The following is a 57,671-nucleotide window of genomic DNA, read 5'->3' as shown; positions in this document are numbered from 1 at the left end:
GCCACGTGACCCACACGATCGCCGCGCAGGACGTCATGTGGCGGTTCTTCTCCGAGCACCGGCTGGCCGCACCGAGGGGAGCCATGTCATGACGACCTCCACCAAGGCCGCACCCGATGAGACGGAGCAGGAGCTACCGCGCATCATCCGCGCGATGGCCGTCGTCGAGAAGGCCGGCAACGCGCTGCCGAATCCGTTCTGGCTCTTCTGGATCCTCGCCGGCATCCTCGGCATCCTCAGCGCAATCCTCGCCGGCGCCGACGTCAGCGTCGTGTCGCCGAGCGACCACAAGTCGGTCGCGGTGCGCAACCTCTTCAGCGGCGACGGCCTGGCGATGGCCCTCTCCACCGCCATCGACAACTTCGCGACCTTCCCACCGATGGCCACGATCGTCGTGGTGATCATGGGAGTCGCCGTCGCGGAGCGCACCGGCTTCCTCGCCGCGGTGATGAAGGTCGGTGTCTCCCGCGTCCCGGCGTCGGCGGTGGTCTTCGCCGTCGCCTTCCTCGGGACCGTCTCGCACGTGGCGTCAGCCGCGGCATACATCATCCTGGTTCCGTTGGGCGGCTTGGCTTTTCGAGCCGTCGGCCGCTCGCCGATCCTCGGCATCGTGGTCGCCTACACCTCAATCGCCTCGGGGTATGACGCAAGCCCGATCCCCACCCCGAACGACACGATCTTCGCCGGCATCACCACCTCGGCCGCGCGGATCATCGACAAGGACGTGACGGTGTCGGCGGTGAGCAACTGGTTCTTCAACATCGCGTCCTCGCTGCTGCTGGCGACGGTCATCACCCTGGTGACCCGCTGGGTGCTGGCCAAGCGACCCGACCTGGATCCGGACCCGGACATCGACCTGGAGGACATCGGTGACCTGCACCTGTCCGACCGCGAGCGCTCGGCCGTCCGTGCTGCCTGCCTGACCCTGCTCGGGCTGCTCGTGGTGTTGGCGGCTGTCGTCATACCGTCGGGTTCGCCGTTGCGCGGTGAGCACGGCAGCATCGCCGAGTCGCCGTTCCTGGACGGCATCGCCTTCGTGATCGCGATCCTCTTCGGCGCGACCGGCATGGTCTACGGCCTGCGCACCGGCGTGCTCAAGGGCGTCGGTGACACGCCGCGGCTGATGGCCGAGGGCATCCGGCAGATGGCGCCGGTGCTGGTGTTGTTCTTCGCGATCGCCCAGTTCCTCGCGTACTTCGACTGGACCCACCTGGGCGACGTGATGTCGGTGAAGGCCGCCGACGTCCTCGATCAGGCCAACGTGCCGGCGCCGATCGTCTTCCTGATGGTGCTCGCGCTGCTCAGCGTCGTCAACGTGCTGGTCACCAGCGGCTCGGCGATGTGGTCCATCGCCGCACCGGTGCTGGTGCCGACGCTGATGCTGCTGTCGGTGCCGCCGGAGACCACGCAGGCGATCTTCCGGATCGCCGACTCCGGATCGACCGCGATCACGCCGATGAGCCCGTACTTCATCATGGCGCTGGGCTTCCTGCAGCGCTATCGCAAGAAGGCCGGCATCGGCACGCTGGCGTCGTACACCTTGCCGCTGGCGGTGGCGATGACCGTGACCTGGACGCTGTTGTTCTTCGTGTGGTGGGCGCTCGGCATACCGCTCGGTCCCGGCGCACCCGTCCGGTGAACCCCGCCGGATGACGGCTTCTTCGCCGAGTGACGCTCTGATCAGGCCGTCACTCGCCGAGAGAGCCGTCATTCGGCAAGAGGGGGCTGCGGCTCAGACGTCGCGACGCTCCCGAATGGGTAGGTCGCGGCCGAGCCGGCGCTCCTCGGGGATCTGCAGGTCGTCGCAGACGGCCAGCCAGATCTCGCGGAATTTGATGCCGTCGACGATGGCCTCGTCCGGGGTGCGGTTGCCCAGTGCCTGCAGGACGTGGCTGTTGCCGAGAACGGCGGCGTATGCCGACCCGAACTCCTCGTTCATCAGCCGGCGGTACTCGGAATGCTTCACCGCTACAGGGTAAGTGGAGCCGGCCGCCGGCCGGACCGTCGTACCGGAACCTGGCCGCCGAGGCCACCGGTGCGTACGTTGGTCGATCATGGGTACCGATCGATTGCAGAACAAGCGGGTCCTCATCACCGGCGGCGCCCGTGGCATCGGCGCCGCGCTCGCCCGACGACTCACCGAACGTGGCGCGCGGGTGGCGATCGCCGGTCTCGAGCCGGAGCTGCTCGAGCAGGTCGCGGCCGACATTCACGGCCCGTGGCGCGAGCTCGACGTCGCCGACCGCGAGCAGGTCGACACGGTCGTCGGCGAGCTGGTGGATGAGCTCGGTGGCCTGGACATCGTCATCGCGAATGCCGGTATCGCCAAACAACTTCCGCTGGTCGGCGGCGACCCGGAGGTGATGGAACGCACGCTCGCAGTCAACACCCTCGGCACCTATTACACGTTGCGCGCCGCCGCCCCGCACATCGCGCACCCGGGCGGCTACGCGCTCGCGACCTCGTCCCTGGCCGCCGCTGTGCAGGCACCGTTGATGGGTGCCTACTCCGCGTCGAAGGCAGCAGTCGAAGCCATCGGCAACACGTTGCGGTGGGAGCTGCACGGCACCGGCGCCCGTGTCGGCGTCGCCTACTACGCCGAGCTGGACACCGACATGACCAGCCGTGGCTTCGGCACCAGGGCCGGCTCGACCCTGCTCGGCGGCCGCAAGTCGGCCACCGTCATCACGCCGCTGTCCGCGGCGATGAATGCCCTGGAGCGCGGCATCAACCGCCGGTCACGCTTCATCTGGGCACCGTGGTGGATCGCACCGTTGCTGCCGGGCCGGATGATCGCCCAGCGCGTGGCCGAGCTGAAGCCGATGCCGGATCTGCAGCGTGCGCTGCAGCTTGCTCGCGATGAACGCACGGATTTCACCACGGCACAGCCGAATTCGCGGATCGAGGACAACGTATGACGACGGGATCGCGGGGTCTCGATACGCCCTCCTCCGCTTCGCTCCCCCGGGCTACTCGACCCGCAGAGGCGCTCCCCCGGCCTGCTCAACCGGCGGAAACGGCCCGAGTCCGACCCGGCAGCTGGCGCACCAACGGACCGCTGGCGGCCGGGTTCGCCCGTCTTGCCGGACGCGTCACGCGCACCGCACCGCCGGCGATCTTCACCGTGCTCGGCCGTGGTCGGCGGACCTTCTGGGGCTGGCTCGCGTTCGCCGGGAGCCTGATGCCCTTCGGGTCGCTCCCCCGGGCCGACAGCGAACTGGTGATCCTGCGGGTCGCGCGGTTACGCGACAGCGACTACGAGACCGCGCACCACCGGCACATCGCCCAGCGGGCCGGTGTCACTGCGGACCAGATCGAGCAGCTGCTCAGCGAGACGCCCGAGGCGTCATACTTCAGCGACCGGCAGCAGGCCCTCCTCGCCGCAACCGACGAGCTCATCGCGACCGACGACCTCTCCGACCCCACCTGGCAACAGCTGCATGGCCATCTCGGCGACCGCGGCTGCGTCGAATTCCTTTTGCTCGCAGGCCATTACCGCATGCTCGCCACCGCCCTGCACACCATGAGAATCGAGCCCGACCAACCAAGGTGACAGACAAGGCACGGCAATCGGCCACCAGACGAAGGCGACCCGAACGGGGAGCCGGCTGCGTCGTCGGCCCGGGCCTATGGAGGAGCGGAGCGCCCGCGGAGCGACGGAGTGAGACCGGGACGGCGGCGTAGCCGGCGACCATCAAGGCGACCATACGCACCCGGCGGCGCGTCCGGCGCCGCCCCGGTGACCGAACGACAACGGGAGCAACGCGGGCGCGCAGCGCCTTTCGAGACGCTCGCTCGTGCCTCACGAGCTCCTCAAGGAGCTTGACGGACGGGTGTCGGCGGGTGATGCGAAGCTAGGCGTGCGATGAGCAACGACGTCCTGGACCGCTTCTCCCCCGCCACGCGCGCATGGTTCGAGGGGTCCTTCAGCGAGCCCACGCCGGCCCAGGCCGGCGCCTGGGACGCGATCAGCAACGGCGATCACACGCTGGTCGTGGCACCGACCGGGTCGGGCAAGACGCTGTCGGCATTCCTGTGGGCGATCGATCGGATGGCCGCGACACCACCACCCGATGAAGCGTTGAAACGGTGCCGGGTCCTCTACGTCTCCCCGATGAAGGCGCTGGCCGTCGACGTGGAGCGCAACCTGCGGTCGCCGCTGGTCGGCATCCAGCACGCTGCCGACCGGCTCGGGGTGGCGAAGCCCGATGTCTCGGTGTCGGTGCGATCCGGCGACACCCCGGCCAGTGAGCGGCGCGCGTTCGCCAGGCGGCCGACCGACATCCTGATCACGACGCCCGAGTCGCTCTTCCTGCTGCTCACCTCCTCGGCACGTGAGGCGCTGGCCGGTGTCGAGACGGTGATCATCGACGAGGTGCATGCCGTCGCCGGGACCAAGCGCGGCGCGCACCTCGCGCTCTCCCTGGAGCGACTGGACGCCATACTCCCCAAGCCCGCGCAGCGCATCGGGCTGTCCGCGACCGTGCGGCCGGTCGAGGAGGTGGCCCGTTATCTCGCCGGTGGCCGGCCGGTCACCACGGTGCAGCCGCCGGCCGAGAAGTCCTGGGACCTCGAGGTCGTCGTGCCGGTGGCGGACCTGACCGAGTTGGGCCGGGTGGCCGACGACCTCACCGGGCCATCCGCCGATCCGGTCGAGCGGGCGTCGATCTGGCCGCACGTCGAGGAACGCATCGTCGACCTGATCGCGCAGCACCGGTCGACGATCGTCTTCGCGAACTCCAGGCGGCTGGCCGAGCGGCTGACCGCTCGGCTCAACGAGATCTGGGCCGAGCGCAACGATGTCACCGACGACGCGCCGGCTCCCACGCGCGCGCCCGCGCAGATGATGGCCCAGGCGGGCCAGAGCTCAGGCGCCGCAGGCATTTTGGCGCGCGCCCACCACGGGTCGGTGAGCAAGGAGCAGCGCGGCGAGATCGAGGACGCGCTCAAGTCCGGGCGTCTGCCGGCCGTCGTCGCGACGAGTTCGCTGGAACTCGGCATCGACATGGGACTGGTCGATCTGGTGATCCAGGTCGAGTCGCCGCCAAGCGTCGCCAGCGGGTTGCAACGCGTCGGTCGCGCCGGGCACCAGGTCGGAGCGGTGAGCCGTGGTGTGCTCTTCCCCAAGTTCCGCGGCGACCTCGTGCAGACGTGCGTCGTGGTCGACCGGATGAAGGCCGGAATGATCGAATCCCTTGCGGTGCCGAGCAATCCGGTCGACGTGCTGGCACAGCAGATCGTCGCGATGTGCGCGATGGACGACTGGTCCGTCGACGACCTGGAGCAGCTCACACACCGGACCGCGTCGTTCGCGAGCCTGCCGCGCAGCATCCTGGAGTCGGTGCTCGACATGCTCGCCGGGCGTTACCCGTCCGACGACTTCGCCGAGCTGCGACCGCGCATCGTCTGGGACCGGATCACCGGCACGCTGACCGGTCGCCGCGGCGCCCAGCGGCTCGCTGTCACCAGCGGCGGCACCATCCCCGATCGTGGCCTGTATGGCGTCTTCCTCGCCGCCGGCGAGGGCCCCGGCCGCCGGGTCGGTGAGCTCGACGAGGAGATGGTCTACGAGTCCCGCGTCGGCGACGTCTTCACCCTGGGCACGACCAGCTGGCGGATCGAGGACATCACCCACGACCAGGTCCGCGTGACGCCGGCGCCCGGCCAGCCGGGCAAGCTGCCCTTCTGGAAGGGCGACTCGCCGGGCCGCCCACTCGAACTCGGTGCGGCCGTAGGCAAATTCGTCCGCGAGCTGATCGCATTGCCCGACGAAACGGCACGGGAGAGGGTCCGGGACACCGGCCTCGACCAGTGGGCCTCGGACAACCTCTTCGCCTACCTGCGCGAGCAGCAGGAGGCGACCGGGCAGGTGCCGCACGACAGGGCGATCGTGGTCGAGCGCTTCCGGGACGAGCTCGGCGACTGGCGGGTCGTCGTCCATTCCCCGTATGGCGCACCGGTCCACGCACCCTGGGCGCTCGCTCTCGCGGCCCGGATGCGCGAGCGCTTCGGTGTCGAGGTGCAGGCGATGCACGGCGACGACGGCATCGTGCTGCGGTTGCCCGACTCCGATCCGGACACCGACGCCACGGCTGCCGCGCAACTGGTCGAGCTGATCGTGCAGGACCCCGACGAGGTCGCCGACCTGGTGACCGAGGAGATCGGTGGATCTGCTTTGTTCGCAGCGCGATTCCGCGAATGTGCGGCGCGTGCGCTGTTGCTGCCTCGTCGCAACCCCGGCCGCCGGCAGGCGTTGTGGCAACAGCGGCAGCGCTCCGCGCAACTGCTGGAGGTGGCGTCCCGCTTCCCGTCGTTCCCGATCGTGCTGGAGGCCGTGCGCGAGTGCGTCCAGGACGTCTTCGACGTGCCGGGCCTGGTCCAGCTGATGCGCGACATCACGGCGCGCCGGATCCGTGTCATCCAGGTCGACACCGAGAGCCCGTCACCGTTCGCGACCAGCCTGCTCTTCGGCTACGTCGCGCAGTTCCTCTACGAGGGCGACTCCCCACTGGCCGAGCGCCGAGCCGCCGCACTGGCGCTGGATCCGTCCCTGCTGGCCGACCTACTCGGTTCCGGTGAGGGCGCGTCACTGCGCGATCTGCTGGATTCGCAGGTCGTTTCGGAGGTGGAGCAACAGCTGCAGCGCCTGGTGCCGGAGCGACATTCTCGCGACGCGGAGGACGTCGCCGACCTGGTGCGGGTGCTCGGTGTGCTCACCCGGGAGCAGATCGAGCAGCGCACCCGTGAAGAGTCCCGCACGGAGGTTGCGGGCTGGCTGCACGACCTGGTCGCCGCGCGCCGGCTGATCGAGGTGCGCTGGGCCGACACCACCGGTTACGCCGCGATCGAGGATGCCGCACGTCTGCGGGACGCGCTCGGGCTGGCACTGCCGGCCGGCATACCGGCCGCCTTCCTGGAGCCGACCGCGGATCCACTGGGCGAGCTGGTGGCGCGCTACGCACGCACGCACGCGCCGTTCCCGGAGACCGAGGTTGCGACCGCGCTCGGGATCGGTCGTGCCGTCGCACACGACACGTTGCGCCGGCTGGTCTCGACCGGCCGGCTCGTCGAGGGTGAGTTGCGCCCGACCGAGCTGGGCGGTGGTGTGCACGGGATCGACTACGCCGATCCGGAGGTGCTGCGCACCATCAAGCGCACGTCGCTGGCTTCGCTGCGTGCCGAGGTCGAGCCCGTCCCGGCCGAGGATCTGGCGTCGTTCCTGCCTTCCTGGCAGGGCGTCGGCGCCGGCCTGCGCGGCAGCGACGGGCTGCTGCGGGCGATCGAGCAGCTGTGTGGGGCGCGGGTGCCCGCCAGTGCCCTGGAGACGCTGATCCTGCCGGAGCGCGTTGCGTCATACCACCCGGGGATGCTGGATGAGCTGATGGCCAGTGGTGAGGTCATCTGGCAAGGGCACGCCGCGTTGCCCGGCGACGACGGGTGGGTGTCGCTGCACCTGGCCGACACGGCTCCCCTGACCCTCGGCGCTCCGGACGACACGATCGACCTCACGCCGGCGCACCAGGAGATGCTCACCTCCCTCGACAGCGGCGGCTCCTTCTTCTTCCGCAACCTCGCCGACACCGTCAATGCCACCGACGCCCGCTGCTCCGACGCCGATCTGCAGTCCTACCTCTGGGACCTCATCTGGTCGGGGCGGGTCAGCGGCGACACGTTCGCGCCGCTGCGCGCGTTGCTGGCCGGCGGCCGCACCGCGCACAAGGCCCGCTCGCAGGGACCGAGACAGAGCCGCCACGGCCGGATCGGCACCGGCCTGCGCGGGTCCCGCAGCGGACTGGCGCGGCCGACCTCGGCGCTGCGTTCCGCACCACCGTCGGTCTCCGGCCGGTGGTCCCGACTGCCCGCTCTCGAAACCGACCAGACAGCAAGGGCTCTCGCACTTGCCGAGGTATTGCTAGACCGACACGGCATCGTCACTCGCGGCGCCGTGCAGGCCGAGTCGGTCAGCGGTGGGTTCGCGACCGTCTATCGCGTGCTGGCCGCTGCGGAGGAGACCGGCCGGGTCCGGCGCGGCTATTTCATCGAGGGGCTCGGCGCCGCACAGTTCGGCAGCGCCGGCGCCATCGACCGCCTGCGCGCGGCGGGCCGCCCCACCGCCGCGCCGCGCAACCCGTGGGACGTCGCGCCGGCCCAGCCGGAGACGGCAACCGTGCTCGCCGCGGCGGACCCGGCGAACCCCTTCGGTGCCGCGCTCCCCTGGCCCGACCGTGATGGCGAAGGTCCCGATCACCGGCCGAGTCGTCGGGCGGGTGCCATGGTCGTGCTCGTCGAGGGCACCCTGACGCTCTTCGTCGAGCGGGGCGGCCGCAAGATCCTGACGTTCACCGACGACTCCGGCCTACTGACCGCGGCTGCCGCAGCGCTCGCCCGGACCGTCGTGCTGCCGCCCGACAGCCGCGGCACACCACGACTGCGCGGGCTCACCGTCGAGAGCATCGACGGCAAGCCCGCGCTGGGGTCCGAGCATGAGCTGGCAACTTCCTTGAGCGACAACGGTTTTCACGTCACCCCCAAGGGGCTGCGGATTCGCCGTTAGCTGCTCACGTCGCGGCGGCGCAGGATGACGGCCACCACGGCCACGCCGAGCACGGCATACAACGCCAGGCGCAGCCACAGTGTGGCGCCCGTGACCGTGGCCGTCTCGGGTGCCACGACATACCGCAGCAGCAGCCCGGGGAACCAGTGCGAGCCGAACGACAGGTTGTCACCGAGGACGTTCTCGATCGGGCCCGCCCACAGGATGCCGACGCCGAGGCCGACCGCGACCGAGCGGGTCAGGATGCCGATGAGAGTGCCGAGCAGTGCCCAACCGATCAGGAAGACCATGACTTCGAGGAAGTCGTCGAGGGCCATCCGCAGCGACGTGGTGTCGAGCCAGGAGCCGGTGTCGATGCCCTGACTCGGGGCGACGATGTATGCCGTCACCATGCCCGCCACGAACAGCACCGCGACGATGATCGCGCCGATCGCGATCCGAGCCCCGAACGTGCCGACCGCGAGGGTCAGTCGCCGCGGCTGCTGCAACAGCGACGCCCGCCAGGTGCCGCGCGCGAACGAACCGGCGCTCATGCCGACGAACACCGCGAGGATCAGCACGGAGGTGAAGGCTGCAGCCGTGCGCACCGCCAGCGTGCCACCACCGGACTCACCGAGCGCCTGGATGCTGATGCCGGCGGGCGCCCGTTCGGGAGCGGTGTTGATCATGACGACCGTCAGCACCGCCGAGTAGATGACGGTGAACGACAGCGCGATCAGCCAGATTCGCTTGCTGGACAAGCGGATCCACTCCGCCACGAAGGCGCGCGCCAGTGCTGGCGTGGGGCGCCCGCGACTCGGCTCACTCAGGTGGGTGACCGCGGCGGGGGCGCCGGTACGTGTGGACGTGGACGTGCTCATGATCGACTTCCTGTTCCGACCAGGTCGAGCACCCGGTCCTCGAGTGACTGTTTCTGATGGTGCAGCTCGACCAGGTGGATCCCACTCTCGGCTGCGTCGCGATTGATCCGACCGGCCAGCTGCGCTGCGTCGATCGCTCCGACGTCGACGGCGAAACCATCCGCCCGGCGTTCGACCGTCAGGCCCTGGGTGCTCAGCATCCGGTGCAATGCCTCGTCGTCGGACTGTCCGGAGCCGCGCAGCAGGATCACTTCGGGGCGCGATGCGGGCAACTCGGTCAATGGCCCGGAGTAGCGCAGACCGCCCTGGTCCAACACGATCACCCGGTCGCAGATGTGTTCCAGCTCGGCCAGCAGGTGCGAGGAGATGAGCACCGTGCGACCGTCGGCCGCGATCCGGCGAACCATGGCGCGGATGTCGCGCATGCCGGCGGGGTCCACACCATTGGTCGGCTCGTCCAGGATCACCAGCTGTGGATCGCTCAGCAGCGCAGCACCGATGCCGAGCCGCTGCTTCATGCCGAGTGAGTATGACGAGTACGAATCCCCTTCTCGGCCTTGCAGACCCACGAGCTCGAGAACCTCCGGGATGCCGGACCGATCGTGTCCGCCGAGCCGTGCGAAGTATTCCAGGTTGCCCCGGCCCGACAGGTTGCCGAAGAACGCGGGCCCCTCGATCAGCGCCCCCACCTGCGGCAGGTAGTCCGCGGGCCGGGACAGATCGTGGCCGAGGACGGTGCCGCGGCCGGCACTCGGCCGCACCAGGCCGAGCAGCATCGACATGATGGTGGTCTTGCCGGCTCCGTTCGGGCCGATCAGCCCGGTGATCGAGCCGGCGGTCAGGTGCAGGTCGACATCGTCGACGACGGTGCGGCTTCCATATCGCTTGGTGAGGCCTTCAACCGCAACGACCTCAAACTCGTTGTCTGTGTTCATACCTCGACGATGTCGTGGCCGCGTCTCGCGCACATCGCGTCAGCGTGGAGATCGGCCTACGTCAGATGTTGAGCGCCACCCCGACGCTCATGTCGAAGTCGCTCGTGTCGATCAGTCGACGGCGGGCGGCTCAGCCAAGCCGTGCTGGTAGGCGATCACGACCAACTGTGCGCGGTCGCGCGCGTGCAGTTTCGTCATCGCCCGGCTGACGTGGGTGCGCACGGTCGCCTGGCTGACGAACCATCGCCCGGCGATCTCGTCGTTCGACAGGCCTTGTCCCACCAGGCCGACGACCTCACGCTCCCGTTCGGTGAGCAGGTCGGCCAGTGGCGAGGTCGGCGGCGCACTCCGTCCGAGGCTGACGTCGGCGCCGGCATCCGAGGTCGCGAACCGTGCGATCAGCCGACGGGTGACAGTCGGCGACAACAGCGCATCACCGGCTGCCACCACCCGCACCGCACGGATCAGCTCGTCGGGCTCGGTGTGCTTGACAAGGAACCCGCTGGCGCCGAATCGCAAGGCCTGGAAGACGTATTCGTCCAGGTCGAAGGTCGTCAGCATCACCACGTGTACGGCGCTCAAGGCAGCGTCAGCGGTGATCTGCCGAGTCGCCTCCAGCCCGTCCAGGTCGGGCATTCGGATGTCCATCAAGAGAACGTCCGGTCGGTGTTCGTGTGCCGCGGTGACCGCCTCGCGTCCGGTGGTCACCTCGGCGACCACCTCGATGTCCGGCTCGAGCCCGATCAGGGCTGCGAAGCCCCGGCGGACCAATGCCTGGTCGTCGGCAACGACAACCCGGATCACGCTGTCTCCCAACGTGCTTCGACGAGGTAGCCGCCGTCGGGCAGTGGCCCGTGTCGTAACACGCCGTCGGTGGCGCGGACGCGCTCCGCCATACCGACCAGACCGTGCCCGCCGCCTGCAGGCTGCACGGTGCCGCCGGGCGCGGCGCCGTCGTCGGCGAGGGATACCCGCAATCCGTCGCCCTCCCTACGCATCTGCAGCTGCACGTGCGACCCCGGCGCGTAACGGACCGCATTGGTCAGGCCCTCCTGCACCACACGGTATGCCGCGCCCTGCACCGACTCGGAAAGGTCGTGCAGCGGTTCGCGGTCGGCGTCGATGCGCAACCCGGCTTCACGTGCGCGCTCCACGAGAGCATCGATCTCCTCCATCCCGGGCTGCGGCCGGGTCGGCGCAGCACCCGGCTCGCGCAGCGAGCCCACGATCGAGTTGAGCTCCGCGAGCGCATCGCGGCCTGCGATCCGCGCCGCGCGTGCGGCCTCCGCGGCCTGCTCGGGCTGGTCCTTGGCCAGCCGCTCGGCGAGCGCCGTCTGCACGGTGATCGCCGTCAGCGCGTGCGCGACACTGTCGTGCAGGTCGCGTGCAAGCGCCAGTTGCTGTTCCACGGCTGCGCGTTTCTGCTGTTGTTGCAACGCTTTTCGTTGCTCGAGGGCGCGGTCGGTCCGAGTCCGCAACCACTCCGCCAGGATCGCCGCCGCGATCCCCCAGCTGAGCATGATCGTGATCCGCACCGCGGTGTCCTGCCCGCCGCCGAGATAGGCACTTGCCGTGACGAGCAGCACGACGACCGGCACCAGACGGTGCGCCAGCTCCCGGCGGGCGTGGAAGCCGAAGCAGAAGACACCGAGCGGCAGCAGGAAGTACGTCGGGCCATTGGGATACTGCAGCAGCAGGTAGACGGCGAGGGCCGCGCTCGGCACCAGCAGACTGACCAACAGCGACACCCGTCGTGCGACGACCGCGGCCAGGCCGACCACGCCGAGCGTGATCGCGAGCGCGTCGATGCCACGCTCGGTGTTGTGCTTGTCCAGATGGCTCGCGGAGCCGATGACGGCCAGCGCACCGATCGCCGCGAGCACGTCGAGCAGGTGGCGCTGCCACCAGGGCGCGGCCACGGGTGCGGTGGTCAGTGCGGTGGTCTCGGTCATGCAGGTCAGCGTACGGAGCGTGGGCCGTGCGCTCGTCATACCAGTGTTGAGATGATGCCTGGCATGAGAAGGCGCTGCCGTGCCCGAGGGTGATGCCGTCCGCCGGGCGGCAACCCGGCTGGACCGCGCGTTGCGCGGCGAGCCGCTGGTCGGTTGCGAGCTGCGCTGGCCGAGCCTGGCCGACCGCTCACTGCACGGTATGACGACCCGCGAAGTCGTCAGCCGCGGCAAGCACCTCCTGCACCGCCTGGACTCCGGTATGACGCTGCACACCCACCTGCGCATGGAGGGCAGCTGGCGGGTGCGCCCGACTCGGGCGATGACACCGAACACGGTGCGCAACAACGCGATTCGGGTGCTGCTCGCGACATCGGAGTGGACCGCCATCGGTTACCGGCTGGGAATGGTCGACCTCGTCGACACCCGCGACGAGCACCGGCTGGTCGGGCACCTGGGCCCGGACCTGCTCGGCGCGGACTGGGACCCGGTCGCCGCAGCCGCGCTGCTGCGCCGGCAACCGCACCGGCCGATCGGGGCCGCGCTGCTCGATCAGCGCAATCTCGCGGGGCTGGGCACGATCTGGACGACGGAGACGCTCTTCCACGAGCGGGTGAATCCGTGGGCGGCGGTCGGAGACCTATCGGCAGCACAGCTGGATGCGGTGCTGACGTCCGCGCATCGGTTGCTGACGGCGGCGGCAGTGCAGGATCCGTCGAGGACACCGCACGCGGCATACGGGCACGCGGGCGAACCTTGCCCGAGGTGTGGACGGTTGTTGCGTGCCGGACCGATCGGCGAGCCGCCGACGCAGCGCACGCTGGGATTCTGTGCCGGCTGTCAGGCCGGCAGGTAGCTCACGCTGCGGAGGAGACGACCGCGGACGGGTCGGGCACCGGCAGCGGCACGGGAGCGGCGAGGCCTTCGGCAGCAGCCAGCCGCTGGGAGACGCTCAACAGCGCCTCCGACATCGGCACCCCGAGGGCATCGCACACGGCGGCGAGCAACTCGGAGGAGGCTTCCTTCTCGCCGCGCTCGATCTCGGAGAGATAACCGAGCGACAGCTGGGCGTCCTGCGCGACCTCGCGCAGGGTCCTGCCCTGCTCGCGACGGACACCGCGCAGCACGTCACCGAGCTCGCGACGGAGCAGAATCATGACGCCTCCCAGTGACCTCGACGGTTGCTCTGACACATCCAGCTTAACGCCCTGCACCGACGGCTGCCCGGTACGGATCCGTTGAACCGCCTGCACCGGTCTCAACCACCGGTTGCACCCTCAGCATTCCCGGTCACCCGAGACACACGCCCCGAGCAACTCCAGCACCGCCGCGACCGTCTGCTCGCGGACGGCCGCACGATCGCCGGTCAGGTCGAGCATCCGCACCTCGTCCACCGGCACTCCGGGCGCGTCGTCCCAGCCGGCGGCGATGAAGACCCGGCCGACCGGTACGTCGTCCTGCGGGTCGGGACCCGCCACGCCGGTGGTCGCGATGCCGTGCGTGGCGCCGAGGAGCCGCCGTACACCGTGCGCCATCTGCCGGGCGACCTCCGCCTGCACGGGACCACCGGCCTGCAGCAGGTGCAGGTCGACGCCGAGGACGCTCGCCTTCACGTCGGTCGCGTATGACGTGACGGAGCCGCGGACGACCGCGCTCGCGCCGGGCACCGCGGTCAGCGCAGCGCACACGAGCCCGCCGGTGAGCGACTCGGCCACCGCGACGGTGTCGCCCTTGCGGACCAGGTCCGCAACCAGGTTGTCGTACCCCATGGCGCGTCAGGCCCCGCCGCCGCGAGCTGCCCGCCGGGCCCGGCGCAGGCGGGATCGCTCGCTGTTCCGGCGCAGCTTGAGCGCCCGGAAGACATAGTCGACGCCGGTGGCCACCGTGACGGCGAGCGCGGCCAGCATCACCAGCCAGGCGACGATGTCGAACCAGCCGTCGATCGGCAGCAGGAACAGCCCGATGGCGATGGCCTGCAGGAACGTCTTCAGCTTGCCCCCGCGGCTGGCCGGCAGCACCCCGTGCCGGATCACCAGCAGGCGCAGCACCGTGATGCCGACCTCGCGGATCAGGATGACCGCGGTGACCCACCACGGTAGGCGCCCGATGACCGAGAGGCCGACCAGCGCCATACCCATGAGCGCCTTGTCGGCGATCGGGTCCATCATCTTGCCGAAATCGGTGACCAGATTGCGAGACCGCGCCAGGTCGCCATCGATCCGATCGGTGATCGAGGCGAGCACGAAGACTGCGAACGCGCCGAGGCGATAGCCGGTGTTGTCGCCGCCGTGCATCAACAACAGCCAGCCGAAGACCGGGACCAGCGCGATGCGGAACATCGTCAGGGCGTTGGCGATGTTCCAGTTGCTCACGCCGCTGCTGGGCGCGGACGCCGGGTCCGGTGGGGGTGGTGCGAGCAACGGCTCCCCCGCCGCGCGGCGCCGCTCGAACTCCGCGCGACGGCGCTCGAACTCCAACCGCCGACGCTCGAGTTCCTCACGGGTATGCACTCTGCGACGTTCGACGCCCTCACGAGCGGTCGGACGGCCCTCTCGGCGCTCAGCACTCACCGGGTGGCCGCCGTCGGTGTGGCGATCAGGTCGATGCCGAGGGTGCTCGTGACGGTGGCGGTGACGATGTCGCCGATCGCGACACTGCCGGGAGCGACCGCGAGGATCGTCTCGCCGTCCACATCGGGGCCCTGCTGGCCGGCTCGACCGCGCACCTCCCCGTCGTCACCGTCGGCCAGGCCGTCGGACTCGACCAGCACCTCGAGGGTCTGGCCGATCCGGTCGGCGGCGCTCTGCTCGTTCAGCTGCTCGACAAGGGTCTGGAAGTGCGCCAGCCGGTCCGCGACCTCACGGTCGGGAAGTTTCGCGTCATACGTCTCGGCCTCGGTGCCGTCCTCGTCGGAGTAGCCGAAGACACCGACGACGTCGAGCTGCGCCTCCGTGAGGAAGCTCTCCAGCTCCTCGAGGTCATGGTCGGTCTCGCCCGGGAAGCCGACGATGACATTGCTGCGGATACCGGCGTATGGCGACCGCCGGCGCACGTCCTGCAGCAGCTGCAGGAACGACTCACGGTCGCCGAACCGGCGCATCCGGCGCAGCAGCGGACCGCTGGCGTGCTGGAAGGAGATGTCGAAGTAGGGGGCCACACCCGGCGTCGAGGTCATCACGTCGAGCAGGTCGGGACGGATCTCGGCAGGCTGCAGGTAGGACACGCGAACCCGCGAAATCCCTTCAACTGCAGTGAGTTCCGGCAACATCGTGTCGAGCAGTCGCAGGTCACCGAGGTCCTTGCCGTATGACGTGGAGTTCTCCGAGACCAGGAACACCTCGCGCACGTCGTGCTGCCCGAGCCACCGCGCCTCGGCCAGCACATCGGACGGTCGACGCGACACGAACGCGCCGCGGAACGACGGGATCGCACAGAACGCGCAGCGCCGGTCGCAGCCGGAGGCGATCTTCAGCGGGGCCCACGGCCGGCCGTCGAGGCGGGCGCGGATCACCCGCGGCGAGGAGGCCGGCGAGGCGATCTCGACGTCACCGGGACGCTGGACGTCGCCGTGGCCGGGGGTTGCGACATCGGTCCCCTGCCGGTCGACCGGGCTGATCGGCAGCAGCTTGCGACGGTCGGACGGCGTGTGCGAAGCGGGCGCGTGCCCGTCGAGCACGGCTCGCAGGTGGCTGGACATGTCGACATACGAATCGAATCCGAGCACGGCGTCGGCCTCGGGCAACTGGTCGGCGAGCTGTGCGCCATACCGCTCGGCGAGGCAGCCCACGGCGACGACCGCCTGGGTGCGGCCGTGGTCCTTGAGGTCGTTGGCCTCGAGCAGCGCGTCGATCGAGTCCTTCTTGGCCTGCTCAACGAAACCGCAGGTGTTGATGACCGCAACATCGGCGTCGGCGGCGTCGTCCACGAGGGTCCAGCCCTCGCCGGCGAGGCGACCCGCCAGCTCCTCGGAGTCGACTTCGTTCCTTGCGCAGCCCAAAGTGACCAGAGCGACGCTGCGGGATTCCATGCCCCCAACTGTATGGGACGCGGGCGGTGCTCCGGTCACCCGCGACGCTTCCCCGAGTCCGCATACTTCAAAGGTTTCCTCGTGATGTGATGGCAGGTATGGCGAACACCGACACCTCCACCTCCCTTGACCACGTCCGTGACCTGCTGGCGAAACACCCGCTGATCGACGGTCACAACGACCTGCCCTGGGAGGCCCGCGACCTGGTGCGCTACGACTTCGACAAGCTGGACCTGGCGGCCGGCACCGCCGACCGCACCCACACCGATATCAAGCGGTTGCGCGAGGGCTGCCTCGGTGGACAGTTCTGGTCGGTCTACGTCCCGTCCAATCAGCCCGGCAGCGAGGCCGTCACGCAGACGCTCGAGCAGATCGACGCGGTGCATCAGATGATCGGCCGGTGGCCCGAGACCTTCGGTCTGGCGCGCACCGCCGACGAGGTGGAGTCGGTCTTCGCATCCGGACGGATCGCATCCCTGCTCGGTGCCGAGGGTGGACAGTCGATCGACAGCTCCCTCGCGGCGCTGCGGATGCTCTACGTCCTGGGCGTGCGCTACATGACGCTGACGCACAACGACAACAATCCGTGGGCCGACTCGGCGACCGATGAGCCGGTGCACGACGGGCTGTCGCGGTTCGGCGTCGAGGTGGTGCGCGAGATGAACCGCATCGGCATGCTCGTCGACCTCTCGCACGTCAGCGCCGACACCATGCGCGCGGCGCTGGCGGTCTCGGAGTCGCCGGTGATCTTCAGCCACTCCTCCGCCCGCGCGGTGTGTGACTCCCCGCGCAATGCACCCGATGACGTGCTCGAGACGCTGCGCGACAAGAACGGCGTGATCATGTCGACCTTCGTGCCGCCGTTCGTGTCCCCCGCATGCGCCCAGTGGCGGGTCGACGCGGGCGAGGCGGCACGTGAGGCAGGCGTCGTCCCCACGGACGTCACCGCGTTCCAGAAATTCTCGGAGCAGTGGGCGGCCAGGCACCCGATGCCGGTCGCGACCCTCGACGACGTCGTGGCGCACTTCGTGCACATCCGTGAGGTCGCGGGCATCGACCACCTCGGTGTCGGTGGCGACTACGACGGCGTGACCGTGCTGCCCGAAGGCATGGGCGACGTGACGTCATACCCGAAGGTCTTCGCGGCGCTCGCGGACCTCGGCTGGTCCGACGACGATCTCGCCAAGGTCGCCGGTGGCAACGTGCTGCGGGTGATGCGCGATGCCGAGGCGGTGGCGCGTGACCTGCAGACCACCCGTGGTCCCAGTGTTGCGACCATCGACGAACTCGACGGCTGATCTCCGCGGTTTGGTTATGCCAGAAGTGCGCTCCACCGCACTCTTGGCATAACCGGACACGGCGATCAACTGCGATGGCGGCGCAAACGGTCGTACGTGCCGCGGACCTGTCCCATGAACTTCGCGGCCGCCAACCGTAGACCGAGCACCGGAATACGTATGACGCTCTCCCCTGCAGCGACCCGATCGTTCTGACGCAGCGCGTCATCGACCGAGTTCAGAGCAAGTGCATGGTGCCCGCCGTCGATCTCCACCACGAGACCGACCTCGTCCCATGCGACGTCGAGGTAGACACGACCTCGCGGTCCCTGCCGCAACGCCTGACGCGTGGGAGGTGGCAGACCGGCACGGCGAGCCATCCGTGCGAAATCCAACTCGCCCAGTGAGTGCGCGCCGTCGGTCACATCGGCGACGACTGTCTCGAGGAACTCGTGGCGCGCCGATCGCTGGATTCCACGCCATGCCAGTTGGATCCGCCGCGCGCTCGTCAGACGTTGTTGGAGCGGCAGGCAGATCAGCAGCGCAGCCTGTCGATCGCTCACAGCCCATTGCGCGGCGTGGATCATCGCCATCTCCAGCGCAACGCGAGGTATGCCGGACCCCACGATTGGGGCTGGTCTGCGCAGCAGGTGCATGCGCACTCCGTCGACCCGATGATGACGGTTGCGCGCGGGAAGAGAGACGTCGATACACGACGGTGTGAAGCCGGTCATGCCGCCTGCGACGAGTGCGCTGACACCGTCCAGCCGAGAGCCGGATCCGCTCTCCCACACTGCGCGCCATCGCAGCGCCACCTCACCGAGTTCCGGGGTACCGATCGCGACCGTGTGTCGCCCGACCTTGAACCAGCGGCCGGACTCGACTTCATTCCGGACGCCGAACCGGTCGATGCCATGAAGCGCAAGGGTCGCACGGTGGACCACGCCGCCGCAGTCGGACGCGAGTTCCAGTGCGATCTCGCGCCGCCTCCCGCCATACGCCAACGGTCGCGCCGCTGCGACAACATGCCGAGCTGCGCCGATCGCTTCGTCCATCCGCAGATCTTCGCCAGTTCTGGCGGACCCTGCTGAGAGCCTGTGGACAACCCGGTTCCGAGCGTTCCGGTTATGCCAGGTGTGCGCCCCACCGCACGTTTGGCATAACACCATCTGCAGACCACTGTTAAGAACGCGTCAAAACCCGCAAAAGCCGCGTCAACACGACGAGTTGGACCACCACGGCGGCGAACGCTGGGAGTCATGGCCGAATATCTCGTCGCGGGCGTCATCGCCTTCGCGCTCCTGGTGTACCTCGCGTACGCCCTCATCCGCCCGGACAAGTTCTGATGAGCGACGATGCCGCCGGCGTCCTGACGATCGCCGTCCTGGTGGCAGTGCTCGCGGCGGTGCACGTGCCGCTGGGCGACTACATGGCGCGCGTGTTCACCAGCGACAAGGACCTGACCGTCGAGCGAATCCTCTATCGTCTCAGCGGAGTCGAGCCGCGCTCCCAGCAACGATGGGCCCCGTATGCCGTCTCGGTGCTCGCCTTCACCGGTGTCAGCATCGTCGCGCTCTGGGCACTGTGCACCTGGCAGGGACGACTCCCGCTGGACCGCGGCGCGACGATGGACTGGCACACCGCGATCAACACGGCGATCTCATTCACCACCAACACCAACTGGCAGAGCTACGCGGGCGAGTCCGGCGCGAGCGCTGTCGTGCAGGCCCTGGGGCTGGCCGTGCAGAACTTCGTCTCCGCCGCTGTCGGTCTCGCCGTCGCGATCGCCCTGGTCCGCGGGCTGGTCGCGCACCGCACCGGCGTGATCGGCAACTTCTGGGTCGACCTCACCCGCGCGACGATCCGCATCCTGCTGCCGATCGCATTGATCGGCGCTGTCGTGCTGCTGGCGTCCGGCGTCATACAGGACCTCGCCGCGCCGCAGGTCATCGACACCCTCGCCGGCGGTCACCAGACCATCGAGAGCGGCCTGGTCGCGAGCCAGGAGGCGATCAAGGAGCTCGGCACGAACGGCGGCGGCTACTTCAACGCCAACTCGGCGCACCCGTTCGAGAACCCCAACGGATTCAGCAATCTCGTCGAGATCTTCCTCATCCTGGTCATCCCGTTCTCGCTGCCGCGCACCTACGGCCAGCTGGTCGGCGACAAGCGCCAGGGGTATGCCGTCCTCGGTTTCATGGCCTTCCTGTGGACCGCGATGCTGGTCGTCATCACCTGGGCAGAGCACGCCGCAACCTCCTCCCCGACCGGTGCCATGGAGGGCAAGGAGGTCCGCCTCGGCGTCTGGGCATCCGCGCTCTTCGCCAACTCGACCACCGCCACGTCCACCGGTGCCGTCGACTCCTGGCACGAGTCGTTCAGTCCCATCGGCGGCGGTGGCGCCTTGAGCAACATGCTGCTCGGCGAGATCACCCCTGGCGGCGTCGGCTCCGGTCTGTATGGCGCACTGGTCGTGGCCATCCTCGCGGTCTTCATCGCCGGGCTGATGGTCGGCCGCACCCCGGAGATCCTCGGAAAACAGGTGGGGCGCAAGGAAATAACGTATGCCGCCCTCTACTCGATCACCACGCCGGCGCTGGTGCTGCTGGGCACGGGCGCCGCGTTGCTGGTGTCGAGCGCCAAGGGCGCCATCCTCGCGACCGGGCCGCACGGGCTGACCGAGATCCTCTACGCCTACGCGTCCGCGTCGAACAACAACGGCTCGGCGTTCGGCGGCCTCAGCGCCGACCAGCCCTACCTCAACCTGACACTCGCCGCCTGCATGCTGCTCGGCCGCTTCTTACCGATCCTCGCCGTGCTGGCCCTGGCCGGCTCGTTCGCGACGCAACACCGGCGTCCCGCCACCGACGGCACCATGCCGACCCACACACCACTGTTCGCCGGGCTGATGGTCGGGGTCGCTCTGCTGGTCACCGGCCTCACCTTCCTGCCGGCACTCGCTCTCGGACCGCTCGCGGAGGCTTTAACATGACGACCGAAATCGCATATCCCACAACACAATCAACTCGACCGAAGCCAGCTTCGGACCTGTGGCGCCAAGCGGTCGACGCACTACCCGGTGCGCTCGCCAAGGTCGACCCGCGTCATCTGTGGCACCAGCCGGTGCTCTTCGTCGTGTGGGTGAGCGCCGCCCTGACAACCGTGCTGGCCTGCCTGCACTCGTCGTGGTTCTCCTGGCTGGTCGCCGGCTGGCTCTGGGCGACCATCCTCTTCGCGAACCTGGCCGAGTCGGTCGCCGAAGGACGCGGCAAGGCGCAGGCCGACAGTCTCCGTAGGACGCGCGCCACCGCGACGGCTCGCCGCCTCGCGGGTGACGTCGAGGAAGAGGTCCCGGCCGCTCAGCTTCGGCTCGGCGACCGCGTCGTCGTCGAAGCCGGCCAGTTGATCCCTGGTGACGGTGATGTCGTGGAAGGTATTGCCACCGTTGACGAATCGGCGATCACCGGCGAATCGGCGCCTGTCGTGCGCGAGGCCGGAGGCGACCGGTGCGCGGTGACCGGGGGCACGACGGTGCTGTCGGACCGGATCATCGTGCAGATCACCGCCAAGCCGGGCGAGACGTTCATCGACCGGATGATCGCACTCGTCGAGGGTGCCGAACGGCAGAAGACCCCGAACGAGATCGCGCTCGGCATCCTGCTCACGGTGCTGACCATCATCTTCCTGCTCGCGGTCAGCACGATCCCGTCTTTCGCCGGCTGGTCGGGTCATCGTCCGAGCGTCCTGGTCCTGGTCGCACTGCTCGTCTGCCTGATCCCGACCACGATCGGCGCGCTGCTCTCCGCCGTCGGGATCGCCGGCATGGACCGCCTCGTGCAACGCAACGTGCTGGCCATGTCCGGCCGTGCCGTCGAGGCCGCAGGTGACGTCTCGACGCTGTTGCTCGACAAGACCGGCACCATCACCCTCGGCAATCGTCAGGCGTCCGACATCGTCGCCATCGGCACGCTGAGCGTGGACGAAGTGCATCGTCGGGCCCACCTGTCGTCGCTCGCCGATGAGACGCCCGAAGGTCGATCCATTGTCACCTGGACCGCCGAACGCCTTGGTATGACGATGGATTCGCCACCCGATGCGGTCGTCGTCCCTTTCACCGCACAGACCCGGATGAGCGGTCTCGACCTCGCGGACGGCACGCAGTTGCGCAAGGGCGCCGCCGGCTCGGTGTGCCGGCTGGTTCGCGAGTCCGGTGGGACCGGCGCAGACGAAGCCCTGCAGGTTGCCGACCGGATCTCCGCCGCCGGAGGCACTCCCCTGGTCGTTTCCGCCGGCCGGATCGGCGCAGCGCAGAACGCCGTCGGGGTGATCCACCTGAAGGACGTCATCAAGCCCGGTATGGCGCAGCGCTTCGCGCAACTGCGCCGGATGGGCATCCGCACGGTGATGATCACCGGCGACAATCCGTTGACGGCCAAGGCCATCGCCGAGGAGGCCGGCGTCGACGACTTCCTGGCCGAGGCCACGCCCGAGGACAAGATGCGGCTGATCAGGAGCGAGCAGGACGGCGGCCGCCTCGTCGCCATGACCGGTGACGGGACCAACGACGCGCCGGCACTCGCCCAGGCCGACGTCGGCGTCGCAATGAACACCGGCACCTCGGCGGCCAAGGAGGCCGGCAACATGGTCGACCTCGACTCGGACCCGACCAAGTTGATCGACATCGTCGCCATCGGCAAACAGTTGCTGATCACCCGTGGCGCCCTGACGACGTTCTCGATCGCCAACGACCTGGCGAAGTACTTCGCGATCATCCCGGCGATGTTCGTCGCGAGCCACCCCGGCCTCGCGGACCTGAACATCATGCGCCTGCACTCCTCGGACTCAGCGATCCTGTCCGCGGTGATCTTCAACGCCCTCGTCATCGTCGCGCTGATTCCGTTGTCCCTCAAGGGTGTTCGCTACCGTCCCCTGCGGGCCGACCAGTTGCTGGCGCGCAACATCCTGATCTACGGGCTCGGCGGTGTCGTCGCTCCGTTCCTCGGGATCAAGCTCATCGACCTTCTCGTCCAATTCCTCCCCGGGATGTGATCCACATGGCAACCACCTCGCTCACCATCGGACGCCAGACGTTGGCGGCGATTCGACTCTTGCTCGTCCTCACCGTCCTGCTCGGCGTGCTCTACCCGGCGGCGGTCTGGGGCGTCGGACGCATCGCCTTCCACGACCAGGCGACCGGTTCACTCGTCCACTCCGGTGGCAGGGTCATCGGGTCGTCGCTGATCGGCCAGCGCTTCACCGGCTCGCAGTGGTTCCATGGGCGACCCTCGGCCACCGGCTACTCGGGTGACTCGAGCGCGGGCTCCAATCTTCCGGCCACCGACAAGCGGCAACAGGCGGCCGTGGCAGCGCGCCGGAAGGCGCTGGCCGGCACGGCCGGCACCCCTCCGCCGGACGCCCTCACCATGAGCGCCAGCGGCCTGGACCCGCACATCTCGCCGGCATACGCACGGTTCCAGGCGTCGAACGTCGCTGCCGCGCGCGGCCTGTCCACCGCACAGGTCGACCGCCTGATCGACGCCGCGACCACGGGCCGCGACGGCGGCTTCCTCGGCGCACCGAAGGTCAACGTGCTCCAGCTCAACCTCGCGCTGCAACGCCTTGCCGGTGAACGCTGACGAACGATGGACAATCGTCGTATGACGCGTGGCCGACTTCGCATCTACCTGGGTGCGGCACCCGGGGTGGGCAAGACCGTCAAGATGCTGCAGGAGGCCCACCGGAGAAAGCAGCGCGGCACCGATGTCGTCGTCGGCATCGTCGAGACCCATGACCGGTCCTACACCGCGGAGCAGCTCGAAGGGCTGGAAACCGTTCCGCTGCAAGAAATTCAGCACGCCGGGGCGACGATCCGCGAGCTCGACGTCGACGCTGTCCTGCGACGCCGACCCGACGTCGTGCTCGTCGACGAGTTGGCCCACCGCAAGGTCGGTGGGCCCGACGGGCGGCGCTGGCAGGACATCGACCGGCTGCTCGGGGCCGGCATCGACGTCCTGTCCACGGTCAACGTGCAGCACTTGGAGTCGTTGAACGACGCGGTCTTCCAGATCACCGGCGTCCGCCAGCAGGAGACCGTCCCGGACGCAGTGGTCCGCGCCGCCGACCAGGTCGAGCTCGTCGACATGACACCGGAGGCGCTGCGCCGACGGCTCGCACACGGGCACGTCTATCCGGCGGAACGGGTCGATGCCGCGCTGGCCAACTACTTCCGCGGCGGCAATCTGTCGGCCCTGCGCGAGCTCGCCCTGCTCTGGACAGCCGACCGGGTGGACGAGGCACTCGCGCGCTACCGCGACGACCACGACATCGAGTCGATCTGGCCCATCCGCGAGCGGGTCGTCGTCGCTCTCACGGGCGGCCCCGAGCAGGAGACTCTCCTCCGCCGCGGCGCGCGGGTCGCCGGACGCGGCGCGGGTGGTGAGCTGTATGCCGTGCAGGTCGTGACCGACACGGGGCTGCGCGATGTCCGCGCCGAATCCGCTGCAGCGACAAGGCAGTTGGTTACTGAGCTGGGCGGCACGATGCACACGGTGACGGGGTCCGACGTGGGCGAGGCGATCCTGGAGTTCGCTCGTGGCGTCAATGCCTCGCAGATCGTCATCGGCGCATCCCGCCGGACCAGCTTGCAACGCATCTTCGGACGCGGCGTCGGCGACACGGTCGTCGACGGTTCCGGTGACATCGACGTGCTCATGGTGACCCACGAGCTCGCGCACGGCGGCCGGCGGCCCGCGGTCACCTGGGGCGGCGTCGGGCGCCGTCGCGAGATCGGCGGCTGGCTGCTCGCCACGGTCGGCCTCGCATTGCTCACCGCACTGCTCAACGCCACCGAACCCTGGCACGCCCTGCCGCTCGAGGTCCTCATCTATCTGGCCTTCACCGTCCTGACGGCGATCGTCGGCGGCATCTGGCCGGGCCTCACCACCGCTGTGCTGGCCAGCCTGCTGCTCAACTGGTTCTTCGCTCCCCCGACCGGCGCACTGACCATCAACGAACCGCAGAACGTCGCGGCGCTGGCCGTCTTCCTCGTGGTGGCGGCGTCCGTCTCCGCAGTGGTTCACCTCGCCGTCCGCCGGACCACGCAATCGGTTGCTGCTGAATACGATTCACGGGTGCTCGCCGAGCTCACACACTCCCTGCTGGCGGTGAAGGATCCGCTCCCGGAGTTGCTGGAGCAGGCACGGGACATCTTCGCGACGGGTGGAGCGGCCATCGTGCGGACCTCCCGGGCGGGCGTGCCGGGAGAGCCGGTGATCGTCAGCGGCAGCGTCCCGCTGGCCGACCTGGACGCGCCGCTCAGCCGGGTGCCGATCGACGAGCACCACCAACTGGTGCTCGACGGTGACGTCGTCGACGCCGGGCAGCGGCGGTTGATGGAGGCTTACGCGAGCGTCGCGTCCGCCATACTCCACCGCAACGAGCTGGCGCGGCAGGCCGCCGCGGCAGCGGGCCTGGCGAAGGACAACCGGTCACGAGCGGCACTGCTCGCCGCCGTGTCACACGACCTGCGCACTCCGCTGTCGGCGATCAAGGCCGGAGTGTCCAGCCTGCGCAGCACCGACATACAGCTCACCGCAGCGGACCAGGGCGAGCTGCTGGAAACCGTTGAGGCTGCTACGGATCGCCTCGACGGACTGATCGAGAACCTGCTCGACATGTCGCGCATCCAGTCGGGCAACATCACGGCCCGGACCGATGACGTGCTCGTCGCCGACCTCCTGGCGATCACCCGGCGGACCCTGAGCGCACCCGAGCGCGTGCATGTCTGGCTGCCGGATCCCGACATCAGTTGCCTCGCCGACACCGGCCTGGCCGAGCGGGTGCTGGCGAACCTGTTGGAGAACGCGCTGCACTACTCCCCCGGACGCCAGGAGGTCGTGCTCACCGGTGAGCGGCTCGGCGCGTGGGTCGAGATCCGGGTGGTCGACCGGGGGCCGGGTGTGCCCGAGTCCGAGCGCACCGGCATCTTCGCGCCCTTCCAGCGGTATGGCGACAGTCCCCGCGGCAACGGCGTCGGGCTCGGACTCGCCGTGTCCAAGGGCCTGACCGAGGCGATGGACGGCACACTGGAGGCCGAGGACACCCCCGGCGGTGGCCTCACCATGTGCGTGCGGCTACCGGTCGCCGGCCACCACCAGCGGCCGATCGTGACGAAGACTGGCGACGAAGGAGCGACCCGATGACCAAGGTCCTGGTGGTCGACGACGAGCCCGCACTGGTGCGGACCCTCAGCATCAACCTGCGCGCCCGTGACTACGAGGTCGCGCACGCCTTCGACGGCCGCACCGCGCTGCAATGCATCGCGGAAGACACTCCCGACGTCGTCGTGCTCGACCTCGGGTTGCCGGACATCGACGGAGTGGACGTCATCCGGCGGGTCCGGCGCACCAGTGAACTGCCGATCATCGTGCTGTCGGCCCGGCACGACTCCGACGACAAGGTCGAAGCGCTCGACGAGGGCGCGGACGATTACGTCACCAAGCCGTTCGGCATGGACGAGTTGCTCGCGCGCGTCCGTGCCGCGGTCCGTCGCCGTACGGTGAGCACCCCGCACGCGGATCCGGTCCGGACCGCGGACTTCGCGCTCGACTTCGCCGAGCGCGTCGCCTTGCGCGACGGCGCGCCGGTGAAACTGACCCCCACCGAGTGGCATCTGTTGGAAACGCTCGCGATTCGGCCAGGACGCCTGGTCAGTCAGGCCGTGTTGCTGCGGGAGGTGTGGGGGCCGGGTTACGAGAAGGACACGCATTACCTGCGGGTGTATGTCGCCGGCCTCCGCCGCAAGCTGGAGCCCGACCCGGCGGCACCGCGTTACCTGCTCACCGACCCGGGCCAGGGTTACCGCCTGGTCGTATGACGCAGGTGTATGACGCCCCTCAGCGCTGCGCCGGTTTGCGGCGCATCGCGTGCACGATGACCAGCACGAGGGCGGCGATCCAGCCGAACAGCAGACCCCACTGGAGTCCGATGCCGAGATCGTTCTGCCAGGCGGCCCCGGCATACGACCAGGATCCCTGCTGCCGGGCGACCAGCCCTGCGGTCACGCACGCACCGCCACCGGCAATGACGGACGCCATCCACGCCGCGAGGAAGAGCGCGAAACCGCCTGTCCCAGCACGGGTCGACATCGCCGCGGCCATCATCAGCAGCACCGTGACGACAAGCACGACCAGCACCCCGACGATGAATGCCGTCGTCAGGTCACCGCCACGACCGGATGGCCACGGCAGGAGACCCATGCGGTAGGTGACGAAGCCGGGCAGCTTCCGCGCATCGATGCTCGAGTGGTTCTTCAGGATCTGGTAGGCGCCGAACGACGTTGCCACAGCCAGGAGGGTCGCGACGACGGCGCCGATGATCGCAGCCGGGAAGCCGCCGGACCCACGGTCGATGGGCAGCATCGGTGCGCCATACGCCTGGGCCGGCGCGGGCTGCGCGGGTCGATAACCGCCACCGGCCGGCGGATAGGCGCCACCCTGCTGCTGCGGCGCCGGCGCAGGTCGATACCCCGGGGCCTGCCCCGGCGCATTCTGCGGCGGGCGACTGAACTCCGCGGTGTCATCGCGACGCGACGAGCGCTGATCCGACTGCGCCGGAGACGAATCGCCTTGTCCCGCAGGCCGATACTGGTCGCCGTCACGGCGGATCTCCTGCGTGCGATCGTTGTCATCGGTCATTGCTCGCCCTCCGCGCTCTCGGTCTTGTCCGGCTTGCGTTGAAATCTGGCCAGGGTCAGGCCCATCAGTCGTGCGACCACCAGCGCAACATAGTTCACGCCCGCGAGCTGCTCCAGCATCATCACCGAGCGAGCGTGCCCGCCTCCGGGCACGATGTCCGAGAGTCCGGTGTTGGTCATGGTCGTGAACGACAGGAAGAGCAGCTCGACCCAGCGCAGCTCGTGCGGCGTGCCGGAGACGAACTGGCCCGGGCCCCAGATGGTCTGGACCACTGCGTAGACATAGGCGAAACCCCATGCCACGACGGTGAAACACGCTCCCGTTGCGAACATTTCGTCACGCGTCACATCGTTGTCGGAGAACATGTACCGGATCAGTGCATACGCCGTGTAGAAGTAGAAGATCGCGTGCGTGACGTCGGATGCCAGACCCAGTGGGTCGCTGTCCGGGAGGAATGCGGTCAGCACGGTGAGGACCGCAGCAGGCGCACCGATGCACAGCGACACCCACGTCAATGCCGGGGTCAGGCGCACCGCGGCGACCGCGAGGCCGAGCACCACCAGCTGGAAGAGCGAGAAGACGGTGCGGCCGGTCGATGTCTCCGCGGTGAACGGATAGACCAGGATGCCGAGCAGTTGCACGATCAGCAGGATCGCGCTGGGCAATGCCCGCAGCTGCTGCAGCAGGTGCCCGCGTGGAGCGCTTGTCAGTCCCCCCGGTTGGTGAGTTGCCACGCGTCCTCGCTGCCGTCCGAATCACCTTCCGCTGCAGCGTCATACGGCTGCTCGGCGGCGGGCGGGTCCTCGCCCCGCAGCAGGGCCAGCGTCGTCGGCAGGTCATCGGGTCGAACGAGCACATCGCGTGCCTTCGAACCCTCGGACGGGCCGACGATGCCGCGGCTCTCCATCAGGTCCATCAGGCGGCCGGCCTTGGCGAAGCCGACGCGCAGCTTGCGCTGCAACATCGACGTCGAGCCGAACTGGCTGTTGACGACGAGCTCGGCCGCTTGCACCAGCAGATCCAGATCGTCACCGATGTCCTCGTCGATCTCCTTCTTCGGCGCAGTGACCGCCACGTCGTCGCGGTAGATCGGCTTCAGCTGCTCGCGAACGTGCGAAACCACTTCCTGCACTTCGGTTTCGGTGACCCACGCACCCTGCACACGCATCGGCTTGGACGCGCCCATCGGCAGGAACAGGGCGTCACCCTGACCGATCAGCTTCTCCGCACCGGGCTGGTCCAGCACGACCCGGGAGTCGGCCAGTGACGAGGTCGCGAACGCCATCCGGCTGGGAACGTTGGCCTTGATCAGGCCGGTCACGACGTCGACCGACGGTCGCTGGGTCGCCAGCACCAGGTGGATCCCGGCCGCGCGCGCCAGCTGCGTGATGCGCACGATCGACTCCTCGACGTCGCGCGGCGCCACCATCATCAGGTCGGCGAGCTCGTCGACGATGACCAGCAGGTAGGGGTAGGTCTGCATGACCCGCTCCGACCCCGGGGGCGGCGTCACCTTCCCGGCACGCACCGCCTTGTTGAAGTCGTCGATGTGCTTGAACCCGAACGCCGCCAGGTCGTCATACCGGGTGTCCATCTCGCGGACGACCCACTGCAGCGCCTCGGCGGCCTTCTTCGGGTTGGTGATGATCGGGGTGATCAGGTGCGGAATGCCTTCGTATGCCGTGAGTTCCACGCGCTTGGGGTCGACCAGCACCATCCGGACCTCGTCCGGGGTGGACCGCATCATGATCGAGGTGATCATGGAGTTGACGAACGACGACTTACCGGCGCCGGTCGCACCGGCGACCAGCAGGTGGGGCATCTTCGCGAGGTTCGCGACGACATAGCCGCCCTCGACGTCCTTGCCGACACCCATCACCATCGGGTGTTCGTTGCCCCGCGCCGCCCCACTGCGCAGGACATCGCCGAGGCTGACCTTCTCGCGGTCGGTGTTGGGGATCTCGATACCGATCGCGGACTTGCCCGGGATCGGCGAGAGGATGCGCACGTCGGCGGACGCCACGGCATACGCGATGTTCTTCGAGAGTGCGGTGACCCGCTCGACCTTGGTGCCCTGGCCGAGCTCGACCTCGTAGCGGGTGACGGTCGGACCACGGCTGAACCCGGTGACCTGCGCGTCGACGCCGAAGGAGTTCATCGTGTCGGTGAGCGCCTCGACGACCCGGTCGTTGGCGGCCGACCGCGATTTCGGCGGCGTTCCCGGCTTCAGCAGCTCGTTGCCCGGGAGCGTGTAAGTGACGTCCCCGGCCAGCTGAAGCTGCTCGACGCGCTGCGGCAGCGGTGTCGTCGGCGGCGCCTGCAGACCGGGCGCCACGGCGATCGACTCCGGCGGGTTGCCGGTCGTGCCGGGCAGCGGCATCGCCTGGGTGTCACGCGGGGCGTCGCGCGGCGTGTCACGCGGGGCGGGCTTCTTCGGCTCCTTCGGTGCCGGCTCGCTGCCGTCGACGTCGTAGACCTCGTCCTTGCCGGGATCCTTCTCCCCGGGGCGCAGCATACGGCCGCTCTTCGTGCGGCGCGGCGCGACGGTCGCGGCCTGTTCGAAGGGCTCGTCGCCGTCCAGGCTCGGGTCGTTCTCGTCGTTCTTCGGCTTGCGGCGGCGCCGGCGCTTCCCGCCGTCGATCTGGTCGCCGTGCAGGTCCTGGGCCACGGCGTCGACGGCTTCGTCGTCCTCGGCATAGAAACCGCCGTGCTCGAAGAGCCGCGCACGGACCATCGCCAGGCGCTCCGGGATCATCGTCACCGGCGTCGCGGTCATCACCAGCACGCTGAAGATGCCCAGGATGAGCAGCAGCGCCATGGCGCCGACCGTGTGCACCGCAGCCACCAGCGGGCTGCTCGCGAGGAAGCCGATGATGCCGCCGGCGCCGCGCAGCGCGTCGGTCTCGCTGGGCTGCGGGATGTCCTTGGCGATGCTGGTGACACCGCAGACCGCGATCGCGAACAGCGCGAGCCCGACCATCACCCGGTTGGTCCCCTGGTCACCGCGCGGTGACCGCATCAGGTGGACGCCGATCAGCACCAGGACCAACGGCAGCACGAGCGCACCGAGACCGAACGTCCCCGCCACGATCGCGTGTATGACGTCGCCCGCCATACCGGTCAGACCCCACCATTCCCGGGCGGCGATGACGATGGCGGCGGCGATCAGCGCGAAACCGAGTCCGTCACGGCGCAACTCGGGCTCGAGGTCGCGCGCCGAGTGACCGACCCGACGGGCCGCACCTCCGGCGACGTGTGCAACACCCATCCAGGTGCCGCGCGCCGCGCGCAACGGGAACGGCAGTCCGCCTCCGGACGGCTTGCCTCCGGCCCGCGCCTTGGCGCCGGTCGCCTTCTTGGCGGGCGGGCGGGTCGAAGTGCGCCCCGAAGCGGGTCGGGAGCGCGAGCCGGCCGCACTGGACGCGGACTTGCTCCGGGTCGCGCGCGCGGTCGTTGTCGACGAAGACGGACGGGTAGCCACGAAAACACCGTACGCGACAACCACATCAGCCCCATCGGAAACACGCCGCGAGCGCCGTCGGAGGACGACGCACCTTCCCAATCTGCGGGACAGGTTTGACGTCATCGCAGGGGCTCGCGCTAGATTTGTCCGCAGGTCATGAGTCTCAGCGACAAGCCCCGGCTTGCTGAGCGGCAACCCTCCAACCGCGGTGGGGTGCTCCGGGTGACGACCAGGCCGGCGTGAACAACACGTCGGCAAGCGCGGATCGACCATGCACTTGCCCTTGTCGATCCCTGATCGGCCAAGGAGCAACCGATGAGCATCGTCAGCATCGACCCCGATGAGAACGCCACCGACCGGAACGTCACCCGGCAATTGGGTGTGCCGGCCGCCGGAACCCACCGCGACCGAGCGACCGCGAACGGGCTGCCACGGACCGTCTCGGCCGATCTCGGCGTGCCGACGGTCCATCGCACGGTCACCGACTATGCCAACTTCGATCACGGCGCCACGACGCCGGCGCTGATCGCCGTCGCCGAGGCCGCCGAGCAGGTGCAGCGCCGCTACGGGTCGGTCCACCGCGGCGCGGGCTACGCCAGCCGGGTCACGACCGGTTGGTTCGAGGCGGCCCGCGCGCAGGTCGCGGAATTCGTCGGCGCCCGGGCCGGCGACGAGGTCGTGTTCACCCGCAACACCACCGACGCGCTGCGACTGCTCGGACATTGCCTGCCGGCGAACACGCAGGTCTTCGCCTGGGAGTCCGCGCATCACGCGGCACTCCTGCCCTGGGCCCAGGACCGGACCACTCGATTGCCCGTTCCGAGGAGCGCGCAGCACGCCATACAACTCCTGCGCGAAGCGCTTGCCCAGTCCCCCGAGACCGAGCGCCTCGTGGTGATCACCGGCGCGTGCAACGTCACCGGCGAGATCTGGCCGGTCACCGAACTCGTCGCCGTGGCAAGGGAATTCGGTGCTCGAACAGTCCTGGATGCCGCGCAGTACGCACCGCACGCGGAGATCGACCTCGACACACTCGGCGTCGATTGGGTCGCCTTCTCCGGCCACAAGCTCTATGCCCCGTATGGCGCGGGCGTGCTCGCCGGCCGCAGTGACTGGCTGGATGCCGCCGAGCCCTACCTGCCGGCCGGGGGCGCCACCTCGCGGGTGTGGCACGACCACACGCAGTGGCAGACCGGTCCGGGACGGCACGAGGGCGGCACCCCGAACGCGGTCGGTGCAGTGGCCATCGCGGCCGCGTGCGCCACGTTGCAGGCCAACCGCGCACCGATCGAGGCGCACGAGGCCCAGCTGCATGCCCGGCTGCGCGCCGGCCTCGCCGCGATCGAGCGGGTCAGCATCGTCGAGGCGCTCGGCGACCGGCCCAACGTCGGAGTCGTGACCTTCACGGTCGAGGGATATGACCCGTCACTGGTCTCCCAGGTGCTGGCCGACGAGGACGCCATCGCGGTGCGCGACGGCCGGTTCTGCGCGCACCTGCTCTGCGATGCCGTCGTCGGCGAGGGCGCCTGTGCCGTCCGCGCGAGCCTCGGCCTGGCCACCACCGGTGAGCACGTCGACCGGCTGATCGCCGCCGTCCGGCGGCTGGTCGAGCACGGCCCCGCGTTGTCCTACGTGCACACCGATGAGGGCTGGTCGGCCCCGGCGGACCCGCGCGATCTCAGCGAGCCGCTCCCCTGGTGATTCAGCTGGTGACCGGTTCGGGCCGCAACCTGGCCCAGTAGCCACGGTGGTCGGTGCCCGAGACCTCGACGGTGCCGTCGGCCACGACACCGAAGCCGCGTGTCAGCACGTGGTCCAACTGGATGAAGGGCGGCAACCAGGTGTCGCGTGGCCAGGTGCGGCTCCAGCCCGACCCGGCCGCCCTGCTGCTGTCGGTGAGGCCGTCGGCGAGTTCGCGGAAGCCCGGCATCGCCGCTGAGGCGTTGAAATCCCCCGCCATGACCAGCCGCTGCCCCGGCGGCAGTTCGGCACGCCATCGGGCGAGCGACCGTAGCGCGGCCCGCCAGTCCGAGACGATGTCCGGCAGCGGCGCGGGCGTGTGCACGGCGCGCAGCCGGTAATCACCCTGCTGCGTGCGCACCCGGACATCGGGGCTGCTCGGGAAGGGATCCGCCGGATGCTCCGCGAGCACGGTGAGCGGATGCGTGCTGCGCACCAGAGTTCCGCGGATGCCCGCCGCGGCCTCGCCCGCCTGATGGGGCAACACTGCGTCCAGGCCGAGCCGTCGCAACGCGGCCAACTCGTGTGGCGTGCACTCCTGCAGGACGAGCGTGTCGACGTGGTGCTCACGCACTGCCGCCACGACCTGCGCCGGATCGGCTGCTCCGTATTTCAGATTGAGAGTCAGCACGACCTCGTCGTGCGGCCCGGCCGGGACGGTGTCGCTGCGCACTGTCGTCATACCCAACAGAGCAGGGGGTATGGCGATCACCAACGCACACAACGCCAGCCAGCGATAACGCAGTGCGGCCACCGCCAGGCACAGGACGAGCGCCGCCACGCCGAAGACCGGGAAGAACGCCTGCACGAGCGGCACCAGCCAGGTGGCGTCCAGCCAGCGGGCCAGGACTCCGAATGCGGTCAGCCCCAAGAGCACCGCGAGCGTCCACCACGTCGCAGTTCTGCCCTCGGCGCGCCACCACGTGCGTGGTGCGGAGTGGGGTTCGGGCACGACCGCATTGTCGCTCACCGGGAGCCGGCACCGGATGCGGGATCAGCGTGACGGGTGTGACGCGTGCAACATATTTCATGTGACTCTCGCGACACTTTCAAAAAAAGTCACGAAATGGTCACGGTTCGACTTGGAAAACGTGTCCGGACCACGTACCTTCGACGGTCGGTGGTTCAAAACTTCGCCCCCTGGCCGAAGGTCCGATCCATCAACGAGGTCGCGCAACCGGCACGATCTCGAACCTGCCTGTGGTCCGCTGCGCACAACTTCGTTGGGCGGCCACCAAGATCCGGGACGGTCCCGGAGGCACAACGAGGATGGGGAACCCATTTCGGTCGCGACAGCGGCCTTGGGGTGAGAGCAGGCCTGAAACGGCCTGCCGGGCACCTGACAGCCCGACCCGACAGCTAACCCCGTATGCGCACGTCAGGAGAGGAATCAATGAACCTCAGCAAGAAGACTCAGACCACGACCCGCGCCGTCGGCATCGGGGTTGCCGCCGCTGCGGCCCTTGCCGCTGCCGGCGTCGCCACCGCTGGTGACGCCCACGCCGCCTCGGTTTCCACCTGGGACCGCGTCGCCGCCTGCGAGAGCGGTGGCAACTGGGCGATCAACACCGGCAACGGTTTCTACGGTGGCCTGCAGTTCACCCACTCGACTTGGATGGCCTACGGTGGCGGCGCCTACGCGTCGAACGCCAACCTGGCAAGCAAGTCGGCCCAGATCTCGGTCGCCGAGAAGGTCCTGGCTTCCCAGGGTCCCGGCGCCTGGCCGGTCTGCTCCGTGCGTGCGGGCCTGACCCGTGGTGGCGGCTCGCCGGTCGTCAACCCGGCCCCGGCCCCCAAGCCGGCTCCGCAGAAGACCTACACCGCGCCGAAGAAGACCTACACGGCCCCCAAGACCTCGCGCTCCACGCAGCGTCCGACCTACACCGCGCCGAAGAAGACCTACACGGCGCCCAAGAAGGTCTACACCGCGCCGAAGGTCGCCCTCTCGGGCAAGACCCTCACCGTGAAGAAGGGCGACACCCTGAGCAAGCTCGCGCAGAGCTACCAGGTCAAGGGTGGATGGCAGGCGCTGTTCTCGGCCAACAAGGGCATCGTGAACGACCCCAACCTGATCTTCGTCGGCCAGCACCTGAACCTGCCGGCCTGATCTGATCGTCCGTCAGCGTCGCTCCGGTGACGCTGACAACCCGGAAGCCCCGTCCCACCGTTCGGTGGGGCGGGGCTTCCGCCATGTGTGATGGGCTGGGCGTATGACACACCCGCCAGCGGAGATGCTCTGGGAACAGGACGACCCCGCGACCGCTCTCTCGGAGCGGTTCGGCTTCGCCGATGTGACAGCGGTGGTCGACTGGGTGTCGATGACCCTTCAGCACTATTGGCAGATCGAGGTCGTCTGCTGCGAACGCATCGTGATGAGCTTCAAGAACGCGCTGGTGTGGATCCAGACACCACACGGCCGGATGCTCGTCAAGTGGTCGATCATGACGCCTTGGTTTCCCCGCCTCGCAGTGCTCGCAGACATCACCGCGTGGCTCGACCGGTGCGGGCTGCCCGTCTCAGCCCCGGTGCCGACGACTGAAGGTCAACGTCAGGTCGAGGTCGACGGCGTCTCGATCTCGTTGCAGCGACACGTCGACGGTGAACTGCTGGAGTTCACCGACGTGAGGCAGGTGTCCGCCGCCGGCGTCACGCTGGCCCGGCTCCATGACGCGCTGTCGTCATACCCCGATGCCGAGCGGGTCGCGGTGCTCGAGCAGCAGTCCGAGACGTTGGCCGCGCGGATCACCGGCTGGCTTGCGACAGAACACCCGAGGGCGCCCGCCGCGGCACTGGAGGTTCTGCGACGACAGCTGGCCGCCGCGCCGGCAGCCGCACTCCCCACGCAATTGGTGCACGGCGACTTCCGTGCGGCGAACATCCTGATGACCGGGGAGGACGTCGCCGCTGTCCTGGACTTCGAGGAGGCACGGCTCGATCATCGCATCGCAGAACTCGCCCGATCAGCAGTGCTGTTGGGGACGAGGTACCACGACTGGGGACCGGTCACGCCGGCCGTGCACGCGGCCTTCCTCGACGGCTATCAGTCGGTATGCCGGCTGACCGCCGCCGAGGCAGCCTGGTGGGACACGCTCGTACTGTGGTTCTCGCTGGCGATGATCCCGGCGGGCGACGACCCCACGGGCTGGGGCGCCGCAGTCGACCTGCTTACGCGTCAATCACGATCGGGATGATCATCGGACGGCGGCGCAACTTGCCGCCGACGAAGCCACCGACGGCGCGGCGGATCACCTGCTGCAGCTGGTAGGTGTCGCTGATGCCCTTCTCGCGGGCCTCCTCGAGCGCTGCCTCCAGCTTGGGTCGCACCTTGTCGAAGACCTCGTCCTCCTCGGCGAACCCGCGGGTCTGGATCTCCGGGCCCGAGACGATCTTGCCCGTGTCGGCGTCGCGCACCACGATGATCGTCACGAAGCCCTCGTCGCGCAGGATGCGCCGGTCCTTGAGCATCGTCTCGTCGGTCGTGCCGACGAGAGATCCGTCGACATACACATAACCGCATGGCACGGCGCCGACGATCGAGGCGCGGCCGTCGACCAGGTCGACGACGACGCCGTCCTCGGCGAGCAGGACCCGGTTGGCCGGCACACCGGTCGCGACGGCGAGGTCGCCGTTGGCGACGAGGTGGCGCCATTCGCCATGGATCGGCATCACGTTGCGCGGCTTGACGATGTTGTAGCAGTAGAGGAGCTCGCCGGCGCTGGCGTGCCCGGAGACGTGCACCAGCGCGTTCCCCTTGTGTATGACGCTCGCGCCGCGTCGCATCAGGCCGTTGATGACCCGGTAGACGGCGTTCTCGTTGCCCGGGATGAGCGACGACGCCATCAGCACCGTGTCGCCCGGGCCGATCTCGATGGTGTTGTGATCGCCGGCCGCCATACGGGACAGCGCGGCCATCGGCTCGCCCTGCGAACCGGTCGACACGAGCACGATCTGGTTGTCGGCGAACTTGTCGATCTTCTTCAGATCGACCAGTACACCCTCGGGAACGTGCAGGTAGCCCAACTCCGCGGCGATGCCCATGTTGCGCACCATCGAGCGGCCGACGAAGGCGACCTTGCGGCGATGCGCCGCGGCCGCGTCCAGCACCTGCTGCACGCGGTGCACGTGGGAGGAGAAACAGGCGACGATGATGCGGCGCTCGGCCTGCTGGAAGACGCGCTCGATGGCCGGGGCGATGTTGCGCTCCGGCGTGGTGAAGCCGGGGACCTCGGCATTGGTGGAGTCGGTCAGGAAGAGGTCGACACCCTCCTCCCCCGCCTTGGCGAAGGCGCGCAGGTCGGTGATCCGGCCGTCCAGCGGCAGCTGGTCCATCTTGAAGTCGCCGGTGATCAGCAGATTGCCGCCGGGCGTTTTGACGAAGACCGCGAGCGCGTCCGGGATGGAGTGGTTGACGGCGATGAAGTCGCAGTCGAAGGCACCGAGCTTCTCGTTGCCGCCCTCTTTCACCGCCAGGGTGTAGGGCCTGATCCGGTGTTCCTTGAGCTTGGCCTCGACCAGCGCCAGCGTCAGCGTGGAGCCGACCAGCGGGATGTCCGGCTTCAGGCGCAGCAGGTAGGGCACGGCACCGATATGGTCCTCGTGCCCGTGTGTCAGCACGATCGCCTCGATGTCGTCGAGCCGGTCCTTGATGTACTCGAAGTCCGGCAGGATCAGGTCGACGCCGGGGTGGTCCTCGGGGAAGAGCACGCCGCAGTCGACGACGAGGAGCCTCCCGTCATACTCCACGACCGTCATGTTGCGGCCGACCTCGCCGAGCCCGCCCAGTGGGACTACGCGAACGCCGCCCCTGGGTAGTGCCGGAGGCTCTTCGAGTTCGGGATGGGGATGGCTCACATCAGTCCTTGCGTTGTCAGTGCATCGCGCAGGATCGCGCGGTGCTCTTCAGGCGCCGGCACCAATGGGAGCCGGCAGAAGTCGGAGTCGATCACGCCCATGAGGCGCAGGGCCGCCTTGGCCTGGATGGTGCCCTGGGTGACGTTCATGACGGCCCTGATCACCGGTCCGAGCTGGTGGTTGATCGCGCGTGCGGCGGGCAGGTCGCCGGCCACGACGGCACGCAGCAGCGACACCAGGGTGGCACTGGCGACGTTACCCACTGTGCTCACCATGCCGGTCGCGCCGAGCGCGAGCCAGGGCAGGTTGAGCGCGTCGTCGCCGGAGTACCAGAGCAGCCCGGTCTCGACCATCAGCGGCGCGCTCGTGGCCAGGTCGCCCTTGGCGTCCTTGAGCGCCTTGATGTTGGGCACCTCGGCGAGGGCCCGGATGGTGTCGGGCGCCAGGGCGGTGCCGGTGCGGCCGGGTATGTCGTAGGCCATCGCCGGCAGGTCCGTCGCGGCCGCCACGGTGCGGTAGTGCTCGAGCACGCCCGCCTGCGGCGGCTTGTTGTAGTAGGGGGTGACGATGAGGGAAGCACGCGCGCCGGCGGCGGCGAGATTCCGGGCGGCGGCCACGGAGTGCGCGGTGTCGTTGGTGCCCACGCCGGCCATCACGATCGCGCGATCACCGACCGCTTCGGCGACGACCCGGACCAGGTCGATGTTCTCCTGGTCCGTCGTGGTCGCGGACTCGCCGGTCGTGCCGTTGACCAGGATGCCGTCGTTCCCCTCGTCGACGAGGTGTGTCGCGAGCTTCTGCGCGCCGTCCAGATCGAGTGAGCCGTCGTCACGCATGGGCGTGACCATGGCGGTGATCATGGTGCCGAAATGGTTCGCGGAGAGCTGCGTCATGCGCCCAGGCTAGCGGCGCCACCGGCTCACGCGCGGACGCCTTCCGCGTGCCGAGCATCACCGGCGAACGGCCGGGAAATGATAGATCGCGTCGTCACCCGCTCGGGGGTCCGGGTGACGACGCGATCAACGGTTACATCGGGGGCGCCCGGAAAGTGTTACAAGCGTTCAATGTGATCTGGGTCACATTTTTTCGATGGTGCGCCGAGTCCCTCTGCGCGCTGGGATGTCGGGCCCCGCTGATAGCGTCTGATGGCGTGAAGCAGTACCTCGACCTCCTCGATCGGGTCATCGCCGAAGGCACGCGCAAGGACGACCGCACGGGCACCGGCACGCTGTCGGTCTTCGGGCATCAGATGCGCTTCGACCTGACCGCCGGATTCCCCGCGCTGACCACCAAGAAGCTGCACCTGCGCTCGATCATCGGTGAGTTGCTGTGGTTCCTGCGCGGCGACACCAACGTGCAGTGGCTGCACGACCGCAAGATCTCCATCTGGGACGAGTGGGCCGACGAGAACGGCGACCTGGGTCCGGTCTACGGCCACCAGTGGCGGTCCTGGCCGACGCCGGACGGCGGCACGATCGACCAGATCGCCCGCCTGATCGACGGGCTGCGCACCAACCCCGATTCGCGCCGGCACATCGTCTCCGCCTGGAACGTCGCGGACGTCGACGACATGGCGCTGCCGCCCTGTCACACGATGTTCCAGTTCTACGTCGGCGCCGAGAGCGAGGACGGTCGCCGGTCACTCTCCTGCCAGCTCTACCAGCGCTCCGCCGACATCTTCCTGGGCGTCCCCTTCAACATCGCCTCCTACGGGCTGCTGACCGCGATGGTCGCCCAGGTGACCGACCTGGTGCCCGGCGAGTTCGTGCACACGATCGGTGACGCGCACCTCTACCTCAACCACCTCGACCAGGCACGCTTGCAGCTGACCCGTGAGCCGGGTCCATTGCCGACGCTGCGGCTCAACCCGCAGATCCGCGAGATCGACGCCTTCGACCTGCCGGACATCACGCTCGAGGGTTACGTCGCCGCTCCGTCCATCAAGGCGCCGATCGCGGTATGAGCTCCGACCGAGCCGAGGACACGAGCGAGGCACGAGCGAGGCCCGCAGGCGAGGGCAGAGGAGCGACGGAAGATATGAGTCACCCATGACGATCAGCTTCATCGCCGCCGTCGCGCACAACGGCGTGGTCGGCCGCGACGGCACGATGCCGTGGCGGGTCCCCGGCGAGCAGAAGGGCTTCAAGGCCGCGACCATGGGACACCCGATGGTGATGGGCCGGCGCACCTTCGAGTCGCACGGCCTGCTGCCCGGCCGCCGGCACATCGTGCTGACCCGCGACCCCGACTGGTCCGCGGACGGTGTCGAGGTCGCGCGCTCGGTCGACGAGGCGCTGCTCCTGGCCGGCGACGAGGACTTCTTCGTGACCGGCGGCGGCCAGGTGTGGGAGCTCTTCGCGCCATACGCCGACCGGATGGTGCTGTCCGAGATCCCGCTGGAGCCCGAGGGCGACACGGTCTTCCCCGGCTGGCCGTTCACCGACTCGCCCGTATGGCGGGAAGCCTCCCGTGAGCCGCACGACGGCTGGACCGTGCTGACCTACGAGCGACGCAAACCGCGCGCGCAGGTCGACGTCGGACCGCGCATCGCGGGCTCGGCGGAGGCGGGAGCCACCGAGATCAAGGCCGGCGCGAGCTGTGCCATCGGCGACGGCGACCGGCTGCTGCTCACCCGGCGCGAGGACAACGGGCTGTGGTGCCTACCCGGCGGCGGCGCGGAGATCGGCGAGACCTGGTCGGAGGCGGCGGTTCGCGAGGCGCGCGAGGAAACAGGGCTGCAGGTCGCCGTCGATTCTGTGCTGTCGGCATACAGCAATCCGGACGTCGTGATCGTCCACCCGGACGGCCGCCGGCGGGCGATCTTCGGGGTGTGTTTCCGGGCGCATGTCGTCGACGGAACGGCTGGCGTGTCCGACGAGGTCACCGAGTCGGCATGGTTCACCCAGGCCGAGGCGGCCCGCCTGCCGATCATCCCCGCACACCGGCCGCTCGTGCGCGCCTTCTTCGAAACCGACGCAGGCACAACGCTTTTCGACTAGTGCGGTGCGTTCAAAGTTGCTGGACAGTCGCTCCGCCCCTGACCAGCAACTTTGCCCACCTTCGCACCAGCCCTATTTCTGATTGACTCCGCTGTCGAGCAGCACCGGGTCCTGGAAGAACTCCTCGTGGTGCACGGTCGCCGGGTCGGCGCCATCGGCCACGACCGCTACTCGCACGTCGTCCACCAGGCCGGTCGGACCGCACAGGAACCACTGGTCGACCTCGGACACCGCGACACCGGAACGTCGCAGGATCTGCCGCACCTTCGCGCCGTCGATCCGGCCGGTGAGCAGTGGATCCCTCGACGTCGAGTTGTCGCGGGAGAACACCTCGATGAGGTCGAACCGGGCGGCGCAGTTCTCGGCGAGCCACTCCAGCTCGTCCCGGAACATCGTGCTGGCCGGGGTGCGATTGCCGAAGATCAGTGTGACCTGTGAGCCCGGCTCCTCCTCCAGGAGGGTGCGGACCAGTGAGATCACCGGTGTGATGCCGGAGCCGGCGGCGACGGCGACGATGTCCCGCTCGGTGTCGTCGGTCGGGCAGATGAAGTCGCCCAGTGGTGCGAGCACCGCGATCCGATCTCCGACCGCCACGTCCCGGTTGAGCCAGACCGACATCGCGCCACCGTCGACTTCGTTGGAGGCGATCCGCAGCTGGTGGGTCGCGGCGGCCTGCGCACGCGACATACAGATGGAATAGGAACGGCGCACGTCCGCACCGCCGATCTCGGCACGCAGCGTCAGGTGCTGGCCCGGCTCGAAGCGGAAGGTGTCGCGCAGCTCCTCCGGTATGTCGAAGGTGATCGCCACGGCACGGTCGGTCAGCCGCTGGATGCCGGCGACGGTCAGCGGATGGAACTGCGGGCGGCGATGCCGCACTCCGGAGGACTTCAACAGACTCACAACGAGTGCAGCTTCTCAGATCCGCTCGGACGGCGCGCGACCACCCGCTGAAGTGGCGCGCACCGGGGATGAAAAGCTGACCGGATGAACTCCCCCACCAGTGACGCAGGGGTCCGCACCGCCCGCCCGAACGACGTGCCCGCGGTCGCACACGTGCAGGCTGCCGTATGGCGCGACGCCTACGGCGCACTGGTCGACGCCGAGGTCCGGGACGCGTTCACCCCGGCGGCCTTCGAGCCGGCCTGGCGCGAGTCGCTGCGCAACCCACCCACCCCGTTGCACCGATTGCTGGTGGCGACCGAGGGAGACACCGTCGTCGGCTTCGCCGCGATCGGGCCCGCGACCGAGGCCGAGACACCGCAGCCCACCGACAGCGCAGACGACACCGGGCGCACCGGTGAGATCTTCACCTTCGGTGTCACCCCGCAGCGACGCGGCGCCGGCAACGGCTCCCGGCTGCTGAACGCCGCCGTCGACACGCTGCGCGCCGGCGACTTCCGGGACGTGACGATGTGGGTGCTCGCCGACGCCGAGCAGGTCCGCGCCTTCGTGTCGGCCGCCGGCCTGGAGCCGGACGGCGCGTGGCGGGATCGGGTGATCGCAGCTGACGGCCGCACCGTGCGGGAGGTGCGCCTGACGGCGTCGCTGCTCGACCCGGACGACCCAGCAATCCCATGACCGGTACCTCCGCGGGCACGACGAGCGACCCACCGACTCCTGCGGACGACGCGTCGAAAGCCGTTGCCCGCAAAGGCATTTGGGTTGGTGTCGCGACCGGCGCCTACGGCATCAGTTACGGCGCACTCGCCGTCGCTGCCGGGCTCAGTTTCTGGCAGGCGGTCGCGCTGTCACTGCTGCTCTTCAGCGGTGGCTCGCAGTTCGCACTGGTCGGCGTGATCGGAGCCGGCGGCTCCGGCGTGAGCGCAGTGGGCACGTCGACGCTCCTCGGCCTGCGCAACGGCTTCTACGGCCTGCAGGTGAGCAAGCTGTTGCAGGTCAGCGGGTGGCGGCGAGCGGCCGCCGCACACCTCACGATCGACGAATCCACGGCAGTGACGATCACCCAGCCGAACCGCGCCCTCTCGCGCGTCGGCTTCTGGTGGACCGGCCTGTCGGTCTTCGTGCTCTGGGGCCTGATGTCAGCGGTCGGCGCCGCACTCGGCAACGCCATGGGCGACCCGGCACGCTACGGCCTGGACGCAGCCGCGCCCGCCGCGTTCTGCGCGCTCGTCTGGTCGCGCCTGCAGACCCGTCGCGCCCAGATCGTCGCCGTCGCCGCCGGTGCGGTCGCGCTGATCGTGGCCCCGCACACGGCCTCCGGCATACCCGTGCTGATCGCCGCCCTCGTGGCCGTTGTCGCCGGCTTCCTGCCGGACCGAACCGTCACCACGGCCGAGGAGATCTGAACCGATGAACCTCTGGACGACCGTGCTGCTGGCCAGCGTGATCTCCTTCGCCACCAAGTTCGCCGGGTATGTCGTGCCACAGGCGATCCTCGACCACCCGCTCACCGACCGGGTCATGCACTACCTGCCGGTCGCGCTGTTGTCAGCGCTCATCGCCGTCCAGACCTTCACGGCCGGAAGCGGATCCATCACCCTGGACGCGCGAGCCGCCGGCCTGGCGGTCGCGATGATCTGCTTGCTGCTGCGGGCTCCGTTCCTCGCGGTGGTCGTCGCGGCTGCTGTCACGACGGCGTTGCTGCGCGCGGCCGGCATCGGCTGACGTCGTAGTGCAGTTAGTCGGAAATATGACAGCTACGGGTGCGAAGTACTGTGGAGCGGTGACGAACCAGTCTTCTGCGCAGCCCCGCTGGATCGACCTCGAGGGTGTCGTGAACATGCGCGACGTGGGAGGCCTGCCGACCGCGGACGGTCGCACGGTGCAGCGCGGACGGCTGCTGCGCTCTGACAATCTGCAGGACCTGACCGCCGAGGACATTCGCCTGCTGATCGAGCAGCACGGCCTCACCGACGTCGTCGACCTGCGCAGTGACGTCGAGCTGCGGATCACCGGGCCCGGACCGTTGCACGAGATCGAGACGGTCGTCCATCACCATCACTCGCTCTTCCCCGACGACAAGCAGATCGACACCCGCGATGTCCTGGTGCTGCCGTGGCACGACACCGACGACGAGCCGAAGCTGCACGACAACGCGCGCGCCAGCCACTACCTGAGCTACCTCGCCCGGCGTCCCGACTCGGTCGCCGCCGCGCTCGATGTCATCGCCACCAGCCCCGGTGCCACCGTCGTGCACTGCGCCGCGGGCAAGGACCGGACCGGCACCGTCGTTGCCATGGCGCTGTCCGTGGCGGGCGTACCGCGCCCGGAGATCGTCGCCGACTATGTCGCCAGCACCGAGCGCACCGAGCGGATCGTCCGCCGGCTGGAGCGTCTGCCTGGATATGCGGACAACCTGCGCGACGTCCCGATGACCGCGCACCACTCCCGGCCGGAGACGATCACCCGGGTGCTCGAGGCGATCGACGCCGACTACGGATCGGTGGCCGGCTGGCTGCGCACGGTCGGCTGGTCCGACGAGCGGATCGCTGCGCTGCGCGACAAGCTCGTCGCCTGAGCGCCGGCGGGGTCAGGAAACGCGGGCCGCGGCCGACTGTCGGACGACGTCCACGAATCGCCCGAAGAATGCGCGCCACGTCGTCTCCAGTTGCTCCTCGTGCTGCTGGGCAACCCGCTTGACGTCGTCGGGGTCGAAGCCGAGTTCGCTCAATGTGTCGTCACTCCACGTCGCGACGCGTTCGGCGCTGGACTCGGGATGCCACTGGGTCGCCCACGCGGTGTCGCCGAGCCGGAACGCCTGGTTGCGGCATCGTTCGCTCGACATGAGCAGGTGGGCGCCGCTGGGAAGTTCGGTGATCTGATCGCGGTGACTCTCGATCCCGAACGTCGGAGCTGAAAACTCTTGGAAGAGAACGTCATCCGCAGCCGACAGCTGTGGCGTCAGTTCGGTGACGCCCTTCTCCGGCATCCCGAAGTCGCCCTCCACCCGACCGCCGCCGACGTGGGCGAGCAGTTGGGCGCCCAGGCAGATCCCGAGCACCGGCACAGCGCGGTCGAGACAGTCCCGGACGAGCGCACGTTCGGCGGGCAGCCACGGCTTCTCGTCATCGACATCCGGTAGGAAGCCTCCGCCGAGCATGACGACGCCATCCAATTCGGCTGCGCCAGCAGGGATTTCGTCGCCCTCGTCGGCCTTGACGAGATCGACTGCAACACCCGCTGCCTCGCTCCAGTCGAGCAGCCGCCCGGGCCCGCTGTCAGCATCGTTGCGTATGACGGTCAGGGTCACGGGCTGCGTCGAATTCGCCATACCTCCAAGACAATCACGCCACACCGCCTCCTGCGCCCACGTGCGCCGAGCTCAGTCGAGGCCGAGGAAGTGCTCCAGGCCGACCGTGAGGCCGGGGTGCTCCGGGACCGCGCGGACACCCGCCAGCACGCCGGGCATGAAGCTGACCCGATCGAAGGAGTCGTGTCGCACGGTCAGCGCCTCCCCCTCGCCGCCGAAGGACACCTCCTGGTGCGCGACCCTGCCGGGCAGTCGCTGCGCGTGCACGCGGATGCCGCTGACCTCCGCGCCGCGGGCGCCGTCGGGGTCCGTCCTGGTCGCGTCGGGGACCGCCCCGAGGCCGGCATCCTGGCGAGCAGCCGCGATGAGTTCGGCGGTGCGCGCCGCAGTGCCCGACGGTGCATCGACCTTGCCGGGGTGATGGGTCTCCACGATCTCGACCGACTCGTAGAAACGAGCCGCCTGCTGGGCGAACCGCATCATCAGCAGGGCGCCGATCGCGAAGTTGGGGGCGATCAGCACTCCCACCGAATCATGCTCTGCGAGCTTCGCTTTCAGCGCATCGAGCCGCTCAGCGGTCCACCCGGTCGTGCCCACTACGGCGTGCACGCCGTGCTCCACGCAGTAGGCGACGTTGGCCGGGGACGAATCGGGAACGGTGAAGTCGACCGCGACCTGGGCACCGCCGAGATCGCCGAGGTCGTCCCCTGCGTCATACCGGCCGACGAGCGTGAGATCCGGAGCGTTCTCGATCGCGGCGCAGGTGGTGGCGCCCATCCGTCCGGCGGCTCCGATGACAGCGACAGCAAGCGATGTAGTCACGCCGCCAGGGTAGACGGCCGGGGCCGGCGCGTCCGGCAACCGTCCATGCAGCGATCGGGCACAGGACGTTCTTGCATACCGGTGCTATGTTGTTAGTTACCTCGGCTAACGATTTCCACGTTCGTCGGCCGGCACGAACCGAACCAATAAACGGAAAGATCGCACCACTCGTGACCGAAGCTCCCACCCCTGACCAGGGCACACCCCACAAGCGTGGCCCCCGTCGCCGCTTCGAGGCGGATCACCCGCGCTACAAGTGGGTGGCCCTGTCCAACACCACCCTCGGCGTGCTGATGGCGACCATCAACTCCTCGATCGTGATCATCTCGCTGCCGGCGATCTTCCGCGGGATCCACCTCGACCCGCTGGGCGCGGGCAACATCGGCTACCTGCTCTGGACCCTGATGGGTTACCTGGTGGTGTCCGCGGTGCTCGTCGTCGCGCTCGGCCGGCTCGGCGACATGTTCGGGCGGGTCAAGATGTACAACCTCGGCTTCGTGGTCTTCACCGTCGCGTCGGTGCTGCTCTCCCTCGACCCGGTCGACGGCGGCACCGGTGCGATGTGGATCATCGTCGGCCGCATCCTGCAGGGCGTCGGCGGCGCGATGCTGATGGCCAACTCCACCGCGATCCTCACCGATGCCTTCTCCGCCACCGAACGCGGTATGGCGCTGGGGATCAACCAGGTCTCCGCGATCGCCGGATCGTTCCTGGGCCTGATCATCGGCGGCGTCCTCTCCGAGTGGCACTGGCGGGCGATCTTCTGGGTGAGTGTGCCGATCGGGGTGGTGGGCACGGTGTGGGCGTACAAGTCGCTGCACGAGCTGGGCGCCAAGCGGCGGGGGCGGCTCGACATACCGGGCAACCTCACCTTCGCGGCCGGCGTGACCGCGATCCTGGTCGCGATCACCTACGGCATCCAGCCGTATGGCGGGCACACCATGGGCTGGACCAGCCCCTGGGTGCTGGCCGGCCTGATCGGCGGCGCCGTTGTGCTCGTGGCGTTCTGCATCATCGAGACGAAGGTCGCCGACCCGATGTTCTCCATGAGCCTGTTCAAGATCAAGGCCTTCAGCGCCGGCAACTTCGCGGGCCTGCTGGCGTCCATCGGCCGCGGTGGCATGCAGTTCATGCTGATCATCTGGTTGCAGGGCATCTGGCTGCCGTTGCACGGCTACCGCTACGAGTCGACGCCGCTGTGGGCAGGTATCTTCCTGCTCCCACTGACTATCGGGTTCCTGATCGCCGGCCCGGTCTGCGGGTTCTTGTCCGACCGCTTCGGAGCTCGCGCCTTCGCCAGCGGCGGCCTGCTCATCACTGCGGCCACCTTCGTCGGATTCCTGCTGATACCGGTCAATTTCAACTATTGGGCCTTCGCCGCGCTGCTCTTCGTCAACGGCGTCGGCTCCGGCATGTTCTCCGCCCCGAACACCACGGCGATCATGAACTCCGTCCCGGCACACCAGCGCGGCGCCGCGTCCGGGATGCGCGCGACCTTCTTCAACTCCGGCACGTCGCTGTCGATCGGCATCTTCTTCTCCCTGATGATCGCCGGCCTGGCGCAGAACCTGCCCCACGCCATGCGCTCCGGGCTCCTCGCGCAGCACGTCCCGGCCGGAGTCGCGGACCAGGTCGCCGGACTGCCGCCGGTGGGCTCGATGTTCGCGGCGTTCCTCGGCTACAACCCGATCGAGAGCCTGCTGGGTCCGACCGGAACGCTCGACAATATCCCTGCCTCGAACGCGTCCACGCTGACCGGCAAGGAGTTCTTCCCGCACCTGCTGTCCGGTCCCTTCCACGACGGACTGATCGTCGTCTTCACCGCTGCCGCGGCGATGATGGTCGTCGCCGCGATCGCCAGCCTGCTGCGCGGCAGCAAGTACGTGCACGACGACCTCGCCGACCAGTCGAAGGAGTCTGCGTCTTCAGCTGACGTTGTGGTTGGCCGGTGACAATTCCCAGGTGACCGGTCTGGCCCCTGAGCCCTTCGACGTATCGAGCTGGCTGACCGCCTGGCGATTCGACCTCGTGGGCGTGGTGCTCGCTCTGCTCCTGCTCGGCGGTTATTCATGGATGCTGCTCGCCGCACGACGACGTGGCGTTCGCTGGCCGTGGTGGCGGGTTGCGGCATACCTCGTGCTCGGTGTCGGCACGCTGCTCTACGTGACCTGTGGTGCCGTCGGCGTCTATCGCCAGACGTTCCTGTGGATGTTCGCCGCGCAGGTCGCGGTGATCGGCACGGTGACGCCGATGGGGCTCGCGATCGGTGACCCGCTGCGCCTGCTGAGTGCTGCCCTCGGCCCGGAGGACACCCGAGTCGAGCGGGTCGTGCATGCACGACCTGTGCGGATGCTGACCTTTCCGCTGGTCAGCTTCCTGCTGGACATCGCCGGCATCCTGGCGATCTTCTTCACGCCGTATGGCGAGCACGCGGTCCGCTCCGAGTTCATCGGCACGGTGTTGATCCTGCAGCTGCTGATCGTCGGACTGCTCTTCGTCCTGCCGACGCTGGCCGACGATCTGCTGCCCGCGTGGGCGACTCCCCCGGTCCGCACCTTCCTGGCGTTCCTCGACGGGGTGGCCGACGCGCTTCCCGGCATACTCGTCATGACCGCGAATTCCATTCTGTTCCCGAACTTTCCGGGCTTCTCGCACGCGGCCGACGCGCTGCGCGGCGGGCTGAGCCACACGATGGACCAGAAGTATGCCGGGGGCGCTCTGCTCGCCGTCGCGGAGAGCATCGGGGTGCCGATGCTGGCAGCGGTCTTCATCGAGTGGTTGCGCAGCGACGCCGCCGAGGCGCGCGCGATGGACGCGGAACTGGACCGTGCGGACGTCGGCCGTGCGACCTCGGCGAAAGGCTCGGCGGAGCCCGAGGCCGGCCCGGCGAACGAGCAGAAGGCCGATCAGCCGTGGTGGTTGTCCGATCCCCGGTTGGCGGACCGGTTCGGCAACCGCGACGATTGAGGCATGTCCGACACGGAGTTGCTCGACGGCTGGGTCGCTGCCGTGGCCGTGCTGTCACCCGAGGTCGACGGCTCGGTCGCTCATCGCGCGGGTGTCGAGTTGCTGGGTCGCTGGGGCGAGCCACACCGCAGCTATCACACACAGCAGCACCTGGCCGAGATGCTCTCTGCCATCGACGAACTCGGGCCGGGAAGCGGTCTCGGCTCGCGCGAAACACTCCTGGCGCACGTCGCCGCCTGGCTGCACGACGCCGTGTATGACGTCCAGGCGCCCTCCGGGGAGAGCGAGCGCAAGAGCGCGCGGATGGCCCGAAACCTGCTGGCCTCTTTGCAATTCGACGGAGCCGACCGTCAGGTCGTCGAGGAGCTGATCCTGCTCACGATCGACCACGGCACCCAGCTGCCCGGCCCGCTCGCGGACGTCTTCACCGACGCCGACCTGGCGATCCTGGCCGCACTCGAGGCCCGCTTCGACGAATACTGCGCCCAGGTCCGTGCCGAATACGCGCACGTGCCGGACGCGGCATACGCCACGGGTCGCAGCGAGATCCTCGCAGCACTCGTCGAGCGGCCGGAGGTCTACCGGACGCGGTTCGCCCGCACCGCGTGGACAGCCGCGGCACGGGCGAACGTGCGTCGTGAGATGGACCGGCTCAGTGCTTCGTCGGGATGAGATATGTCCCGTCGGACCCGATGATCTTGGGCTTTCCCTTGTCCGGGATCGACATCAGGACCATCAGCGATGCCCGGCGTACCACTGAGTCCTTGGCCTTGCCGTCGTCGCCCTCGACACGTGCAACATCGCGCGGTATCTGCACCTGTCCGCCGTCCTGGCTATAGGTATCGAGTCGACAGTCCAGGTTGAGCACTGCAAGGGTCTGCGCTCCGACCCGGGTCAGGCGCAGTGCGTCCGTGCCGACGACCGTCGCCGTCGCTACGTCCGTGCCCTCCTTCGTCCCCCACGGCCGGCAGTCGGCGCCCACCAGGTAGCCCTTGCTGCCGTCAGCCCGAACCGCGGTGCGAAACGCTTTGAGCGGCGCCGGATTCGCAACATGACTCATGGTGCCGGTCGCCACCGCGTCCACCACAACGGGCACGGCATTGGCAGCCGCTTGGCGTTGGGCTGCCGTCAGGGATGGAGTTGTCTGCACCTCGTGCGGCAGCGTCTTCAGAGTCACTCCGCCCATCTGCGCATCCATCCGCCATCCCGTGGGTCCCTTGACGTAGACGAAGGCGCCGGCAACCGATGCGTCGGGCGCTTTCGAACCGTCGCGGTGCGCGATCACCAGGGTCCAGGGTTCCCGGCCGTCCGAGCTGTGGGTAGGGCTCCCGAAAGCACTCAGCACCCGTGGCGCCTTCTCCGGGCCGGCCGACGTCGGCTGCTTCGACTTCTTCAGCGACGCCGCTCGGGTGTCATAGGCATCCGCGGCCAGGATCGGGCCGGAGTCGACGGTCTGCCACGCCTTGGCGTCATACGGCTTGTTCAACGCCTTGCTGATCGCGATGTTGTTCTGCTTCTCGTAGGCCCGGGTGATCGAGGCCGCCTCGGCGTGCGTGATCGACGCGTCCGGACTCCTGCGCGTCGAGGACACCGACGCGGACGCGCTGTGGCCCTTGGAGGACTCGCCGCCGGATCCGCTGGATCCACACCCGCCGAGTGCCAGTGCCGCACCGACCCCTACTGCGACAAGGCGAAAACGCTTGGTCATCAACTACTCCCCTGTTGGTGGTGAACGAAGCGTCGGTAGTCAAGCACAGCGCGCACAACCGTGGCTCACGTTGTCCACAGGGGATCTCGGGCCGCGGTGGCCGGTCAGGAGTCGAAGCCGAGACCGACCCGGTCCAGGCCACGCAGCCACAGATTGCGGCGTCCCTCGTGCTCGTCGGCATGCGCCATCGACCGTCGGGTTGCCTCGATCCCGATGAATGCCAACGGTTCCGGCGGGAACGGCAGCGGTTTGCTACGGACCAGTGGTGTCCGGGTGCGTTCGGTGTCGGCGCCGTCCAGCAGGTCGAGCATGACCTGCGCGCCGAACCTGCTGGCTCCGACGCCGAGGCCGGTGTAGCCGAGTGCGTATGCCACCCGGTGGTCGTATGCCGCGCCGAAGAACGCACAGAAGCGGGTGCAGGTGTCGATCGCGCCGCCCCATCGATGGCTGAAGCCGATGCCGGCCAGCTGCGGGAACGTCGCGTCGAAGTGCTCGGCGAGCTTCCGGAACGTCTCGGGGCGATCGTCATACTCGGCCTTGAGCTGCCGGCCGTAGTGGTAGACCGCGTCATACCCGCCCCAGAGGATCCGGTTGTCCGCGGTCAGCCGGTAGTAGTGGAACTGGTTGCCGCTGTCGCCGAAGCCCTGCCGGTGCTGCCAGCCGATCGCGGCGAGTTGCTCCTGCGACAACGGCTCGGTCATCAGCACGTGGTCGTAGACGGGGACGCAATGGAGTCGGAGTCGCCGCAGCAACGACGGAAAAACGTTGGTGGCCAACGCAACTCGCTCTGCGCGGACCGACCCACGATCGGTGCGCAACCCGATCGAGTCACCGTGCTTGCGCAGCTCACGCACCGGTGACTGCTCGACGATGCGCACGCCGAGACGCTCGGCCACGTCGGCCAGGCCCCAGGCGAGTTTGGCCGGGTCCAGCATGGCGACACCGCGCTTGTCCCAGACACCGCCGAGGAACGTCGGCGAGTTCAGCTCGGCACGGACCGCCTGCCCGTCCAGCAGCACCGAGCCGGGCGGCGCCTCGCCTGCGACCTGGTAGGCCTCGGTCGCGACGTCGACCTCACCGGTGCGTTCGAAGTCGCAGTCGATGCCGTAACGCGCGACCGTCTCCTCGATCTGGTCGAGGTTCGCCATACCGAGCCGGTCGAGTTCGGCCTGCGCTTCCTCCCCGAACCGGCTGACGCCGTTGTCGTAGCCGTGGGTGAGGCTCGCCGCGCAGAAGCCGCCGTTGCGGCCCGACGCAGCCCACGCCAGCCGGCCGCCCTCCAGCAGGAGGACGTCGCGGTCGGGGTTGGCCTCCTTGGCGAGCACAGCTGTCCACAGACCGCTGAATCCGCCTCCCACCACTGCGAGTTCACACGAAGTGTCGCCCTCGAGCGATGGCCGCGCGGGCGGCCGGGCCGGCGTGTCGAGCCAGAAGGGCGCACGTTTGGCGCGCGCGAGGCGCGTGTCGATCGAGGTCACCGGTTATGCGGTGGCGTGCTGGTCGGCGACTTCGAGGGCACTGTCGATGATGTCCAGTCCGGCGCTCAGCTCGTCCTCGCTGATGGTGCAGGGCGGCACAACGTGCGTGCGGTTCATGTGGATGAAGGGCCACAGGCCCTCCTTCTTGCACGCCGCGGCGAAGGCACCCATCGGTGCGGCCGCCTCGCCCGCAGCGTTGAACGGCACGAGCGGCTCGCGGGTGTCCTTGTCCTTGACGAGCTCGATCGCCCAGAACATCCCGAGCCCGCGCACGTCGCCGACGCTGGCGTGCTTCTCCTTGAACTCCTGCAGTCGCGGCTCGACCACCGTCTCGCCGAGCTTGCGGGCGTTCTCCAGGATGCCCTCGTCCTCGAACGCCTTGATCGACGCGACGGCGGCCGCGCAGCCCAGCGGGTGCCCGGAGTAGGTGAGCCCGCCCGGGTAGGGCTGGTCGGCGAAGCGGTCATAGGTGGCCGGTCCGAGGATCACGCCACCGAGCGGGACATAGCCGGAGTTGACGCCCTTGGCGAAGGTGATCAGGTCGGGCACGACATCCCAGTGCTGGATGGCGAACCACTCACCGCAGCGCCCGAATCCGGCCATCACCTCGTCGGCGATCAGCAGGATGCCGTATTCGTCGCACAGCTCACGGACGCCGGCCAGGTAGCCCGGCGGTGGCACGAGAATGCCGTTGGTGCCGACCACGGACTCCTGGATGATCGCGGCGATCGTGCTCGGACCCTGCAACTGCACGACGTCGCGCAGATGCTGCAGCGCGCGCTCCGCCTCCTGCTCCTCGGAGTCGGAGTGGAAGGCCGACCGATAGGCATAGGGACCGAAGAAGTGCGCCACCGACTGACCGGTGGCTTCGTTCGCCCAGCGCCGTGGGTCGCCGGTCAGCGCGATCGCGCCGCCCGTCGCGCCGTGATAGCTGCGGTATGCCGACAGGACCGTCGGCCGGCCGGTCTGCAGGCGCGCCATTCGTATGGCGTGCTCGTTGGCGTCGGCTCCGCCATTGGTGAAGAACACCCGGTCCAGGTCGCCGGGGGCGCGTTCGGCGATCAGCCGCGCCGCTTCGCCGCGCACATCGCTGCCCAGTGCGGGCGCGATCGTGGCCAGCTTGGCGGCCTGCTCCTGGATGGCCCGCACGACCTTCGGGTGGCCGTGACCGATGTTCAGATTGACCAGCTGGGAGGAGAAGTCGAGGAACCGGTTTCCGTCGTAATCCCAGAAGTACGAACCGGATCCGCCCGCGATCGGCAGCGCGTCGACATGCGCCTGTGCACTCCATGAGTGGAAGACGTGTGCGCGGTCGTCGGCACGCACCTGTTCTGCGGCTGCGCTCGCGCCCGAGTCGTGGCTGCTCATGTCAGTGATCTCCATTGGTGGGGAAGCCCAGGTCGATCTTCGAGCTGCCCGGGTCGGGCCAACGACTGGTGACCACCTTGCGCCGGGTGTGGAAGTTGATGCCCTCCGGGCCGTACATGTGGGTGTCGCCGAAGAGCGAGGACTTCCACCCGCCGAACGAGTAGTAGCCGACCGGCACCGGAATCGGCACGTTGACGCCGACCATGCCGACCTGCACGTCGAACTGGAAGCGACGCGCCGCTCCCCCGTCCCGGGTGAAGATCGCCGTGCCGTTGGCGAACGGGTGGCCGTTGATCAGTGCCAGTGCCTCCTCGTAGGTGTCGACGCGGACGACGGAGAGCACCGGGCCGAAGATCTCATCGGTGTAGGCGACGTTGTCCGGCCGCACGTCGTCGAGCAGTGTGCAACCGAGGAAATAGCCTGTCTCGCTTTGGTTCTCGCGCCCGTCGACAACAACCTTCGCACCCTCCTGCTCACCGCGATTGATGTAGTCGACGACCTTGTCGCGGTGCTGCGAGGTGATCAGCGGACCCATGTCCGTGCCGTCCTGATCACCGGGGCCGATCTGCAGCGACGGGATCCGCTCCTTGATCGCATCGATCAGCGGGTCGGCCACCGCACCGACCGCGACAACGACGGAGATCGCCATACAGCGTTCGCCGGCGGCGCCGTATGCCGCCGAAACCGCAGCATCCGCAGCGACATCCAGATCCGCGTCGGGCAGGACCATCATGTGGTTCTTGGCGCCACCGAGCGCCTGCACCCGCTTGCCGGCCTTGGTGCCGGTCTCGTAGATGTACTTGGCGATCGGCGTCGACCCGACGAAGCTGACCGCGTCGACGTCGGGGTGCTGCAGCAGACCGTCGACGGCGACCTTGTCCCCCTGCAACACACTGAAGACACCATCCGGCAGGCCCGCTTCCTTCCAGAGGCGCGCGAGCAGCAGCGACACCGACGGGTCCTTCTCACTGGGCTTGAGGATGAAGGCGTTGCCGCAGGCGATCGCACTGGCGCACATCCAGAGCGGCACCATGAGCGGGAAGTTGAACGGCGTGATGCCCGCGACGACTCCGACCGGCTGTCGGATCGAGTAGACGTCGACGCCGGTCGATGCCTGCTCGGTGAAGTCGCCCTTGAGCAGATCCGCTATGCCACAAGCGAATTCGACGTTCTCCAGGCCACGCGCGACTTCGCCCGCGGCGTCGGACAGAACCTTGCCGTGCTCGGACGTGACGATCGCCGAGAGCTCGTCGCCGTGCTCGGAGAGCAGCTGCCGGAAGGCGAAGAGCACCTTGGTGCGGGCCGCGAGGGAGGTGCTGCGCCAAGCGTCGGCGGCGGCGCGTGCCGAAGCCACCACGGTGTCGACGTCGGCCGTCGACGCGAGCGCCAGCTCGGCGCTCTGCTCGCCCGTGGCGGGATTGTGAATGGGAGCCGTCGCGGTCGGCGTGCCGGCGGTCAGCTGCCCGTTGATCCAGTGCTGCACATGTTCCATGTCTCGCACATTACGTGCCAGGCTTTGCCGACACAATACATACTCTGTAGTGTCACATAAGTGATCGATGCCCTGAGGACACACCTGTCCGACCCGACGGCGCGTGGGCTTGCCGATGCCGTCGCACGAGCCGTGGCGGCCGGCGCCTGGGAGCCCGGGGTCCGGCTGCCTCCGATCCGCTCCGTCGCCGAGTCGTTGCAGTTGTCCCCCACCACCGTCAGCTCGGCCTGGGCGATCCTGCGCCGCGCGGGAACCATCCGCACCGAAGGACGGCATGGCTCGTTCATCGCCGAACCGCGCGGCGGGCTCGCCGGAAACAGCCGCTATCGCCGCGCCGTGGGCAGCCCGGTCAGCTTCAGCCTCGATCTGTCGACCGGCGTTCCCGATCCCGTCCTGCTACCGGCAGTCGGCCCGGCGCTCAGCGCCCTCGGCGACGCCCCCGCGACGCATCACTACCTGGACGACCCGGTGCTCCCCGAACTCGCGGAGCAGATCGGCCGGACGTGGCCGTTCGCTCCCGAACGCCTGACGATCGCCGACGGTGCGACCGACGCCATGGACTCGGTGCTGCGCCAGTTCACCGGTTACGGCGCCCGTGTCGCCATCGAAAACCCCGCATTCCCACCGTTTCTCGACCTTTTGGATGCAGCCGGATTGCAGCCGATACCGGTCGAGCTGGACGAGGAGGGGCCGCGTCCCGATGCGCTCGCGGATGCGCTCACGCAGGGCGCGGCGCTCTTCGTGATGCAGCCGCGCGGCCAGAACCCCACGGGAGTGACGACAGCCGCGCAGCGATCGGCCGAGCTGGCCGCCGTACTGGCTCCGACCGACGCCGTGGTCGTCGAGGACGACTCGCTCGACGGCATCGCCACCACCGAGCTGGTCAGCATCGGAGCGCATCTGCCCGACCGGGTCCTGCACATCCGCAGCTTCTCCAAGGCCTACGGGCCCGACCTGCGGCTGGCAGCCATCGGCGGCCCGGCCAGGCTCATCGAGCCGATCGAACACCGACGCCAGCTCGGTCAGGGATGGAGCAGCCGGCTGTTGCAACGCCTGCTGCTGGAGTTCCTGACCAGCACCCGCAGCCAGAGCCAGGTGACCGACGCGCGCCGCAGTTACGAGGGCCGCCGGCAACGGATGATCGATCTGCTCGCACACGGCGGCCTGCGCGTGACCGGCGACGACGGCATCAACATCTGGGTGCCGGTGCTCGACGAGGTCGCGGCGCTGCAGAGTCTCGCCGCCGGGGGCATCGGCGCGGCACCGGGATCGCCGTTCCGGATCGGCACTGGCCATGCGCCGCACATCCGGGTGACCGTCGGACTGGTGGCGGATGACGAGCAGGACGTCGCCGCGGCACTGCTGGCCGCTGCGAACGCAGGAGGACTGATAAGCCGCTGAACCCCAGCCCGACTCAGCCGCGGATGCGGTCCCGGCTGCGATCGCGGCGCCATCCCACGGCCGCCACGAAGGATGCTGCCACGGCCCAGACCAGCACGACCGCGATGTCGAGCAACGGCCGGCCCGGGGTGCGGACACCGAACTCGGCGGCCTGACCGGGCGTCGCGATCGCGCCCCACGCGAGGTTGCCCCAGTGCGAGGTCGGCAGGTATGTCGACAGCGCGGCGATCGGGCCGGGGAGCGCATCCACCGGTGTCATGAATCCGGACGTGTAGGACAACGGGAGGAAGATCAGGTTGCCGATCACGCCGGCCGCACCGGGCCGCGCCCAGTAGGCGAGCGCGAACCCGAACGGTGCGAGACACACCGTGCCGAAGAGTATGACGACCCACAGGCGCAGCAGGTGCATGATCGGCACCCCGGCTCCGACAATCCCAGCGATGATCGAGTTTCCGGCCAAAACCGTTGTGGCAGCTGCCAGTCCGAGCATCAATTTGCCGCCGAAGAAGGACCACAGTGGCATCGCGGACGCACGCAGCCTGCGGATCCAGCCCATCCCGCGCTGCTCCGCGGCGGCGACCCCGACGGCGAAGATCGACAGATTGACGACGCCGAAACAGGTGAACGACGCCATCAGCATGGCTGCCACTGCCAGACCGCCGTCCAGGTCTCCGTGCAGCGTCGTGCCGAAGAGCACGAAGAGCAGCATCGGCATGGTCACGAGCGCGATGAACCAGCCGCTGCGCCAGCCACCGCGCCACTCGGCTCGGAAGATTGCGAACGCGGCGGCGAAGCCGAGCGGCATACGTGCGGATTCAACGGTGCGCTTGGCAACCGCGGTGACCTCACTCATGCGGCATCCTCCCGGGTGAGCGCGACGAAGGCCGACTCGAGATCGGCGTCCGCGACGGTGAGCTCGGTGAGGTGGTGACCGGCCGTGAAGAGGGTCCGAAGGAGGCCCTCGACGTCGGTCGCGAGCAGCTCAAAGCGGTCATCGTGAAGTCTCGAAACCTGTGTAACACCAGGGACGCTCGCGATCCAGTCCATCGATGCGCCCGTGGTGAATCGGACCGTGCTGACATCGACCCGGCGCACGATGTCACGGGTCGGAGCATCCGCGATCTTGCGGCCGTGGTGCAGGACCACGACGCGGTCGGCAACCGCCTGCGCCTCCCGCAGGTCGTGCGTGGCCAGCACGATCGCGCGGTTCTGCCCCGCCAGCTCACGGATCGCCCGGAGCAGCCGGCGTCGGCCCGCGACGTCCATCGCGGCGGTCGGCTCGTCCAGCACCAGCAGCTCCGGAGCACCGGCCAGTGCGAGGGCGAGCGAGAGCCGCCCGCGCTCACCGCCGGACAGCTCTCCGACCCGCCGGTCGGCCTTGGCCGCGAGTTCGACCAGCGCGAGCAGTTCGGCCATCGGGGTGTTCACCGGGTAGAGGTGCTGCGTCAGCCGTACGGTCTCGGCCACGGTCAGCCCGACAGGTCCGGTGGTGTCCTGCAGCATGGCGCCCACGCGAGCACGGGCGCGACGAGCGGTCGGCGGCATACCGAACACGCGGACCGTGCCGGCGGTCGGGTCGCGTAGGCCGAGCAACATGTCCAGCAGTGTCGATTTCCCTGCGCCGTTCGGGCCGAGGAGAGCGACGATCTCCCCCGGATCGAGAGTCAGGTCAACGGAATCGACGGCGATCGCGCCGCGGAACGTCCGCGTGACGCCGGTGCATCGGGCGATTTCTTCCATGCCACCGACAGTGCCCGACCGCGCCCGCCGTCCACAGTGTCACCAGGCATGACTCCCACCCATGACCAATGGCACCCACACCCAAAACGCCGAGAGGACACGCGATGACCGAGAGGACAGGCGATTTGGGCC

At 68.8% G+C, this 57,671-nt stretch carries 51 protein-coding genes and 2 riboswitches (1 of these 53 running past the window's edge); of the genes, 26 read left to right on the top strand and 25 right to left on the bottom strand.

What is annotated here, in order from left to right; all coding sequences use genetic code 11:
- Together VG502_RS01560 and VG502_RS01555 are read left to right on the top strand one after the other, a co-directional pair.
- Positions 1–92 carry the final stretch of a CE1 family esterase gene (locus tag VG502_RS01560; RefSeq protein WP_325548044.1) on the top strand. Its footprint begins 910 nt before the window's first position, so only the last 92 of its 1,002 coding nucleotides appear in the window; its start codon lies off the left edge, out of view; the stop codon is at positions 90–92.
- Entirely contained in the window at positions 89–1,639 is a 1,551-nt protein-coding gene (locus VG502_RS01555) for an AbgT family transporter (protein ID WP_325548042.1), read from the top strand. The genes VG502_RS01560 and VG502_RS01555 overlap by 4 nt, the downstream gene beginning before the upstream one ends.
- Before the next feature lie 93 nt (positions 1,640–1,732).
- On the opposite strand, the gene VG502_RS01550 is transcribed toward VG502_RS01555, so the two are convergent.
- Complete coding sequence (locus VG502_RS01550) at positions 1,733–1,966, bottom strand: DUF3046 domain-containing protein (protein ID WP_325548040.1); 234 nt, start codon at positions 1,964–1,966, stop codon at positions 1,733–1,735.
- An 88-nt stretch (positions 1,967–2,054) separates the two neighbouring features.
- Between VG502_RS01550 and VG502_RS01545 the strand changes: the two genes are divergently transcribed.
- The 3 genes from VG502_RS01545 to VG502_RS01535 all read left to right on the top strand — a co-directional run bounded on the left by VG502_RS01545 (position 2,055) and on the right by VG502_RS01535 (position 8,554).
- On the top strand, positions 2,055–2,918 hold the full coding sequence (locus tag VG502_RS01545) for an SDR family NAD(P)-dependent oxidoreductase (protein WP_325548038.1): 864 nt from the start codon (positions 2,055–2,057) through the stop codon (positions 2,916–2,918).
- Complete coding sequence (locus VG502_RS01540; protein WP_325548036.1) at positions 2,915–3,553, top strand: carboxymuconolactone decarboxylase family protein; 639 nt, start codon at positions 2,915–2,917, stop codon at positions 3,551–3,553. Before VG502_RS01545 ends, VG502_RS01540 begins: the two co-directional genes overlap by 4 nt.
- Before the next feature lie 312 nt (positions 3,554–3,865).
- Positions 3,866–8,554: an ATP-dependent helicase gene (locus tag VG502_RS01535; RefSeq protein ID WP_325548034.1), complete on the top strand. Its 4,689-nt coding sequence runs from the start codon at positions 3,866–3,868 to the stop codon at positions 8,552–8,554.
- Here VG502_RS01535 and VG502_RS01530 read toward each other — a convergent pair.
- The 4 genes from VG502_RS01530 to VG502_RS01515 all read right to left on the bottom strand — a co-directional run bounded on the left by VG502_RS01530 (position 8,551) and on the right by VG502_RS01515 (position 12,301).
- Positions 8,551–9,414, bottom strand: a complete 864-nt coding sequence (locus VG502_RS01530; protein ID WP_325548032.1) for a hypothetical protein — start codon at positions 9,412–9,414, stop codon at positions 8,551–8,553. The two genes, VG502_RS01535 and VG502_RS01530, sit on opposite strands and share 4 nt — an antisense overlap.
- On the bottom strand, positions 9,411–10,349 hold the full coding sequence (locus VG502_RS01525; RefSeq protein WP_325548030.1) for an ABC transporter ATP-binding protein: 939 nt from the start codon (positions 10,347–10,349) through the stop codon (positions 9,411–9,413). The genes VG502_RS01530 and VG502_RS01525 overlap by 4 nt, the downstream gene beginning before the upstream one ends.
- 111 nt (positions 10,350–10,460) lie before the next feature.
- Positions 10,461–11,153 carry a response regulator transcription factor gene (locus tag VG502_RS01520; protein WP_325548028.1) on the bottom strand — a complete coding sequence of 231 codons (693 nt, stop codon included), beginning with the start codon at positions 11,151–11,153 and terminating at the stop codon, positions 10,461–10,463.
- Positions 11,150–12,301, bottom strand: a complete 1,152-nt coding sequence (locus VG502_RS01515; RefSeq protein WP_325548026.1) for a sensor histidine kinase — start codon at positions 12,299–12,301, stop codon at positions 11,150–11,152. Before VG502_RS01515 ends, VG502_RS01520 begins: the two co-directional genes overlap by 4 nt.
- A 79-nt stretch (positions 12,302–12,380) precedes the next feature.
- Between VG502_RS01515 and VG502_RS01510 the strand changes: the two genes are divergently transcribed.
- The gene (locus VG502_RS01510) at positions 12,381–13,154 is read left to right on the top strand and encodes a DNA-formamidopyrimidine glycosylase family protein (RefSeq protein WP_325548024.1); all 774 of its coding nucleotides are present in this window, start codon (positions 12,381–12,383) and stop codon (positions 13,152–13,154) included.
- A gap of 1 nt (position 13,155) precedes the next feature.
- Here the strand turns inward: VG502_RS01510 and VG502_RS01505 are convergent, their stop codons facing one another.
- From VG502_RS01505 to rimO, 4 genes are all read right to left on the bottom strand, one after another.
- On the bottom strand, positions 13,156–13,455 hold the full coding sequence (locus tag VG502_RS01505; RefSeq protein WP_325548022.1) for a helix-turn-helix domain-containing protein: 300 nt from the start codon (positions 13,453–13,455) through the stop codon (positions 13,156–13,158).
- 120 nt (positions 13,456–13,575) lie between these two features.
- Positions 13,576–14,067, bottom strand: a complete 492-nt coding sequence (locus tag VG502_RS01500; protein WP_325548020.1) for a CinA family protein — start codon at positions 14,065–14,067, stop codon at positions 13,576–13,578.
- 6 nt (positions 14,068–14,073) lie between these two features.
- A complete protein-coding gene (gene pgsA / locus VG502_RS01495; RefSeq protein WP_414655688.1) occupies positions 14,074–14,808 on the bottom strand; it encodes a CDP-diacylglycerol--glycerol-3-phosphate 3-phosphatidyltransferase in 735 nt (244 codons plus the stop codon).
- A gap of 56 nt (positions 14,809–14,864) precedes the next feature.
- Positions 14,865–16,325, bottom strand: coding sequence for a 30S ribosomal protein S12 methylthiotransferase RimO (gene rimO, locus VG502_RS01490; protein WP_325548019.1), 1,461 nt, complete (start codon positions 16,323–16,325; stop codon positions 14,865–14,867).
- A 98-nt stretch (positions 16,326–16,423) separates the two neighbouring features.
- Here rimO and VG502_RS01485 point away from each other — a divergent pair, with 98 nt between their 5' ends.
- Positions 16,424–17,623 carry a dipeptidase gene (locus VG502_RS01485; protein ID WP_325548017.1) on the top strand — a complete coding sequence of 400 codons (1,200 nt, stop codon included), beginning with the start codon at positions 16,424–16,426 and terminating at the stop codon, positions 17,621–17,623.
- Positions 17,624–17,688: 65 nt separating this feature from the next.
- Here the strand turns inward: VG502_RS01485 and VG502_RS01480 are convergent, their stop codons facing one another.
- Entirely contained in the window at positions 17,689–18,657 is a 969-nt protein-coding gene (locus VG502_RS01480) for a PDDEXK family nuclease (RefSeq protein ID WP_325548016.1), read from the bottom strand.
- A 204-nt stretch (positions 18,658–18,861) separates the two neighbouring features.
- On the opposite strand from VG502_RS01480, the gene kdpF reads away from it, so the two are divergent.
- From kdpF to VG502_RS01455, 6 genes are read left to right on the top strand one after another with little or no spacing between them, the layout of a single operon-like run.
- A complete protein-coding gene (kdpF, locus tag VG502_RS21805; RefSeq protein WP_414655690.1) occupies positions 18,862–18,948 on the top strand; it encodes a K(+)-transporting ATPase subunit F in 87 nt (28 codons plus the stop codon).
- The gene (gene kdpA, locus VG502_RS01475) at positions 18,948–20,594 is read left to right on the top strand and encodes a potassium-transporting ATPase subunit KdpA (RefSeq protein WP_325548015.1); all 1,647 of its coding nucleotides are present in this window, start codon (positions 18,948–18,950) and stop codon (positions 20,592–20,594) included. The genes kdpF and kdpA overlap by 1 nt, the downstream gene beginning before the upstream one ends.
- Positions 20,591–22,651 (top strand): potassium-transporting ATPase subunit KdpB, encoded by a 2,061-nt coding sequence (gene kdpB, locus VG502_RS01470; RefSeq protein WP_325548014.1) that lies wholly within the window; start codon positions 20,591–20,593, stop codon positions 22,649–22,651. Before kdpA ends, kdpB begins: the two co-directional genes overlap by 4 nt.
- A 5-nt stretch (positions 22,652–22,656) precedes the next feature.
- A complete protein-coding gene (kdpC, locus tag VG502_RS01465) occupies positions 22,657–23,238 on the top strand; it encodes a potassium-transporting ATPase subunit KdpC (protein WP_325548013.1) in 582 nt (193 codons plus the stop codon).
- Positions 23,239–23,259: 21 nt separating this feature from the next.
- Positions 23,260–25,803, top strand: a complete 2,544-nt coding sequence (locus VG502_RS01460) for a DUF4118 domain-containing protein (protein ID WP_325548012.1) — start codon at positions 23,260–23,262, stop codon at positions 25,801–25,803.
- On the top strand, positions 25,800–26,477 hold the full coding sequence (locus VG502_RS01455) for a response regulator transcription factor (RefSeq protein ID WP_325548011.1): 678 nt from the start codon (positions 25,800–25,802) through the stop codon (positions 26,475–26,477). Before VG502_RS01460 ends, VG502_RS01455 begins: the two co-directional genes overlap by 4 nt.
- 19 nt (positions 26,478–26,496) lie before the next feature.
- Here VG502_RS01455 and VG502_RS01450 read toward each other — a convergent pair whose 3' ends face one another.
- The 3 genes from VG502_RS01450 to VG502_RS01440 are packed head-to-tail and all read right to left on the bottom strand — an operon-like array spanning position 26,497 to position 30,565.
- The gene (locus tag VG502_RS01450) at positions 26,497–27,297 is read right to left on the bottom strand and encodes a hypothetical protein (RefSeq protein WP_325548010.1); all 801 of its coding nucleotides are present in this window, start codon (positions 27,295–27,297) and stop codon (positions 26,497–26,499) included.
- A complete protein-coding gene (locus tag VG502_RS01445) occupies positions 27,294–28,031 on the bottom strand; it encodes an ion channel (protein WP_325548009.1) in 738 nt (245 codons plus the stop codon). The genes VG502_RS01450 and VG502_RS01445 overlap by 4 nt, the downstream gene beginning before the upstream one ends.
- A complete protein-coding gene (locus VG502_RS01440; protein ID WP_325548123.1) occupies positions 28,004–30,565 on the bottom strand; it encodes an FtsK/SpoIIIE family DNA translocase in 2,562 nt (853 codons plus the stop codon). Before VG502_RS01440 ends, VG502_RS01445 begins: the two co-directional genes overlap by 28 nt.
- Positions 30,566–30,912: 347 nt before the next feature.
- Positions 30,913–31,027: riboswitch (SAM riboswitch) on the top strand.
- A 48-nt stretch (positions 31,028–31,075) separates the two neighbouring features.
- On the opposite strand from VG502_RS01440, the gene VG502_RS01435 reads away from it, so the two are divergent.
- The gene (locus tag VG502_RS01435) at positions 31,076–32,461 is read left to right on the top strand and encodes an aminotransferase class V-fold PLP-dependent enzyme (protein WP_325548007.1); all 1,386 of its coding nucleotides are present in this window, start codon (positions 31,076–31,078) and stop codon (positions 32,459–32,461) included.
- Between the two features lies 1 nt (position 32,462).
- Here the strand turns inward: VG502_RS01435 and VG502_RS01430 are convergent, their stop codons facing one another.
- Complete coding sequence (locus tag VG502_RS01430) at positions 32,463–33,452, bottom strand: endonuclease/exonuclease/phosphatase family protein (RefSeq protein ID WP_325548005.1); 990 nt, start codon at positions 33,450–33,452, stop codon at positions 32,463–32,465.
- 295 nt (positions 33,453–33,747) lie between these two features.
- Positions 33,748–33,889: riboswitch (cyclic di-AMP (ydaO/yuaA leader) on the top strand.
- Between the two features lie 4 nt (positions 33,890–33,893).
- Here VG502_RS01430 and VG502_RS01425 point away from each other — a divergent pair.
- Together VG502_RS01425 and VG502_RS01420 are read left to right on the top strand one after the other, a co-directional pair.
- On the top strand, positions 33,894–34,607 hold the full coding sequence (locus VG502_RS01425; protein WP_325548003.1) for a transglycosylase family protein: 714 nt from the start codon (positions 33,894–33,896) through the stop codon (positions 34,605–34,607).
- 103 nt (positions 34,608–34,710) lie between these two features.
- Positions 34,711–35,691, top strand: coding sequence for a phosphotransferase enzyme family protein (locus tag VG502_RS01420; protein ID WP_325548001.1), 981 nt, complete (start codon positions 34,711–34,713; stop codon positions 35,689–35,691).
- Here VG502_RS01420 and VG502_RS01415 read toward each other — a convergent pair.
- Positions 35,666–37,351 (bottom strand): ribonuclease J, encoded by a 1,686-nt coding sequence (locus VG502_RS01415; protein ID WP_325547999.1) that lies wholly within the window; start codon positions 37,349–37,351, stop codon positions 35,666–35,668. The genes VG502_RS01420 and VG502_RS01415 overlap by 26 nt on opposite strands.
- Positions 37,348–38,244 carry a 4-hydroxy-tetrahydrodipicolinate synthase gene (dapA, locus tag VG502_RS01410; RefSeq protein ID WP_325547997.1) on the bottom strand — a complete coding sequence of 299 codons (897 nt, stop codon included), beginning with the start codon at positions 38,242–38,244 and terminating at the stop codon, positions 37,348–37,350. Before dapA ends, VG502_RS01415 begins: the two co-directional genes overlap by 4 nt.
- Before the next feature lie 257 nt (positions 38,245–38,501).
- On the opposite strand from dapA, the gene VG502_RS01405 reads away from it, so the two are divergent.
- Entirely contained in the window at positions 38,502–39,314 is an 813-nt protein-coding gene (locus VG502_RS01405; RefSeq protein ID WP_325547996.1) for a thymidylate synthase, read from the top strand.
- A gap of 85 nt (positions 39,315–39,399) precedes the next feature.
- Positions 39,400–40,350, top strand: a complete 951-nt coding sequence (locus VG502_RS01400) for a dihydrofolate reductase (RefSeq protein ID WP_325547994.1) — start codon at positions 39,400–39,402, stop codon at positions 40,348–40,350.
- 72 nt (positions 40,351–40,422) lie between these two features.
- On the opposite strand, the gene VG502_RS01395 is transcribed toward VG502_RS01400, so the two are convergent.
- Positions 40,423–41,253, bottom strand: coding sequence for an FAD-binding oxidoreductase (locus VG502_RS01395; RefSeq protein ID WP_325547992.1), 831 nt, complete (start codon positions 41,251–41,253; stop codon positions 40,423–40,425).
- Positions 41,254–41,337: 84 nt separating this feature from the next.
- Between VG502_RS01395 and VG502_RS01390 the strand changes: the two genes are divergently transcribed.
- Genes VG502_RS01390 through VG502_RS01375 form a run of 4 tightly spaced genes read left to right on the top strand, consistent with a single transcriptional unit; the run spans position 41,338 to position 43,831 of the window.
- Positions 41,338–41,931: a GNAT family N-acetyltransferase gene (locus VG502_RS01390; protein ID WP_325547990.1), complete on the top strand. Its 594-nt coding sequence runs from the start codon at positions 41,338–41,340 to the stop codon at positions 41,929–41,931.
- Positions 41,928–42,659, top strand: coding sequence for an AzlC family ABC transporter permease (locus tag VG502_RS01385; RefSeq protein ID WP_325547988.1), 732 nt, complete (start codon positions 41,928–41,930; stop codon positions 42,657–42,659). Before VG502_RS01390 ends, VG502_RS01385 begins: the two co-directional genes overlap by 4 nt.
- A 4-nt stretch (positions 42,660–42,663) precedes the next feature.
- The gene (locus tag VG502_RS01380; RefSeq protein WP_325547987.1) at positions 42,664–42,978 is read left to right on the top strand and encodes an AzlD domain-containing protein; all 315 of its coding nucleotides are present in this window, start codon (positions 42,664–42,666) and stop codon (positions 42,976–42,978) included.
- A gap of 58 nt (positions 42,979–43,036) precedes the next feature.
- Positions 43,037–43,831, top strand: coding sequence for a tyrosine-protein phosphatase (locus VG502_RS01375; protein WP_325547985.1), 795 nt, complete (start codon positions 43,037–43,039; stop codon positions 43,829–43,831).
- Positions 43,832–43,843: 12 nt separating this feature from the next.
- Here the strand turns inward: VG502_RS01375 and VG502_RS01370 are convergent, their stop codons facing one another.
- On the bottom strand, positions 43,844–44,584 hold the full coding sequence (locus VG502_RS01370; protein WP_325547983.1) for a type 1 glutamine amidotransferase: 741 nt from the start codon (positions 44,582–44,584) through the stop codon (positions 43,844–43,846).
- A gap of 51 nt (positions 44,585–44,635) precedes the next feature.
- A complete protein-coding gene (gene dapB, locus VG502_RS01365; protein WP_325547981.1) occupies positions 44,636–45,385 on the bottom strand; it encodes a 4-hydroxy-tetrahydrodipicolinate reductase in 750 nt (249 codons plus the stop codon).
- A 170-nt stretch (positions 45,386–45,555) separates the two neighbouring features.
- Between dapB and VG502_RS01360 the strand changes: the two genes are divergently transcribed.
- The 3 genes from VG502_RS01360 to VG502_RS01350 are packed head-to-tail and all read left to right on the top strand — an operon-like array spanning position 45,556 to position 49,024.
- Positions 45,556–47,337: an MFS transporter gene (locus VG502_RS01360; protein ID WP_325547979.1), complete on the top strand. Its 1,782-nt coding sequence runs from the start codon at positions 45,556–45,558 to the stop codon at positions 47,335–47,337.
- Between the two features lie 10 nt (positions 47,338–47,347).
- A complete protein-coding gene (locus tag VG502_RS01355) occupies positions 47,348–48,352 on the top strand; it encodes a cytochrome c oxidase assembly protein (protein WP_325547978.1) in 1,005 nt (334 codons plus the stop codon).
- Between the two features lie 3 nt (positions 48,353–48,355).
- The gene (locus VG502_RS01350) at positions 48,356–49,024 is read left to right on the top strand and encodes an HD domain-containing protein (protein ID WP_325547977.1); all 669 of its coding nucleotides are present in this window, start codon (positions 48,356–48,358) and stop codon (positions 49,022–49,024) included.
- On the opposite strand, the gene VG502_RS01345 is transcribed toward VG502_RS01350, so the two are convergent.
- From VG502_RS01345 to VG502_RS01330, 4 genes are all read right to left on the bottom strand, one after another.
- Complete coding sequence (locus tag VG502_RS01345; protein WP_325547975.1) at positions 49,005–50,060, bottom strand: hypothetical protein; 1,056 nt, start codon at positions 50,058–50,060, stop codon at positions 49,005–49,007. The two genes, VG502_RS01350 and VG502_RS01345, sit on opposite strands and share 20 nt — an antisense overlap.
- A 104-nt stretch (positions 50,061–50,164) precedes the next feature.
- Positions 50,165–51,538 (bottom strand): NAD(P)/FAD-dependent oxidoreductase, encoded by a 1,374-nt coding sequence (locus VG502_RS01340; RefSeq protein WP_325547974.1) that lies wholly within the window; start codon positions 51,536–51,538, stop codon positions 50,165–50,167.
- 3 nt (positions 51,539–51,541) lie between these two features.
- Entirely contained in the window at positions 51,542–52,906 is a 1,365-nt protein-coding gene (locus tag VG502_RS01335) for an aspartate aminotransferase family protein (RefSeq protein WP_325547972.1), read from the bottom strand.
- Between the two features lies 1 nt (position 52,907).
- A complete protein-coding gene (locus VG502_RS01330) occupies positions 52,908–54,398 on the bottom strand; it encodes a CoA-acylating methylmalonate-semialdehyde dehydrogenase (RefSeq protein WP_325547970.1) in 1,491 nt (496 codons plus the stop codon).
- Between the two features lie 60 nt (positions 54,399–54,458).
- On the opposite strand from VG502_RS01330, the gene VG502_RS01325 reads away from it, so the two are divergent.
- A complete protein-coding gene (locus tag VG502_RS01325; protein WP_325547969.1) occupies positions 54,459–55,799 on the top strand; it encodes an aminotransferase-like domain-containing protein in 1,341 nt (446 codons plus the stop codon).
- 13 nt (positions 55,800–55,812) lie between these two features.
- Here VG502_RS01325 and VG502_RS01320 read toward each other — a convergent pair whose 3' ends face one another.
- Positions 55,813–56,652, bottom strand: coding sequence for an ABC transporter permease (locus VG502_RS01320; RefSeq protein WP_325547967.1), 840 nt, complete (start codon positions 56,650–56,652; stop codon positions 55,813–55,815).
- Positions 56,649–57,539: an ABC transporter ATP-binding protein gene (locus VG502_RS01315; protein ID WP_325547965.1), complete on the bottom strand. Its 891-nt coding sequence runs from the start codon at positions 57,537–57,539 to the stop codon at positions 56,649–56,651. The genes VG502_RS01320 and VG502_RS01315 overlap by 4 nt, the downstream gene beginning before the upstream one ends.
- Positions 57,540–57,671: the final 132 nt, after the last annotated feature.

The organism is Flexivirga sp., assembly GCF_035551235.1.
GTDB lineage: Bacteria > Actinomycetota > Actinomycetes > Actinomycetales > Dermatophilaceae > Flexivirga.
Note: the sequence above shows the minus strand (reverse complement) of the source record. Positions and strands in the feature narration are given on the sequence as shown.

Bases quoted from the DNA above. Each gene is read 5' to 3' on its own strand.
- rimO (WP_325548019.1), bottom strand. From the start codon at position 16,325: ATGGAATCCCGCAGCGTCGCTCTGGTCACTTTGGGCTGCGCAAGGAAC.
- VG502_RS01345 (WP_325547975.1), bottom strand. From the start codon at position 50,060: ATGACCAAGCGTTTTCGCCTTGTCGCAGTAGGGGTCGGTGCGGCACTG.
- kdpF (WP_414655690.1), top strand. From the start codon at position 18,862: ATGGCCGAATATCTCGTCGCGGGCGTCATCGCCTTCGCGCTCCTGGTG.
- VG502_RS01350 (WP_325547977.1), top strand. From the start codon at position 48,356: ATGTCCGACACGGAGTTGCTCGACGGCTGGGTCGCTGCCGTGGCCGTG.
- VG502_RS01500 (WP_325548020.1), bottom strand. From the start codon at position 14,067: ATGGGGTACGACAACCTGGTTGCGGACCTGGTCCGCAAGGGCGACACC.
- VG502_RS01400 (WP_325547994.1), top strand. From the start codon at position 39,400: ATGACGATCAGCTTCATCGCCGCCGTCGCGCACAACGGCGTGGTCGGC.
- kdpB (WP_325548014.1), top strand. From the start codon at position 20,591: ATGACGACCGAAATCGCATATCCCACAACACAATCAACTCGACCGAAG.
- VG502_RS01370 (WP_325547983.1), bottom strand. From the start codon at position 44,584: ATGGCGAATTCGACGCAGCCCGTGACCCTGACCGTCATACGCAACGAT.
- dapA (WP_325547997.1), bottom strand. From the start codon at position 38,244: ATGACGCAGCTCTCCGCGAACCATTTCGGCACCATGATCACCGCCATG.
- VG502_RS01380 (WP_325547987.1), top strand. From the start codon at position 42,664: ATGAACCTCTGGACGACCGTGCTGCTGGCCAGCGTGATCTCCTTCGCC.
- VG502_RS01480 (WP_325548016.1), bottom strand. From the start codon at position 18,657: ATGGACGAAGCGATCGGCGCAGCTCGGCATGTTGTCGCAGCGGCGCGA.
- VG502_RS01555 (WP_325548042.1), top strand. From the start codon at position 89: ATGACGACCTCCACCAAGGCCGCACCCGATGAGACGGAGCAGGAGCTA.
- VG502_RS01425 (WP_325548003.1), top strand. From the start codon at position 33,894: ATGAACCTCAGCAAGAAGACTCAGACCACGACCCGCGCCGTCGGCATC.
- VG502_RS01320 (WP_325547967.1), bottom strand. From the start codon at position 56,652: ATGAGTGAGGTCACCGCGGTTGCCAAGCGCACCGTTGAATCCGCACGT.
- VG502_RS01455 (WP_325548011.1), top strand. From the start codon at position 25,800: ATGACCAAGGTCCTGGTGGTCGACGACGAGCCCGCACTGGTGCGGACC.
- VG502_RS01385 (WP_325547988.1), top strand. From the start codon at position 41,928: ATGACCGGTACCTCCGCGGGCACGACGAGCGACCCACCGACTCCTGCG.
- VG502_RS01420 (WP_325548001.1), top strand. From the start codon at position 34,711: ATGACACACCCGCCAGCGGAGATGCTCTGGGAACAGGACGACCCCGCG.
- VG502_RS01545 (WP_325548038.1), top strand. From the start codon at position 2,055: ATGGGTACCGATCGATTGCAGAACAAGCGGGTCCTCATCACCGGCGGC.
- VG502_RS01515 (WP_325548026.1), bottom strand. From the start codon at position 12,301: ATGACCGAGACCACCGCACTGACCACCGCACCCGTGGCCGCGCCCTGG.
- VG502_RS01540 (WP_325548036.1), top strand. From the start codon at position 2,915: ATGACGACGGGATCGCGGGGTCTCGATACGCCCTCCTCCGCTTCGCTC.
- VG502_RS01335 (WP_325547972.1), bottom strand. From the start codon at position 52,906: ATGAGCAGCCACGACTCGGGCGCGAGCGCAGCCGCAGAACAGGTGCGT.
- VG502_RS01535 (WP_325548034.1), top strand. From the start codon at position 3,866: ATGAGCAACGACGTCCTGGACCGCTTCTCCCCCGCCACGCGCGCATGG.
- kdpA (WP_325548015.1), top strand. From the start codon at position 18,948: ATGAGCGACGATGCCGCCGGCGTCCTGACGATCGCCGTCCTGGTGGCA.
- VG502_RS01505 (WP_325548022.1), bottom strand. From the start codon at position 13,455: ATGATTCTGCTCCGTCGCGAGCTCGGTGACGTGCTGCGCGGTGTCCGT.
- VG502_RS01440 (WP_325548123.1), bottom strand. From the start codon at position 30,565: ATGGGTGTTGCACACGTCGCCGGAGGTGCGGCCCGTCGGGTCGGTCAC.
- VG502_RS01435 (WP_325548007.1), top strand. From the start codon at position 31,076: ATGAGCATCGTCAGCATCGACCCCGATGAGAACGCCACCGACCGGAAC.
- VG502_RS01530 (WP_325548032.1), bottom strand. From the start codon at position 9,414: ATGAGCACGTCCACGTCCACACGTACCGGCGCCCCCGCCGCGGTCACC.
- VG502_RS01315 (WP_325547965.1), bottom strand. From the start codon at position 57,539: ATGGAAGAAATCGCCCGATGCACCGGCGTCACGCGGACGTTCCGCGGC.
- VG502_RS01330 (WP_325547970.1), bottom strand. From the start codon at position 54,398: ATGGAACATGTGCAGCACTGGATCAACGGGCAGCTGACCGCCGGCACG.
- VG502_RS01460 (WP_325548012.1), top strand. From the start codon at position 23,260: ATGACGCGTGGCCGACTTCGCATCTACCTGGGTGCGGCACCCGGGGTG.
- VG502_RS01450 (WP_325548010.1), bottom strand. From the start codon at position 27,297: ATGACCGATGACAACGATCGCACGCAGGAGATCCGCCGTGACGGCGAC.
- VG502_RS01485 (WP_325548017.1), top strand. From the start codon at position 16,424: ATGGCGAACACCGACACCTCCACCTCCCTTGACCACGTCCGTGACCTG.
- kdpC (WP_325548013.1), top strand. From the start codon at position 22,657: ATGGCAACCACCTCGCTCACCATCGGACGCCAGACGTTGGCGGCGATT.
- VG502_RS01390 (WP_325547990.1), top strand. From the start codon at position 41,338: ATGAACTCCCCCACCAGTGACGCAGGGGTCCGCACCGCCCGCCCGAAC.
- VG502_RS01525 (WP_325548030.1), bottom strand. From the start codon at position 10,349: ATGAACACAGACAACGAGTTTGAGGTCGTTGCGGTTGAAGGCCTCACC.